Source organism: Couchioplanes azureus, from assembly GCF_014648355.1.
Taxonomy (GTDB): domain Bacteria; phylum Actinomycetota; class Actinomycetes; order Mycobacteriales; family Micromonosporaceae; genus Actinoplanes; species Actinoplanes azureus.
In genome coordinates, this window is the sequence record NZ_BMQY01000009.1 from 113,526 (window position 1) to 169,212 (window position 55,687).

Below are 55,687 nucleotides of genomic sequence, written 5' to 3' on the forward strand. Positions count from 1 at the left end.
ATCCTGACCACGGCCACCGAGACGGACAGCCGCTGCGCGCGAGCGCTCGGCGAGCTGACCACTCTCGTGTTCGGGCAGGAACCGTACGAGTACGGCAACGCCAGCGACGACGCCCGCGCCGCCGCCGAAGCGCTCGGCCTGACCGATGCCTCGATTCCAGCGGCCGGCACCGACCCGCGGCAGGTCAACAACTGGTGGAAGACCCTCACCCCGGAGCAACAGCAGCTCTACCTGACCGCCTACCCAGCCCGGTTCGGCGCCCTGGACGGCATGCCGTCGGGCGACCGGGACTTCGCCAACCGCCTCGCGCTGCGCGACTACATCGGCGACAACGTCAACAACCGGCTCGATCGCGGCAACGACCAGCACGACCGGGCGCTGATGCTGCTCGACAAGCTGGAACGCTCCGAGCAAGGCCCCGAGAGCAAGCGGCTGTACCTGCTCACCATCGACCCGGTCGGGGACGGCAAGGCCGCCGTCGCGGTCGGCAACCCGGACACCGCCGACCGGGCCGCCGTCCTCGTCCCGGGTGTCGGCACCGAACTGGACGACATCCGGGGCCTGATCGGCCGGGCCAGCGACATCCAGAGCCAGGCCGCGCTGATGGACCCGACCAGTCAGGTCGCGGTCATCGGCTGGCTCGGCTACGACACCCCCTCACTCGACGAGGACATCGTCACCGCCACCAGCGGCGGCAAGTCCCGCGCCGGCGCCGTCGCTCTGGACGGGTTCGTCAACGGTCTGCACGCCAGCCACGACGGCCCGGCGCACATCACCGCGATCGGGCACAGCTACGGCAGCACGGTACTCGGTGAGGCCGCCAGCACCGGCGACGGCCTGGCCGTCAAAGACCTGGTCGCGCTGGGCAGCCCCGGCATGCGCGTCGACAACGCCGCCGAGTTCACCACGCCTGTCGATCACGTGTGGGCCGGCGCTGCCGCCGATGACAACTTCGTCGCCCGCCCGGAGAATACGGCCAGGAAGATCCCGATCCCGTTCCTCAACGACTGGATCGGTGACGCCGCGAACGAGGGCATCCACGGTCCCGGGCCGCACTACCCCGAATTCGGCGGCAACGTGCTGCGCATCGACACCCACGGCCACTCCGGATACTGGGATGCGAACTCGATCAGCCTGCAGAGCCAGGCCGCGATCGTCCTCGGCGACTACGAACTCGCACCGCTGACCGCCGGGAAGGCACCCTCATGACACGCCGCGCAGGGATCGCCCTCGTCACCGCACTGCTGCTCGCCGCGAGCGGCTGCAGCTCCACCGACGACCAGCCCGGCGGCAAGGAGGCCCCGTTGCAAACCAAGACGAAAGCCGACGTGGAAGCGCTTGCCCGTCAGCAGTTCGAGACCATCGCCCAGCTCGCCGGCGGTGAACTGACCAACTGGGAAGCCCGCACCACCGCCTGCCAGGGACAGAACGGCGAGATCGCCGACGACGGCCGATGGAACCTGACCGCGTTCGCCGCGGTGAAGCTCCCGGCGGACAAGCACGTCGCCGCGCTGCGCGCCGTCCACGACAAATGGCAGGCTCAAGGCTGGGAGATCGCTGACTACCGCACCCTGTCCGATGGCGCGCGGGGCACGCTGTCCGGACGTGACCCGGCGTCGGGCAACAGCATCTCCCTGGCCAGCAGCAAACCACCCGTGCAGATCGCGATGAACCTTGGCAGCGCCTGCTACCAGCCCGCACCAGGCGAAGATCCCGCCAATAGCTGAGGAGCTCGCCGTCAGCCGGGCGCCCGGAGGGCGACATTCTCCTGGCCGGTGCGATGGGGAGTGGCGGCGGCCCGGTCCAAGGAGGGTGCGGATGACACCCATTGCCGCATTGCTTCCGCCTGGCCGGGCCCGCCATCACACCTACTGTGACCTGCGGAATCACCCGCGCCAAGAGGCTTGGGCGAACTACAACCGGGTAGTTTGATCAATCCGCGGCATGAGGCTTGTGGGACGGGATTCCCTCACCCGAGGCCGAGGACCAGGCCCTCGGCGGCAACCATGCCCACCGCGCTGGTCCACCACCACGCGGTCCCGTTGACGTACAGGCACGGCGCGGACGCGGTGATGTCGTCACGCAGCACCTCCACCCGTACGCCCGGCATGAGCAACCGCACCACTCGGCCGTCGGTGAACGGCAGGTCCCAGCCGAACCGACCATCGCGGTCCGGCCCCGGGTCACGCACGGGATCACCGACGAGGCCGGCGACGCGCCGCTTGAACGGCTCGGCCTCCATCTCGGCCGCGCGCCTGCGAACTTCGGCCAGGAACACGTCGAGCGCGGCAACCGCCAGCGCCTCGCTCGCGTTCTCTGCGGGCGTTGTGCCCGGGTTGATGACCCCGCCCGTGTTGATCATGCAGTGACCGTAGCCGCTCAGGGCAGGTGTTTGCGCTGCTGGTCGTGCCGTTCAGCCGACCGCGTCGACGACCGGTGGGCGGTGAGCGGCGATCCACGACTCAACGTCCTCGGCCAACCACACGTTACCCATCGACAGCTGCGCGACCGGCGCCGGGAAGTCCCGACGGCTGGTGAGCTGATACACCCGCTGACGGCTGATCGAACCGAGCATGACTCGGATCTCGTGTGCCCCAAGGAGCCGCAAGGTCTTGGCAGCCATACCGTCACTCTAGTCGTGTGACTGCTGGTCGCTCGAACCTGACTCATGTCAAGTCATAAGGTGCGGGGCCCGCCCCGCGGACCAGCGACCCCTGACAGGCGCGCCGTCCAGCGCGTCTTCCGTGTGCATCCCATCACACCCGACGCGGTCGGTGCTGCGCTTGGGGCCTTGCAAGGTGGGCGGGCTGGGGAACTACGCAGCGAGATCGACCCTTCTGTGACCTGAAGGCCCCGCGGCCTGTTGAGCAGTCGCCTGACCCGCGCACACAGCCGCCAAAGAAGTGGCAATAGCCAACAACTTCTTGTGTTCAATGGTCGATAGCGCCACACTGGGTAACCGTCCATTGTGGGCCGCCGATAGTCGTAGATCACCAATATCGGTATCAGTGTCGATGGGTGGATCCGGCAAGCTAGGCTGCGCGGTCGTCCGGCAGTGACTGTGCTGTGCGACCGCTTCTGACCTGGGGAACGAATTGATAAGGCTTGCTCGATCGCGGATGGTGGTGGGCGTCGTCCTGGCGGCCGCGGGTGCGGGATTGCTCGGTGTGACGCCGGCGTATGCCGTCGGCGGTACCGCGAATGTGCCGAACGATGCGTACGGTTTCGCCGCGCGGATCGACGTCAGTGGGGTGCGGGCCTGCTCGGGTGCCCTCGTCGCACCGCAGTGGATTGTCACGTCTGCGGTGTGTTTCGCCGAGCCGGGCCGGCCGGTGACCGCCGGTGCGCCGCCTCGCGCCGCGTCGGTGACCGTGGGCCGGGTGGTGAGCGCGGCGAAGCCGCTGGCCGTCACGAAGATCGTGCCGCATGCCGAGCGTGACATCGTGCTGGCCAAGCTGCAGTCGCGGGTCACCGGCGTCACTCCAGTGCCGATCGCGAAGAGTGTGCCGACCATCGGTGAGGTGCTGCGCGCGGCGGGGTTCGGCCGTACCAAGACGCAGTGGCTGCCTGACGAGTTGCACGTCGCCGCGTTCGCGGTGCGAGGTGTGCGGGTCAATGCCCTGGATCTGACTCGCCAGGACGCCGCCGCGGGGATCTGCAAGGGCGACGCCGGCGGGCCGTTGATGCGCGAGGCGGCAGGCCGGGTGGAGCTGGTCGCCATCCACCGCAGCGCCGGGCAGAGCGGCTGCCTCGGCTCGTCGGATGCCGGCAAGGACGCGGTGGACACCCGCCTGGACGACGTGGCCGGCTGGATCACGCAGACCACCGCGCACCCCACCGAGAACGTCCGGGCGTTCTACGGCTACGACGGGGCGCGGACCAGCCTGTTCACCTTCACCGGCTCGCCGGTCGCTCCGGCGCAGAGCTGGGACTCCGGGCCTAACTCCTGGAGCGGTGCGCGGGTCAAGGCAGTGGAGGGCGACTTCGACGGCGACGGCACACAGGACGTCGCCGCCTTCTACAACTACGACAACGCGCAGACCAAGCTGTGGCTGTTCTCGGCCGCCGACGGCAAGACCGGCTCGAAGCTGGCCTGGGACTCCGGTCGCGGTAACTGGGACTGGAGCAAGGCGGACTACGTCGCCGGTGACTTCGACGGCGACGGCCGCGACGAGATCGCCGGGTTCTACGACTACGGCAACGCGCAGACCAAGCTGTTCGTCTTCGACGACATCGCCGCGACGGTGACCAGGCGGATGACCTGGGATTCCACCGCGAGCAAGTGGGACGCCAACCGGGCCAAGCTGGTCGCGGGAGACGTCGACGGCGACGGCAAGGCCGAGATCGCCGCGTTCTACAACAACGACCACGCGCAGACCAAGACCTACCTGTTCGCCGACGTGACGGACAAGCCGACCCCCGCACAGGTGTGGGACTCCGGGCGCGGTAACTGGGACTGGAGCAAGGCGGACTACGCCGCAGCCGATTTCGACGCCGACGGCCGCACCGAGATCGCCGGGTTCCACCAGTACGCCGACGCGCAGACGAAACTGTTCGTGTTCGATGACATCGCGGGCCGGATCACCAGGCGCATGACCTGGGACTCCACCGCGAAGGCCTGGGACGGCAGCCGCGCGAAGATCGTCGCCGGGGATGTCGACGGCGACGGTAAGGCCGAGATCGCGGCGTTCTACAACAACGACAACGCGCAGACCAAGCTCTTCCTGTTCACCAACGTGACCGACCAGCCGGCCCGGCGGATGGCCTGGGACTCCGGCCAGAACAACTGGGACTGGACACGGATCCGGCTGACAACCGGCTCCTGACACCTCAACGACTAACGGCCGCCTGCCTGCCGGTCACGACTTTGACTGGCAGGCAGGCCTGCGCCCGCACTTCGCGTGGTGTAACACCTCTCACGGCGCATTTCAGATAGTGGAGTATCGAACAGTGAAGACTTTCAATAAATTGCTTACCGCGGGACTCGCGCTTGCCACCGCCGGTGCGGCCATGATTGGCCTGACGGCGACCATGGCAAACGCCGAGGACAATCCGGCCGATGCGAATGCGGGTTCCCTCGTGGAGGACTACACCTATCCCAACGGGGACGCCACTCCGGGCATCAAGCTTTTCCGGGGGAACGGGCGCATCCTTCTCGTGGAATGCGCCAAGGGCGGCGCGAACCTGGTGCGCGTGCGTAGCTCCGTGCAACTGGCCGAATTCTGCTTCGAGGTGAAGGGCCCGGAAGGATACCTCGCTCTGGAGCTGCGGCAGACCTACCAGATCCGCCGCCACGGCGCACACAAGATCGAGGCGGAGGTCACCATCAACGGTGCCCCCCAGCCCGAGCCGGTCGCGGTCCCAGAGACCACCTGGGCCACACTGCCGGTCACTCCCGGAGCCGGAAACACCCTGGTCGAGCTCCGCTCGAGCAAGTAGCGCGCCCACGGCGACTCGGCGACAGTGACCCGCTGAGGACCATAAGCGAGCCCCGTAACCGGGAAGCAAGCCTGGTGCGTCGGAGTGCCCGTGGATATGCACACTGGCCAGGCGCATCGCCTTGTCGCCTCATCGATCCTGACGGTTTGACCAACTAGGCCACGTGGATGGCAGTCACCCTGCTGCCGTTGCGCTGGCCTACGTCGAAGCTTCTTTCCGCCGTGGCTGCATCAGTCGGTGCAGCCACGGCACTCGCCTTCCTCAGCGAAACCGCCTCGACCGCGAAGCCCATCGTCTTTTCCATGCCTGTAGCGGGCGTCTCACCTCGATTGTGGAGGATTTGTGGTGTTACCTAATGGCCGTAGTCCGGCGCGCCGATGGCGGCGGTTGATTTCAGCGCTTTCAGTGCCGACGTTGCTCGCCAGCCTGGTTGCGGCTCCGGCAAGAGCAGGAGAGCCGGATTGGGAGGTGACGTCGGACGACCGCGCCGATGTCGTGTACCTGGCTCGCTCCGGTGGCCCGGTGACCGCTGGAGCGGCACGTGCGGCGTTGCTCGGGTCGGATGACGATCTGCGTCGCTTTTTGGATGAGGGGTGGGACGAGGCCAGGGTCCACGATGACCGAGTCCGGGCTGGTATGGCGGGCATCATCGGTGGGCCGGTGGTTGCCGACGCGGCGTCTGCGGCACTGGACAGTGGCGACCCCGCGGATGTGCGCAAGTTCCTGACCTCAGGTTTCGACGAGGCGTGGATTCATGACGAGCGGATCCGGGTCGGTGACGCGATCAGGACTGGTGGTCCGCATGTCATCGACGCGGGCAACCGCGCGTTGGATGCCGGTGATGACGCGGTCGCCGAGTTCCTGTCCGAGGGGCTGGAAACCGCGCGGGTGCACGACGACTTCTACGCGGCCGGGATGATCGTCAACGCGGGCGGGCCGGCGGTGCAGGCGGCCGGTACCGCGGCGTTGGACGGCACGATCGACGATGTCCGCGAGTTCCTGGCCCGGGGTCAGTACGTGGCGCAGGCGCGGGACGAGGAGATCGCGACGCTTTCGCAGCTCGCTGCACAAGCCAAGGCGGCCCGTGATCAGGCGCGACGGGCCACCGCGGCGGCGAAGGTCCTGGCGCGCAAGGCGTCCAAGAAGGCCGTCGCGGCGGGCAAGGCGGCCAAGACCGCGGTACGTGAGGCAGCGGCGGCCAAGAACTCCGCGCAGCGTGCGGCGAGCGCTGCCAGGCGGGCGGCCGACGCGGCGGCACAGGCTGCCGATGCGATGCGCGAAGCGATCGGAGCAGCGCGGGCGGCGAACCAGGCGGCGCGGGTGGCGGCGAACGCGGCTTCGGCGGCGGCCTCGGCGGCCGCGCGGGCCGGGCAGGCCGCTTCCCGGGCGCGGGATGAGGCCAATGCGGCGTGGAAGGACAAGGCCAAGGCCGGTGATGCGCGTAAGGCCGCCGATACCGCGAACGCGGCGGCGCAGAACGCGCAGGATGCCGGCGAGGCGTCGGTCCAGGCCACGGTCGCGCTGGAAGAAGCGTTGAACGCGGTCCGGGCCGTGGTGAGCGCGGCCGGCAACGCGGACCAGGCTGCGGCCGCCGCGGATGAGGCCGGTCAGCACTCGGCGCAGGCCCAGGCGCAGGCCGCCCGAGCGAAGCAGGCGGCTGCCCGGGCGAGGATGTACGCGGGGCAGGCCCGCCGGGCGATGCAGGAAGCCGAGCGCCTCGCTGCCCGGGCGAAGGCGGCGGCGCAGCAGGCGGGTGCCGCGGCGAGGGACGCCGCCGGGCACGCCCGCCGCGCGGCCGCGGCGGCGAAGAAGGCCGCCGACAATGCCGGGCAGGCCGCGGACCTGGCCAAGGACACCAACGCCGAAGCCGCCGAGGCGCAGGCCGCGGCGAAGATCGCCACTGACGCCAGCATGCAGGCCGTGGAAGTGGCCGCCACGGCGCGGGAGCTCGACGCCGAACGGTTGCGGCTGGACACCGAAGACGCCATGCAACTCGCCCATGACGCTGCCGCGGAAGAAGCAGCGACGCCGGAGCCGGAACGGACCGACATACCCGAGCTGCAGCGCGTGGATGCCGAAACCACCCGGCTGCTCGCTGAGGCATCCGCCGCCGGGGCCTCCGTTGAGGTGATGCTCGACCGAGGTCGCCGGGCTGCGTTGCGGCTGATGGACGCCGGCTCGCCGTGGACGCGTGCCGCAGCCGAGCAGGCCCTGGCCGGCGGTGAGCTGGAGATGCGCCACTTCCTGACCACCGGCCGACTGGCCGCGGCCGAGCAGGACGACCGCGCCCGCGTTGGTCTGCTCGCCGAGCAAACCACCCGGCCGGCACAACGCGCCGCCGCGGAAAAGGCGCTGACCGGCACACACGCCGACGTGGTGCGATTCCTGACCACCCAAGACTACGAAGGCAAGGTCCACGACGACCGCATCGCGGTCGGTGACCTGATCCGCGCCGGTGGCCCGACCATGCAGGACGCCGGTAACAAGGCGCTGGACGGCACCGCGCAAGACGCCGCGGAGTTCTTGCGCACCGGCCAGTACGAGGCCGCCGAACACGACGAGAAGATCGCCGTAGGCGACCTCGCCCGCACCGGCGGACCGGAGGTCAAGGCCGCTGCGAACATCGCGCTGGAAGGCACCGCCGCCATGCGCCGGGCTTTCCTCGAGGTGGGCCAGCACCGGGCCGCCGAACGGGACCAGGCCGCGGCGATGCACGCCGCGACCGCCGCACGTTACGTCGCCGACGCCGCCCACTCTGCGGCTCTGGCCCGTGAGGATGCCGCGAAGGCTGCCTTCGCAGCGGCCAACGCCAACCGAGACGCCGCCAAGGCAGCAGCGAGCAAGAAACTTGCCGATACCGCGGCACAGCAAGCTACCGTCGCTGCCGGTGATGCCGCCAAGTCACACGCGCAGGCCAAGAAGTCAGCCGACCAAGCCGCCACCTCCGCCAAGACCGCCCGCACGGCAGCGGCCCGAGCCACCAAGGCCGCGAATGCCGCCGACACGTCAGCGGCGCACGCCGCCGACTCCGCCGTCCGCGCCGCCAAAGCCGCCCAACGCGCCCGCGACGCCGCCGACAACGCCCGCAACGCCGCACTTGCCGCCGGCAAAGACGCCACCGCCGCGTTGAAGGCCGCTACAGACGCGGAAAAGGCGGCCCAGGCCAAAGAGAACGCCGCCGCGAAACAGCACCGAGACAAGCAACAGCAGCAAGGCGGCTTCACCTGCAAGGACAGAGAGGCCGCACTGGAGCCACTGTGCGGCGCGAGATTCAGCAAACAACTGGGTATCACCGATCTCGAGTGCCCCTCCGCAATGCATTTCGGCAACGGAATCTGCGGTCCCGCCGAAACGGCGGCCTGGGCACAGCTGAACAAAGATAAGGCCGAACGGACGCGTCTGCGCGCCCAACTCGCCCTGACCACGTGCGGAATGGTCGACGCGTACGGCATCGGCACCTTCTGCGACGGCACCGACGTACTCATCTCCGCCATCAACGGCGACTGGGGCGACGCCGCACTCGGCGCCTTCTCCATGATCCCGTTTGTAGGACTCCCGGGCAATGTCATGCGAGCGCAAGAGCTCGTCCGTGACCTCGACAAGCTTCGGAAGAAGGCCTGCAAAACGAAGAAGGCTGACAGCTTCGGCCCCGACACACCGGTTCTACTCGCCGACGGCAGCCACAAGCCCATCCGCGACATCCGCCCCGGCGACCACGTTCTCGCCACCGACCCGCAAACCGGCACCACCCGGCCCAAGCCAGTTACTGCACTGCACCGCAACCTCGACACCGACCTCGCTGACATCACAGTCAGGTCGACTGGTGGCCGCGACGCAGTCGTTGAAACTACGCAACGACATCCTTTCTGGAACGACACCAGCAAGCGGTGGGTGGATGCTCGGGAGTTGACGCCCGGCGCTAAGCTGCGAACTCCAAATGGGACGAGCGCGACGGTCGTCAATGCTCGGCTGCATGTTGGTGAGCGCTACATGCACAACCTCACTGTCGCCGACATCCACACTTTCTACGTGGTTGTCGGGAGGGCGTCTGTACTTGTCCACAACTTCAACCGGGTCTCGCTGAATCTTCAGCTTGCTGCACTACCGTGTAACGCGCCGCCGGGCACAACGATCCCGGTACGCAAACCCGCGACGGTGGGATGGAGCACCACAAAGAGCTACAGGAAGACGTTCTTCAAGGCCCACCCGGAACTGGAAAAAAAGGTATGGGTTCACCACGCAGTCGAGCGAGACGTCTTGAAGAGGTATCCCGGCCTCTTCAAGGAAGAAGAGCTGCACTCCTTAGAGAACCTACGGGGCGTCCCCAAGAGGGTAAACAGCGACGTTCACCTGAGCGAGATCCGCGTCCTGTGGAATAGGTTCTACGATTCGAACCCTGCGCCGACTCGGCAGCAGGTACTAGACTACGCAACATACGTAGACGATCAACTGGGTGACTACTTTTCGCCGCGAATTAGGTGAGGCAAGATGTGGGTTGAACTGGCATTGAGCGTTTATCCTGAGGTCGAACTTTTTGAGCGCGCACGCTCGGAAGACATCGATCGGATTGAGCGAATCGTAGGAGCGCCCCTTCCGGCCGACCTACGCGGCCTGCTTCTGGAAACCGACGGAATGCTTGGCGAGTACTCTCTTGATGTGGTATGGAATGCTCGGCGCATCGCCGACGACAACGCGTCATTCCGGGCCAACGCCTCGTTTGCTGACCTGTACCAGCCCTTCGATGACCTACTCTTCTTCGGTGACAATGGGGGAGGTGACCAGTTCGCGTTCATGCCGCATGATCCGCAAGCTGGCGTCATTGTTTGGCAACACGAAAACGACAATCGGCGAAAGGTCGCCGAAGATTTGTCGGATTATCTTCGCAAGATTCTGTCGTCAGAAGGGGACGAGTGGTACGACGAGTGACGCGTACTGCACGATAGGAACCCGCGACTAAACGACGAATCGGGTCCCGTCGCACAACGCCGTAGCTAAGATGCTTACGGCGTTGTGCGACGCTCCGGCAAACGAAGAAGGCCGCGGTGCTAGAAGCGGAGTGGCTACGCGAGCGGTACCCGAACGGTCTGCTCTGACCTTGACGCGCGCGGAACGTTCGCTCAGACATGATCGACAGCGGTCGACAAGGTCGCTTATCGTGCCGGGATGGTCACGGAATGGCGAGATCGGATCACGCGGCTGGTCGACATGCTACGACGCTGGTCGGAGCAGCCGCACGGGCAGCGCATCGCGGGACGGTCGATCCGGCGGCGGTGGGTGGTGTTGGTGCTCCTGCCGACCCTGCTCGTGTGCTGCGGCGGGTCCGTGGTCGCCGTGCCGGTGGCGTGGGTGTGGCGGCTGACCGCCGAGGCGAGCCAAGGGGCGGTGTCGCCGGACGTCGCGGCGAGCCAGTACCTCCAGGCGCTCAGCTACGGCGAGGACGAAGGCCTGATCACGGTGCTCGACGACGAGCGCGAGGAGGAGCTGCTCACCAGCTGGCGGGCCTACCGCAACGCGATGACGCGCAGCGAGGCGAGCCGGTTGAGTTTCGGCACGCTGACGGTCGAGCCGATCCAGGAAGGCCGGGCCGCCGTGACGGTCGACGTGACCGCGGTCTGGTGGAGCTCCAGCGGCGGTGCGTTGAGCCATCAGAGCGAGCCGCTGACGTGGCGTTTCGAGACCCGCGACACGGACGACAAGTGGCAAGTGGCCAACGTCGAAGCACCCGCATGGTGCGGTAGGTACGTCGCCCGGTGCCCAGAAGAGGCGGCTAACACGCCCAACACCAGCAGCTCGCCGTCGAGCCCATCTCCGGCGCCCTCAGAGGACCTGGTGAAGCATCCGCGCTCAATGCTCAGGTGTGGGCCGAACGATCCGTTCCGGGCGCTGCACTCCTGCCCGCCGACCTCCCAGCCAGTGCCGAGCTCGTCCTGACGAGGCGCCCACCCGGACACAGCGATGCGCCTCGACACCGGCCGTTGTGCCAGGCTAAGCAGCGGCCCGTCCTACATAAGTGAAGCGTTACGTGGTGAAATCGAGCGCGGGAAGACGATAGATGGCGACCCGCATGGCGTGGAGTTTACGTACGGCTTGACGCCTGTCGCTCGTGGCTCGGCTGCTTGGGGCTACGACCCTCATGTTCGAGCCGCTCTCTTTCCAACGGGTCGCTGAAAAAGCGCACCTGATCCACGGTGTCGTAGGTTCACGACTCGTACGGCATCGAATCCCTGCCGCGCATAATATGCGTGCAGCGGTTCGTTGGTTCGCCAGGCATCCAGTCGGAGCAATCTCTTGCCTCGGGTCGCAGCCAATTTGTCGGCCTCGTCTAGCAGCTTACCTCCGACATTGTTTCCAGACGCGGAGCGGGCGACGACCATCCGATGCACGTACAGAGCGTCGGATGGATCGTCGTCAGCAGCCCAGAACTCGGGATCGGCGAACTCATCCACCGTCATCATGCCAACCTGTCGCCCCTCGATCTCGGCTACGTAGCACTCGCCTCGCTCGATCGACGGCAGGAGCTTAGTTCGGATCCTATCCGGAGTATTGGCTGCCCACTGGTTTGAGCCCTTTTTCGCAAGCCACGAGCGGGCTTCCTCGTAGAGCGCGACTAGCGCCTCCAGATCGCTAGTCACCGCTGGACGGATAGCAAGGTGTGTCATTTCTTATTCGCGTCCATTCCGTCACGCTCGTAAACAATGACGTGGCGGTCCCCGGGCAGAATATTTACTACTACTCGAACAGGCGTGCCGTCAGGGCACAACCCCGTACATATATGGCAAGCTATGGGCGTTCCAGGAGCTAGCTCAAGGCGCCGGATCTCGTCCGGCGTTGGCATGCGCAAATAGATTTCATCTAGCGCGCGGACCTGTGGATAACCGCTTTCGGCTAGAACCTCGTTCGCCCCCCGGGCGATATCCACCGGCCGCATGATTTCAGTGTCTTGCACGAACTTGAGTGGGTAATAGCTATCGTTAGTATTGAACGGCTCACCGTCGAGGTACCGAATGCGACGACGGACGGCTGCTAGTTCACCCTCGGCTAGCTTGAGTCGTTTCTTGACGTCAGCCGGCGGGTCGACGATGGAAACCTCAATTCTCTGCTGGGGTTCCCTGCCATCCGCCGAATGGTCTGCCATGAAGCGGTCCATCTCTGGCGTCTTGGGCTGTGGCCGAAACTCCTGCTGAGGACGATAGAACAGGGGCCGTCGCTGGCGAACGAAGTAGCCGCGGGGCGCCTGCGGAACGATCAAGCCCTCGTTCACTAAGGCCGTCAGCGCCTGCCGGACGGTCGCTCGGGCGACGCCGTACTGGGTGGTCAAGTCCGCCTCGGTGGGGAGGCGAGCGTCTGGCTGGTACGTGCCGTCCGTGATCTTCGACCGCAGATCTTCTGCGATCTGCGCCCACACCGCCGCCTTACTTTGCCTGGTCACAGCCACGCCGCGCCTCCTCGCCGAACTCTGTCTAGACAGTTTAGGCAGAAGCCCTTGACATTGCATCGGTCAATCTGGCAGCTTCATCACACCAACATTGTCTAGTCAGTACAGACGGGCTAGTCGGTACAGCCAGAACAGGGGCGCGAGCGAGGCGGCTTCGGCCGCGCCGGCCGTAGCTGCTCTGCCTGGTTGCTCGCTTCACGGGTCTTTGAGAAGTCGATAGTGACGTTGACTAGCTAGAACGTTGATCTAGCGAGGCGTGGACCGGGCTGTCCTCCGGTCTGGGAGCGTCGTCATACCGGCGAGTGAGTGCACCTCGCCGTGTGGCGGCCGGCGTGGGGTGGAACCTGCGTCGCTGCCTTGAGCCGTGGTTGAACCCACGGGGAGCGGGCGCCGGAGAAGGACGGATGTCCACGTCGCATTTCTGCGGCCAGCTGCGCTGAGTGGCGTGACCTCAGCGCGCCGCCGCCCACTTTCTGATCTTCCTGCTGTCGATCGAGCTGTTGGAGGCGTGTTTGCCATGGCTTCTCTCGCTTCGCTCGTACGCGTTTCCGCACGTCAGAGCGCCTGCTGGCGCGAGTGCAAGGGCTGCGCCGACCTGGCGCCTTTGGCGCCGGACGAGACCCACTGCCAGGGCTGCCGCGCCGGGCGCCGCCGGGTGAACACCCGTCGCCGGCTGCCGCGGGCCGCCTGATCCTTCCGGGAAGGACACCCGCTAACCCATGAACGACTTCGACTTCTCCGCCGTGGAGCCGTCGGCCGCTGATCTGGCGGCGATCGAGTTCGAGGAACCGCTGATCAACGCCGAGATCGAAATGTTGAACGCCGAGATCGGCATCCTGTACGCCGCCGAGCGCGGCGGCCCGACTCCGTTGGACTGGCGTCGCCTGCGTCGCGCCAACCGGCGCGTCATCCGGGCCGCGCTCGACCTTGACGCCGTGGCCCGCGCCCCGCACGGCACCCGCCGAAACACCCTGTACGGCGCGGCGCGAGGCGTGGCCCGGATGGTCGCCGCCGGATCCCTCACCCCCGCCGACGCCTACCAAGCGCTCTACGACGCGGGCGTCCGCGCCCAGCAGACCCACCGCGACATCCATGCCGCCATCCTCGGCGGGTTCCGCGCGGAATCCGTTGTCCCGCCAGGGATTGCGGCGTGAGCACCCGCCGCCACCGCTGGCAACACCGCGATGCCTACAACGCCCATTGCGAGAACTGCGGCACGTGCGCACAGAAGCGGCCCTCGCCGTACGGCCGTCGCTGGTTCACCGAGTGGCGACTACCCGACGGCAGCTACCGCGACAACTACCACGGCGAGCGCACACCGCCGTGTGAACCCAGGATCGGAGAACCGGCATGACACAACCACACCGGATCATCGAGGGAATCGCCATCCTCGACCGGCTCCACGCCACCCGCCTCAACAAGCCGCAGGCGGTGGCCTGATGAACCTGCGCAAGCTCGCCGGTCTGGCCGTGGGCGCGTTCGCCGTGTTCTACGCGATCACGAACCCGGCCGATGCCGCCGACTTCATCCGCACCGTCGCGTCAGGAATTGGCGCGTTCGCGTCCGCCCTCGCCGACGGAGGGGGCCGATGACCGCCGCCACGATGCCCCGCACCGCCCGCCCCGCCCGGACGGCGCGTAGCGCGTACCCGGCCGCCGTGGACGACCTGATCCCGCTGGCCCGCGACTACGCCACCGAGCTGCGCACCATCCCGACCCGCAACCAGCTCATGAAGCGGTTCCGGATCGGCGCGCCAAAGGCCAAGACCCTGCTCGCCGCCCTGGCACCCACACCCGCCGAGACCGAAACAGCACCGCTGCACCCGAACCTCGTTGTGGAGGACGAAGCGGCCACGATCGTCGCCCCGCCGCCGACTGGGACGGCTCCCGACGTGCCCGGCGGCGACCACGGAGCCGAGGCACCGTTGATCGGCACGGACACCCGCGGCCCCGAGCTGGCCGAGTTCGCCGCGCTGTTCCGGCCTGGCTGCGACACCGGTGCCGGCCCGTCGGACGATGACGCACCGACCGACGAACCGGCCCGCAGCGATACCCGAACGGCGCAGCGCACCCGGGCGGCCCGCTACGGCATGGGCGTACTGCTCACGGTCGTCGGGGTGCTGCTGGCCGGGGTGATCGTCGCCCCGATCGCCTTGTCGAGTCAGGACATCATCGCCTGGGCCGACAGCCCGACCGGGCTCGGCCTGGCCGGGCCGTGGCCGTGGGTCACGTTCTTCGCGCTGGACGCCGCCGCCGCGGTGTGTGTCGGTCTGGTCGTCTACTGCGCCTGGCGCGGTGAGAGCGCGGGGGTGTTCGCCTGGCTGGTGTGGGCGTTCGCCGGCATGAGTGCGTACGCGAACTACTCACACAGCTCCGGTAGTACGGCCCGCGATGCGGTGTGGTTCTTCCCCGCCATGAGTCTGGCCGGGCCGTTCCTGCTGGAAATCCTGGTGCGGCGGGTGCGGCGCTGGGTGCAGGAAGGCACCGGCCGGCGCACCCGGCACCACGTGTCGTTCGGCCTGCCCCGCTGGATTCCCGGCGTCGGCGCACTGCGCGAGACCTACGGCGCGTGGCGGCTGGCCCGCCTCGACGGCATCAACGACGCCGACCACGCCGTACGCGAGTACCGGCGGCTATGCCCGGACGGCTCCATCCGGGTCCTGTCCGCCCTGCGCGCCAGAGACCAGCACTGAATTCGCCCGGCGACACAGCCCACAGCCTGCAAGCACGTGCTGTGCCGCCGGTCCTCTCCGCCAGTCACGAAGACCTTTGGGAGGTCACCAGTATGGCAAGCAACCTGTTCGGCCCGGGCGCCCGCCCCGAGCGCAGCGCCCACGACGTCAAGGCAGCCCAGGACGCAGCGCACGCCGCCGACGCCCATCGCATCCGTACCGGCGCGGCGGCCGGGCGTGACCGCCGCTCGATCGGCAAGAGCGGGGGCCGCTGACCATGGCGTTGACGAAGAAGACCCATGGCCACGCCTTCGACAAGAAGGGCCGTCTGGTCATCACGGACGAAACGTTCAACCCGCGCAAGGGCTCCCTGGACTTCGAGGGCACGACCAAGCGCCGCTTCGGTCTGGGTGACTCGATCCGCACTTTCATGGCCGGCCGGTGATGCGCCGCCGCCCGCGCGACCCGGCCGCAGCCCGTCTGCTGGCCACGGTCGCCTCCGAGTCTCGCCCGTACACCGACCCCGCCGCGAGCTACCCCCGCGCCCGCGCCTACCAGCGCATCCGCGCGCAGGTCTCCACGCCGGGCCGCTGACGACCTCCGCACGGGACCGGCAGCAAACGCCGGTCCCGTGCGGTGGTCGCCAGATCGGCGCCCAGGAAGGAGACCCCCTCATGGCCAGCAAGCAGACCTGCAGCACCTGCCGGGGCACCGCCAAGTGCCGTACCTGCAACGGCTCCGGCAAGTGGTGGTTCGCCGGCAAGTACGTGGCCTGTTCCGGCTGCTCCGGCACCCGGCTGTGCGCCGCCTGCGGCGGGCGAGGACGCCACTGATGGACGTGAACCCGCACACCACCGGCAGTACCGACGTGACGGAGAGACCCGCCATGGATGGCCCCGACAAGACCCACCGCGCCTACCACACCCTGCGCGCCGACCTGCTCGAGCTGCACGGCTGGGCCGAAAGCGCGCTCAACACCGACCACGACCGGCAATGCATCGCCGAGCACCTGACCCGCACTCTGTGGGCGCTGCTGACCGACGTGACCCCGCCGATCCCACCGTTCCCCACCGAGGCCCGCACCTACACCCACCCCGACGTGCTCACCATCGGCGTACGCGACGGCTGGGCCGACCCGGAAACCGACCCCCGGCGCATCGACTGGACCGCCCGGCAGGCCGCCGCCGCGATCCCGTTCGAAGTCATCAACGGACGACCGGTCAACCCGTGCGAGAGCACCGGCATCCGCCACGGCCGCAACCAGCTCGGGCATTGGGGCGAGGCCCTGGCCGCCGACGCCATGGTGACCGCCACCGACGGCACCGGCGCCCGCTGGCTACTCATGGTCGAACGCAGCGACGGCCACGGATGGGCACTGCCAGGCGGCTTCGTAGAGCCGGACGAGGACCCGGAAGACGCCGCCGTGCGGGAGCTGTCCGAGGAGACCTGCATTCTCCTGCCGGACATCGCCGACTCGCAGGTCGATGCACCCCGCTACGTGCCCGACCCGCGCGCCAGCGACGAGGCATGGATGGTCACCGTCCTGACCCGCATCGACCTCGGCACCTACCCGTCCCCGGCCGACTTCCCGCCGGTACACGGCAGCGACGACGCCGCCCGCGCCGCGTGGCTGCCCGCCCACGACTACCGCACCCTCACGCGCTGCCTGGCCGGCCTCGGTGCCGAGGTGTTCCCCGCCCACCGCCAGATGCTCGCCGACGCCCTCGCCCGCTAGCCCCGCCGCCCCACCGGAAGAGGTGCACCCGATGAACCTCAAGCCTCTGGCCTTGATCGCCGCCGCTGTCGTGCTGGTCCTGCCGGTCCTGTCCGGGTGCCGGGCGCAGCCCGGCTCGTCCGGCGCGACCGGTGTCGTGATCGACCACCACCGGTGGAAGTGCTCGGTGCGCAACGTCGACAAGTGCCGCCGGCACTCCATCACCATCCGCGAAACCAGCGGCAAGACCGACAAGGGATGGGTGTCGCGCGAGGTCTTCGACGCCTGCCAGATCGGCGACCCCTGGCCCGCCTGCAAGCCCTGAACCCCGACCCCGAAGGAGCACGAACCGTCATGGCCAAGCACCGACTCACCGACGAACGTGCCCTCGCCGAGCGCACGGTCGCCGACCTCGACCGGCTCTGCAAGGACTGCGGCATCGACAAACAGATCCGCGCGCTGATGACCCCCAAACAGCGCGCCGACCTGGACCGCACGCTGCGCGACCACGCGCGCCACACCCGCCGCTAGCTGCGCCCGGCGGCACGGCCCCAACCGCCAAGTCAAGAGCCGTGCCGCCGGTCTCCACCCCGGTAAGCCCATCGCTTCAGACCTACGGGAGAGACCCTGATGGTGCCAGACACCACCGCCCACCTCGCCACGTTCGCCGCCGTCTTCGTCGCCCTGTTCGTCGCGCACCAGGTCGCCGACCACTGGATCCAGACCGACCACCAGGCCCTACACAAAGGCAACCCCGGCCACGCTGGACGGCTGGCCTGCGCCGCTCACGTCGCCACCTACACCGTGACCGCCGTCATCGCCCTGCACACCGTGCGGTTCGTGCTCGACTTGCCACTGCATCCGGCGCAGGTCGCTGCCGGGCTGACCGTCTCGGCGGTCACGCACTACTTCGCCGACCGGCGCGCGCCCCTGGCCGCGCTGGCCCGGCTGGCGCGCCTGGACGCCTTCTACGCCCTTGGACATCCCCGCGCGAGCCGCGACGACAAGCCGTGCATCGGCACCGGCGCCTACGCCTTGGACCAGTCCTTCCACTACCTGTTCCTGTTCGTCGCCGCCCTGATCATCGCCTGAGGGCTCTCCGTCGGTATGGGCACCGGCACAACGCCGCAGCTACCACCGCCCGGCGGTGTACCGGTCCGACCAGACCCGCTGGCCTCGTCCGGCGGCACGGCCTCTGAGCCCGGTCGCCCGTGCCGTGCGACCGGGCCTCGCGTCTTGACCCACGGCATCGGAGAGGACGGCATGGTCGCGCAGCTCATACCCCTCGCAGACCCAGGCACGACTACCTGGAAGGAGACCGCTCGATGAGTACTGCACCGACTCCGGATCCCGACCCCGACGCGATTGACCCGACCGCGGCTCGAATCGTGGACTTGAACCAGCGTCGGGAGGCCCGCGCCGCCGCCGCGGAAGGTCTCGCCGCCACCGACGTTGCTGACGGTGAGACCGTGGAGGCGCCCACGGTCGAGCACGGTGCGCCGGTGGACCCGCCGGACCCGCCCGCCGATCCGCTCGGATTCCTGGACGTGCGCCGGGTGCCGGTCCTGCCGGATTGGGTGAGCGATCCGCAGACCCGGCGGGACACGATGCGCCGGGCGGTGGCCGCGGCCGGCTATCACGCCGGGGTGCACGCGGCCCGGCTGCCGCTGTACGTGGTCCTGGTGGCCTGGTACGCGCCGCAAGGCCTGTCTCGGCTGATCGGCAAAGTGCTGGGCTGGACCAGTGCGGAGGTGGGCAACTGGGGGTTGCGGCAGGACGCCGCGACCCGTAACGACGCCAAGACGTGGCTGGAACTGGACCGGCACCGGCAGCGGCAGGCGTCGTGGCGGTGGTGGGTCACCAGCGCCGGCCTGCTCGCCGCGATCCTCGCCGCACTGGTTCTGGTGTCCGGGCTGACGCCGTGGTGGGCGCGGCTGGGAATCGCGGTGGCCGGGCTGATCGGGCTGGCCCGCTACGGGCGGCCGATCGACTCGCCGATCCTGGCCCGCACGGTCATCCGGGCGAGGTACCGCAAGCTGACCGCGGAACTGACCCGTAAGGGCATCATGGCGACCGGGCTGGTTAAGCAGCCGCAGGACATTGTGTTCCCGGCCGGGATCGGCGAGATCCGCCGCGAAGGTCCCGGCTACCTGGCGATCGCTGACCTGCCGGACGGGGTGATCGCGGTCGACGTGGTCGACAAGCGGGAACAGCTCGCCGGTGGGCTGCGGCTGCCGCTGGATCAGGTGTGGCCCGAGACGATGCCCCGCGAGCACCCGGGCCGGCTCGCGTTGTGGGTGGCCGACAAGCCGGTCTCGGCGATGCGCCAGCCCGCCTGGCCGCACCTGTCCGGCGGAACCACGGACTACTTCAAGGAGTTCGTGTACGGCTTCGACCCTCGGATGCGGCGCGTGATGTACCGCATGGACGAGCGCAACAGCCTGTTCGCCGGGTTCCCCGGCTCGGGTAAGAGCCTGTCCGGGCGGGTGTGCTGCTCGGCCATGGCGCTGGACCCGATCGTGCAGTTCGCCATCTTCGACCTCGCCGGCCGCGGCGACTACGACATGTTCGAACCGCTGTGCGCCCCGGGCCTGTTCGGCTCCGGTGCGGACGAGGGCACCAAGCAGGCCGCCTACCGGATGCTGATGTGGCTGGTCAAGCAGTGCGACGAACGTGGCCCGATCATCAAGAAGTGGGCGCAGCAGGGCCTCAACACCGAGAACAAGCTGAACCGGGCCATCGCCCTGCGCGGGTGCGGCCGATCGTCGCGCTGATCGACGAGATCCAGGAGTTGATGAACGATCCTGACCTGGGCAAAGCCGCCCGGGCCGCGGCGACCAGCGTCATCAAGCGGGGCCGGGCGCTGGGTATCCACCTGATCCTGGAAACCCAGCGCATCGACAAGGAGTCGCTGCCCAAGGGCGTCACCTCCAACATCGCCCTGCGCACCTGCTTGGCGGTGCCGTCGCATGTGGAGGTGGACCTCGCGCTCGGCACGGGCGCGTTCCGCCAAGGTGCGCGGCCGAACCAGTTCGAGATCGGCGTGGACGCCGGGTGGGGTGTGCGGGTCGGGATGGGGCCGATGACCACGGTCCGGGCCGCGTACCTCGACCGCAAGACCGTGGAGAAGATCTGCGACCGCGGCCTGAGCTTGCGCGGCGGCAAGCGTGATGAGGTCGACCTGCCACCGGCGCGGGACATCCTCGCCGACCTGATCGACGTGTGGAACGCCGGGGAACGCGGCCAGCACTGGGACACCCTCGCCGCCCGCCTGGCCGAGCGGTTCCCCGACGCCTACGCCACCCTCACCGCCGAAGCCCTCTCCGCCCTCGTGCGCGCACTCGACATCGAGTCACGCAACGTCAAAGCGGGCGGGGTTACCCGGCGTGGCATCTACCACGCCCAGCTCGTCCAGGCGCTCGACGACCGCGACCGTAGCGGCAGCGACGAGCACGACACCGAAAACCCGCAAGCGGGGTAGCAGCAGCGGTAGCGGGGCGGCGAAAGGTAGCGGCAACGCTACCGCCCCGCTACCGCGCCCACCTGGAGCAACATCCATCAGTAGCGGTAGCGGCCCGGGTCGCTTACCGCCCGTCACCCTGCCCGGAGCACCCCTGATGACCCTCGCCGTTGCCGCTACCAGCACCAACACCAGCCCAAATGGCTATGCCGGAGTTGCGATGATCCTCCTTATTGCAGTGTCCGGCTACGGAATGTGGTGCTGGATCAAACCATTCGCGGACTGTGACCGCTGCGACGGCCGCGGCACCAGCCCACGCCGCCTGTCCGACTGGTGGCGCTACCACAGCAGACCACCCGCACCCCGCGCCGCCCGCGGCGCCCGGCAATGCCCGCGCTGCCGCGGCACCGGCCTACGCCTGCGCCTCGGCCGTCGGGCGGCAAACCACCTGATCCGCCGCTACCGGCACAGCCACCCCCGCACCACCCGACCCGTGAAGGAGAACCGGCACCCGTGAACGCCTCCCACGACCCCGGCGGCCCCGTCGACCCCGACCAGCACTGGTGGCCCCGGCTGGCCGACCGGATCAACCGGTGGTGGATGGACCGCGAATCCACCCGCCCCGCCCTGCGCGAGATGGCCGCCATCCCACCCAAACCCGCACTCGCCGCGATCCTGGCCGGCACGGCCGTGCTGGTGTTGCTGATCGTGGCGCTCGTGTGGTGGCTCATTGCGGCTATCACCGGCGTCATCTCGGCCATCGCGGACGCGATCCGCGAGACCAGCGGCCACGCCACCGACACCGCCGTCAACGATCTCACCACCTGGTCGATCACCCGCACCATCACCGACCCCGTCCACACCTACCTGAGCACCCACGCCGCCGGCCTGCCGATCGCCGGCGAAACGCTGTGGTGGACGTGGCTGGCCACCACCGGCGGGATGCTCCTGCTCGCCACCCTCGGCTCCCGCGGTGCCCGCCTCGGCTGGCCCCTGACCGGCGCCCTCACCACCGCCATGGTCTACACCGCCACCCCGACAACCGGGCAGACCGTGGCCGCCGGACTCGCGATCACCGTATGGGCCGTGCTGTCGATCGCCGCCTACAACCGGCTCACCGCGCTGGAGCGGGCGCCGCTCATCCTGCGCCTTCCCATCCCGCACCGCCCCCAGCCCGACAAGGACTGACCACCCAGCCCGGCGCGGCCCGCAACCACGGGCCGGGCCGGGCCCTGCCCGAAACCGAGGTCAGCACCCCCCCATGCACGCCCTGCGTCGCCTCACCGAATATCTCGCCGACCGCATCCACGCCCGCGGCGACGCCGCCGCGGTCGCCGCCGGGCTGACCGTCACCCGCCTGCCCGGCGGACGCCGCCGCATCAGCCACCCCGACCTGCCGGCATGGCTGGACGCCCGCCGCGCCGCCGCCGTCCGCCACGGCCTCGACCCCGCCGACCGGGCCCTGCTCGACCCCGCCACCCGCGCCGCCCTCAACACCACCCGCGGCCAGATCACCGCCGACCATTACACCCGGAAGGCCGCCTGATGACCTCCACCACCGCGACCCCCGCCACCGGCACGCAGACCAGCGACCTACCCGACCGCGACAGCTCCGCGCCGCCGTGTTGCGTTCCCTGCTGGCCGTGACCGACGCACACGACCTGTCCCTGCCCGCCGACATCGGCATGAACGACCACACCGACCGCGGCGGCTACCGCTACCTGGTGTTGCGCATGGACCGCAACGCCACCCACGACTTCCACCGCTGGGCGGCCGTGCTCGGCCTCACCGCGCAGGAACCGTCCGACTTCGACCTCGACACCACCCGCCCCTGGCGAGCGCTCACGGCCCGCCAGCACGACCCCGACGGCCTGTTCACCGGATGGGGGCTGATCGAGGTCTCCTGCTACCTCGACCTGCCAGCGCGCGCCCAGATTCCGGACGGTGCCGTGTGACTGCCACGATCCCGGCCGGGGTGATCCCCGCCGTCGAGCGCGGCATCGGGTTCGTCGCCGTTGCCGTGCAATTCCCCGCCGAACCGGTCGCCCACCGTGTCACCCGGTTGTTCCACCGCCCGGACGGCACCCAGGGCGGCATCCCGGTCCGCTTCGACGGTACGGAGCCTATCCGTATCGAGATCCGTCCCGCCTGCCGCCCAGACAGCGATCCCGCCGAACGGCTCTACGAACTGTCCGTCCCGACCGCACTGGCCCGCGGCGCCACCGCGTGCGGGCACGGCGACTGCTTCGGAGGCGCCGCATGAACATCCGCCTGATGGGCGACGGCGACCAGGTCGCCGCCGCCGTCGCCGTCCTGGAAACCCTGCCCGGCCTACGGATCGCCTCCGTGTCCCGGCCGTACCCCAACCGGCGCGACCCCGAGCAGATGCGCATCTACCTCGACGCCGAGATCACCCATGTACCCGTCGGCGGGGACCAGCGCGCCGTCGAGGCCATCGAGCCGGTCGAATGACCGATGCCGGCCCGGCCGCGCTGGTCTGCGCGGCCGGGTGCGGCATCGCACTGCACCCGGCCGCCGCCGCGGGCGGGCACACCACCCACCCCGGATGCGACCTCACCGCGCAACCCGGTGGCGGACCGCCGGTGTTCCGCTGGCTGTGCCTGGCCTGCGGTGCCAACGGCCCGGCCGACTCCGCCCCGCACGCCGCTCACCTCGTGTGGGTGCACGATGTTTTCGCATGCCCGGCCGCACCGGCGATCAGCGCCGAGGAACGCACCCTGCGCGTCGCCCGCCGCCGCGATCTCTCCCGCCGCTATCCCGACCAGGCGCCGCCCGGTCACCCGCCGATCGAGAAGGAGGGTTTTCCTCGACCCCGGCCCGCTGCGGGCCGCCGCCCTCGGCCACCCCACCCGCGGCTGGCACGTCTTCCTACTGCGTCCCGACAACCGGCCACACGATGGCGAGCACCCGAAGAAGCCCGCGTTCCCCCCGCTGCCGCGAGGGACACCCTGGGTGGAAACCTCGCGCCATCTGCGACCCGGACCGCATCGGCGCGGCGTGGCAGCGCATCCCGTACCCCATCGGTATCGCCTGCGGCCCTTCCGGGCTTGTGGTGATCGACCTCGACGTGCGCCACCCGTCACCCCGCCCGCCAACTGCGAGGTTGCGGACACCGGCCTCAACGCAAACATGTGCTCGGCCCGAGATGTTCGGGCCGAGCACACTCTGCTATCCGGCCGATCGCGGCGTAGGCGTTGGGGCAGGACCAGCAGCCATCTGTCTGCGGAGACGCTCGACCGTGCCGTCCAGGTGCTCGATCATCTGGGTGATGGCGTCAAGGTCGTGGTGATGTCGCTCATGAACCTCGCGATCGGCGATCCAGACGCCACAGTGGTGGCAGCTCTCACGGCCTGGGGCGACCAGGCCGTCACTGAGCTCGACCGCGATGGGATGGGCGTCGTTCTCGGCGTGAATCCACAGTTCGCGCCAGCCGCTGTCGCTGTCCGGGTCGACTCCCAGGGCGCGCAGGACGCGCTCCAGGTTGTCCCAGGCGGGTGGCTTTCTGGCGTTGAAGATGCGACAGATCGTCGAGGCGGAGAGCCCGCAATCCTTGCCGATCACGCGGTAGGTGGGCCGGCCGGCCTCGCGATGCGCCAGCTCGAGGCGCCGCAATAGCCGGGCGAGACCTTCGCCGCCTTCAGGGGTCGGTTCTCCGTCGGAGGGACCAGTAACGAGGGTGAAGAGCGCCATATCGTTGCCACGGCCCCGTCCGCGGCTCCGCCCGGGACTCGCGGCGGCGCTACGGACGGGGGCATCACCGTGGCTGCACCCCCCGTCGTGGGGTGCAGGTGCGCAAGACCCAGGCGGTCACCTCGCCGGCGACAAGTCCGGCGCCGCCGGAAACGGCGGCCGCGTCGCTGATCGCTTCGCCTCGCACGAGCAGGATCATCGCGAAGGCGCTGACAGCGGTGGCAATGGCCAGCGTTGGCAGCAGGCCGCCGTCGGTGAGCACCCGCCGGGCGATGGCCACACTGAGCATCGTCACACCGCCCGCGAGCAATAGGGCATCGGTGACCTCGTGGCCGGTCAGCAACATCGCACAGGCGCTACCCAGGACCAGGAACACCACGATGACCGCGGGCCATGCCGGGAGGCTGTCATCTGAGCGGTCCCGTGGTTCCGGCGTCAGCGGTCCCGGCGGGATTTGGGGGATGGGGGGTGGGTGAACCGACATAGCAAATGGGCCTCCTAACTATGCGTACTCGAATAACTCCTCAGCGGGGTTCTACCCAGAGGGCACAGGGAGCGGAGGAGCGAGGTTCCCCTCCGCTCCCTGTCGTTGCTGGTCCGGGTCTCTCGGTTCGAAAGAACTCCGTCGCCCCTCAGGCCTTTGTGGAGCCCGAGACGCTGTGCGCGGCTTTCTGGTTGGCAGGCCAGACGATCAAGCCACGCGGAGACATCTTCCCCTATGAGCCCCGGTTCCGGCACGCGTGCATCACATTGGAACAAGCCCTCCGGCGCGTCCCCCGGCGGCCGGGTGCCCGACCTGACTGGCGGTCGGGAAAATTGAGCGGCAAATTGTTCGCCAAACCCTTCACTCGTTCGAGTGATAAAGGAAAGGGGGATATAAAGAAACCCCCCGCTGCCAAACGAGGGGTTTCTCTGAACCGATTCCGAAATTACGCCCGGACCAGCAGACAGCAATTCGGATGCTTGCCGGAGGCTTGGGCAAGCGACGAGCGGTCATGATGCGACTTGCTGACCGATGGCCTACAGGCTGCCCTATATGGACAGCCTCTGCAAGCTCTTGGATCACTCCAACGGGGGCAAGCTGTTGCACGGGATTGCACGTCTCAGTGGGGGTTGACGTGCAACAAGGGTCCGAAGACAGACGTACTTAAAGGCCCCCAATGTCCAACCTGGTGGCTTTTCGGACTACATCTCCGGTCGTACATCATCACTTGGAGTAGTTGTTCTATTTCATAACGTGAATGTTGATGCGTGACTTGAGTGAGATTCGCTCCGTCCTTTAGTCGGTCGGTGCGGTGAATCCGACGGCTCCGGGTGGAGCGCGCGCCGACAGAGTTGTTCTTGGCGCTTCACTCGACAGGTGACCGCTGCGTCCGCATGTCTGCCGGCTGGCCGAATAGTGGATCTTCGTCCGGATAATCCTGGCTATGCCACACAGGCCAGGCGAATTCATAAACGCAAATAACACGCGTTCGAGGGATGCGAATGAATGCAGATTCTTCTGTCCCTCAGAACGATCGAAGATGGCAGGGTCGACGGACCGTTTGTGCGAGTGTTGCGAGCCACAGACTACTCGCCGGTAGCTTTTCCGTCGGCGTGTCGCGTTTCGATCTTCCTGCGGCACGCGTGCGCGTTTCTGCGCAGAACGAGGGCCAACGGAACTGCTGCGGGCTTTCTGTTGCGCAACAGCGGTGAAATCTGCAATTGCAGATTGCGTGGCGCCTGGTCCTACGAGGACCGGTCACGGCTTAGGCGCTGTAGGGATGGCCTGCCGCTACGGCCCTCCCCGCAGCCATCCCTTTTAGCAACGCCCGCAGGTCATCACACGCCCTCATTCGCGGAGGTTCCTCATGCTGGACCCCGGCCCGCTGCGGGTCGCCGCCCTCGACCACGCCACCCGCGGCTGGCACGTCTTCCCGCTGCGTCCCGACAATCGACCGCACGATCCCGACCAGGCCAAGCGGCCCGCGTTCCCGGACCACGCCGAGGACCGATGCCCCGGCATAGACCCGCGCTGCCGGACCGGGCACACCGGGTGGGAACCCCGCGCCACCACCGACCCACACCGCATCGGCCCGGCGTGGCAGCGCGTCCCGTACAACATCGGTCTCGCCTGCGGACCCTCCGGGCTTGTGGTGATCGACCTCGACGTACGCAAACCCGGCCAGCAGCCACCACCGGAATTGGCCGACATGGACCCTCGCGACGGCGCGGACGTGTTCGGGCTGCTCTGCGCCCGCCACACCGACGACGGAGCGCCCGAAGCGTGGAACACCTACACCGTGCGCACCGGCAGCGGCGGCACCCACCTGTACTACCGACACCCGCCCGGCCCGCCGCTGCGCAACACCCAGGGGACGCGCGGCGGCCTCGGCTGGCTCATCGACACCCGGGCGCACGGCGGCTACGTCGTCGCCCCCGGCTCGACCGTAGGGGGCCGGGCCTACCACGTCCTGCTGGATCGGCCGCCGGCCGTGCTGCCCGCATGGATCGCCACCCTGCTCCGCCCGGCCGAACTGGTCGGGCCGCGCACGCTGCTACGCGATTTCTCCGCATTCAGGCGGAGTGCGTACGTGCGGGCCGCCGTTGAGCGGACTCTCGACCGGCTCGGCGCGGCCCGCGCGCCGGGGCGCAACAACGCGCTCTACATCGCCGCACTGTCCCTCGGCCAACTCGCCGCCGGCGGAGCGCTGACCGAAGCCGAGGTGTACGAGGCGCTGACTCCGACCGCCCTCGCGATCGGCCTCAGTGAGCGGGAAACCGCCCGCACCATCCGCTCCGGCCTGCTCGCCGGAGCCCGCAACCCGAGGAAGGTGGCTTAATGATCGCTTCCGTACAGGTCGGCCTAGTGATCTACCGATGCCCCGGCGTCGGATCCTACGGTCATGGCCTGACCGAGGTCAGCATTCACCTCGGCACGTGCTGCCAGCGGTTCGCCGGCCTGCCGCTCGACGACCAGAAGGCTGCCGGGTGGCGGTTCCCCGCTCCGGAGGGCTTTCAGGACGCCGATGGACTGGGGAGCGGGGTGTGACGGGGAACAACAACGGTCGGCGGCGGGTGAAGGTGGGCACCGGACCCGAGACGATCCGCACCCTCAAGCGGGAGCTGACCGAGGGCCTGCTGCCTGACACCTACGTGTCCGACGGCGCGCTCACGCACATGGAGACAGTCTCGGGTGGCCTGGCCGGCGCCGCCGACGAGGACTCGCCGCTGCCGGTCGCCGCGAGCCCGGTCACCCCGGCCGGCCTCGCGGGACTGCTCGCCGAGTATGCGCACGTCTACCGCACCAAACACCGCAAGAACGAAGGAGGCGAGATGGAGCCCTACGACGAGGAATGCACCCCGCCGCGTGAGGTGCTCTCCGCGGTGCTGGCCGGCAAGACCTGGCCCGGCGTGCCCGCGCTCCGCGCGATCATCGGCGCTCCGGTGCTGCGTCGCGACGGCACCCTGTTGCAGACGCCCGGCTACGACCCGGCCACCGGCCTCTACCTCGCCTCCAAAGTTGACCTGCCGCCCGTCCCTGACACGCCGACACGTGAGCAGGTGGTTAAGGCGCGGGCGTTCCTGCTCGGCCGGTTCCTGGGGGACTTCCCCTGGTCGACGCCAGCGGACCGGGCCAACTACGTCGCGCTATTGGCTACGCCGATCCTGCGGCACTTCACCCGTAGCCTGACCCCGTTCGGGATGATCGACGCGACCATGCCCGCCTCGGGTAAGAGCATCCTGACCGGCGGGCCGGGCATGCTCTACGGCCAAAAGATCCTCACCTGGCCCGACGAGGACGGCGAACTCCGCAAGTCCATCACCGCGGTGTTCGCCGAACAGGTCGGCGTGGTCATCTGGGACAACCTCGCGGAAGGCACCGTCATCGACTCCGCCGTCCTGGCCCAGCTGATCACTCAACGGGAATGGTCCGACCGGCAGCTCGGCGCGTCGCGCAACGTCGCATCGGTCAACGACCGACTGTGGATGGCCACCGGCAACAACCTTCAGGTCGGCGGGGACATGGCCTCGCGGACCGTGCGGGTGCACCTGGATCCGAACATGCCGCACCCCGAGGCCCGCGATCAGTCCGGGTTCGGTATCCCGCACCTCGACCAGTGGATCACCACCCCGGCGAATCAGATGACCGTGCTGTGGCACCTGCTCGTCCTGGTCCTCGACTGGACCCGCGCCGGCGCACCCCGCGCCGGGGGAATCTCGATGCGGCAGTTCACCCCCTGGGCGCAAGCCCTCGGCGGGTTCCTCGCCCATCACGGCATCGACGGATTCCTGACCAACATCGCCGACGTGCGCCAGGTCGACGAGGACGCCACCCGCTGGCGCGGCTTCCTGACGGCCTGGCACCAGCGGCACGGCACCTCGCCGGTCACCGCCGCCGAACTCCGCCGCAGCGCCGAACCCCTGCAGCTCGGCAGCGATGTGCACGACCCATGGGATGGGCTGTTCATCACCACCAAGAACGGCCGGCTGCCCAACGCCATCGTTCTGGGTCGCATGCTCACCGGCCAGAACGGCAGGTGGCGCGGCGACTACGTCCTCCGTGCCGAACCTTCGGAACGCGGCGACCGCTCCGTGTTCCGCGTCGAGCACCACGACGGGTGAGCGCAAAGCACTGAAACATCTCCGCATCTCCGCAACCCATCACAGAAATGTCCCTCTACCAGGGACAACAGACTGCGGAGATGAGAGCTCACGCATCTCCGCACATCTCCGCATCTCCGCAACCAGGACCCGCCCCAAGATCATGCGGAGATGCGGAGATGTGCGGAGATAGATTCCAGGCATCTCCGCAATGCATAACCGCAGGTCACACCTCCTGCTGCGGAGATGCGGAGATGTTTCAGCCACTCCACGCCGATTCGAGACCGCGCGGAACCATGGCGCTGAGCCCGGCGCGCTCAACTTCCGTCGCAACCGGCTCGCCGGCCTTGCGGCGCACCGTCCAGCGACATGTCCGCCACCACGTTTCCCGGCCATGCCGATCACACGAAGGGCCGTCACGGTGCGATCCACTCAACACCTCACCGCAGCGTCATACCCGGACCTTGGAGCATCCGTTGAAGAGACTCATCTGCGGCTACCACGGGCGAGCGTGCGTCCGGCCGAAGCAGCAGAGCTGCTGGGCGTCTGCCGCGACACGATCTATGTCCTGATGAGAGCCGGTCGCCTCCGTTCTGTGAGAGCCGGCCGCGCTCGCCTGATACCCCTCGCCTCGATCGAGGAGATGTTGTCGACAGAGGAGGAGTTCGCTTTATGACGAGCAAGCGCCGGAGGGCCCATGGGGAGGGGTCGGTCTACGAGCAGCGGCCCGGGCTGTGGGCCGCCTCCATCGATGTCGGCTGGGTCGACGGTAAGCGCAAGCGCAAGACCGTTTATGCCGCTTCCGAGAAGGAGGCGGTTCGTAAGCGGGGTGAGTTGCTGAGCCGCCAGCAACGGGGGGAGAACCTGGCCGCTCCGCCCCGGACGCTGTCGCAGTGGCTGGACGAGTGGATGGCCATGAAGCAGCACGAGAGCACCCGCCAGTCCACGCTGCGCGGGTATCGATGGCTCGTCGAATCACACGTTCGGCCCACGCTCGGCAGGGTGCCTCTCGACAAGCTCACGCCGACGATGATCCGTCGGGTTCTCACCGCCAAGACGGGGGAGGGACTCTCTGCCACAACGGTTCGTCACATTCACGGGCTGGTGCGCAACGTGCTCAGCGATGCCCAACGGGAGGAGTTGTTGCACCGCAATCCTGCGCTGGCCGTCCGTGCTCCTTCGGCTCGAACCGTCGAGCGACGGGCGTTGACCGTTGACGAGGCGAGGCGCCTCCTCGACTCCATCGCCGGTGAGCGCCTCGAAGCGCTGTGGGTGTGCGCCCTGACGGTGGGTCTACGGCGGGGAGAACTGCTGGGGCTTCGCTGGTCGGATCTCGACTTCGCCGGCGGCGCGCTGACGGTGAGGCAGACGGTTCTGCGGGTGGACGGCCGGCTCGTGTTCACGCCGCCGAAGACCGACCGGTCGCGCCGTACCGTGCCGGTTCCCGCGCAGACGTTGGCTCTGCTGCGCCGCCATCGTCGTCAGCAGGACGAGGAGCGGGCGAAGGCGGATGAACGGTGGCGGGAACATGGTCTGGTGTTCGCGTCAAGGCTCGGTACCCCGATGGAACCGCGCAACCTGGACCGCGAATGGCACGCCACCCGAGAACGGGCAGGCTTGCCGTGGCTTCGGCTGCATGACCTACGTCACGCGTGTGCCACCTTCCTGCTCGCCTCGGGGGCCTCGCCACGCACGGTGATGCAGACGCTGGGTCATAGCCAGATCAGCCTGACTATGAACACCTATGCCCACGTTCTGATGGAGGTGGAGCGCGCCGCGATGGACGCCGCCGCGGACCGGCTGTTCGGCTCTGCGGGCGCCGGTTAGCGTGCTGGCTGTACGGATGGCTGTACCGCCGAAAAGCAGCAAGGCCCAGGATCCGCGAGCAACTCGCTGACCTGGGCCTTTCATGGTGCGCCGCGTAGGACTTGAACCTACAACCCGCGGATTAAGAGTCCGCTGCTCTGCCAATTGAGCTAGCGGCGCTCGCTGGCAACGGAGAAACATTAACACGGGTTCCGGCGGCCCCCGAAATCGGCCCCTCCTCCATGATCGCCGGGGCGAGCCGCCCACAGGGGCCACCGCCGGCCGGGTTTCTAGGGCAGGATGTGCCCGCGGAACGCGAGAACGGGGCTGAGGATGATCGGGATGCGGCGCTCGCTGCCGGCGATCGTGTCGTTGCTGGTCGTGGCGCCCTTGGTGCTCGCCGGCTGCCGGGATGACGTGGGCGGGCCCGCGCAGGCGGCCTGGGTCGCTTCTGGACCACCTTCGGCGGTTCCGTCCGGTTCGCCCGAGTCTGCCGCCGCGCCCGCGGCTCCCGCGCCGGGCGGCCCGCTGAATGTGACTCCTGTCACCGGAAAGAAGGGCGTCCCGGTCAGCGCCGAGATCGGGTTCACCGCCTCCGGCGGCAAGGTCACCGTCGTCCTCGAGGACGACAAGGGCAAGACCGTGCGCGGCGAGCTGCGCGAGGACGGTTCCGCCTGGGTGCCGGCCAAGCCCCTCGACCACAGCCGGAAGTACGTGGCCACGGTCACGGCCGTGGACGGCGCCGGGCAGTCGCGGAGCGAGACCACGTCCTTCACCACCAGGGCGGAGGGCGGCCGGCTGACCGGGACGGGTCTCTACCTCTTCGACGGCGCGACGTACGGCGTCGCGATGCCCGTCGTGGTCGAGTTCGACCCGGGGATCAAGAAGAAGGACCGGGCCGCCGTACAGAAGCGGATGTTCGTCAAGAGCTCGCCCGCGCAGCCCGGCACCTGGTCGTGGACCGCGAGTGGCACGCAGGCCTACTACCGCCCGCCGAACTTCTGGCGCAGCGGCACCAAGCTCAGCGTGCGCATCGCCGTCGGCGGGCTGCCGACCGGCGGCGGCCGCCATGGCGACATGGACCGCTCCGCCGACGCCGAGATCGGCCGCAGCTTCGTCATGCAGGTCGACAACAAGTCGAAGCACATGACCGTCATCCAGGACGGCAAGAAGGTCCGGACGCTGCCCGTCAGCCTCGGCCGGCCGAAGTATCCGTCGGCCAGCGGCACCATGGTGGTGATGGAGAAGAAGCGCCAGACCGTCTTCGACACGCGCGGCGAGTTCCCCGCCGAGGACGCCTACCGTGCCGAGGTCGAGTACGCCCAGCGCCTCACGTGGTCCGGCCAGTACATCCACTCGGCGCCGTGGTCCGCCGCCGACCAGGGCCGGCGCAACGTCTCGCACGGGTGTGTGAACGTGTCGCAGGCGAACGCCCGGTGGTTGTTCGATCGCACGCTCATCGGTGATCCGATCACCATTCGGGGTACGGAGAACGAGCTGGCCTACGGCAACGGCTGGACTCCGTGGGACGTGAGCTGGAAAGAGTTCGTGAAGGGCAGCGCTCTGCCGGTGCCGGCCGACCTGGCCGCCCAGCCGGGCCAGGCCTGAGAAACGGCCCGTACGGGAAGGGCCTGCACAAGGGGCGCGCACAGGAAAGGGCCTGCACAAGAAGCGGGGACGACAGCGCGGAGAGGATCATGAGACTTCGTGGGGTGACCCGATCGGCCGGGCGAGGCTGGCGTGCCGCCGCGGCGGCGGTAGTGGCCGCGAGTGTCCTGCTCGGCGCCGGCTGCAGCGGTGACGAGGAGTCCCCGGCCTGGCGGGACGGGGGCTCGAGCTCCTCCCCGGCGTCGCAGCCCGCCGCGAGCACGGTGGCGGTCACCTCGCCGGCCGCGGACGCGACCGGCGTCATGGCCAGCACCGACATCAAGTACTCGTCGGAGGACCCCGCGAACACCTCGGTCGAGGTCGCGGACGCCGACGGCAACAAGGTCGAGGGCACCCTCGACAAGGATCAGAAGGTCTTCCGCCCGGCGCAGGCGCTGGAGTGGGGCAAGAAGTACACGGTGACGGTCACCGGCACCCCCTCGGGCGGCAAGGCCGGCACCGCCACCAGCTCGTTCATCGTGATGGACAAGCCGTCGAAGCTGGTCCGGGTGATGAGCTTCCTCGGCGACGACCAGACCGTCGGGGTGGGCATGCCGCTGATCGTCCGGTTCGGCCGCTCGGTCCCGGAGAAGTACCGCGCGGACGTGCAGAGCCGGATGCACGTCACGGCCACGCCGGCGCAGGAGGGCATCTGGCACTGGACCAGCCCCACCGAGGTGCACTACCGCCCACAGACCTACTGGCAGCCGCACACCAAGATCTCCTATCGGGTGCGGCTGGCGGGCGTGCCCATGGACGAGGGCTGGTACGGCCGTTCCGACCTGACCGTGAACGTCAACATCGGCCGGTCCTTCGTCATGACGGTGGAGAACAGGACCAAGCAGATGACCGTCACGCAGGACGGCAAGGTCGTCAAGACCATCCCGGTCAGCCTCGGCCGGAAGAAGTACCCGTCGTCCAGCGGCACCATGGTGGTCATCGAGAAGAAGCGCAAGACCGTCTTCGACACGCTGGACGAGTTCCCCGAGGGCGAGGGCTACCGGGTGAACATCGACTACGCCCAGCGGCTCACCTGGAGCGGCCAGTTCATCCACGCCGCCCCGTGGTCGGACGGGGAGCAGGGCCGCCGCAACGTCTCGCACGGCTGCGTCAACGTCTCCATGGCCATGGGCAAGTGGCTCTTCGAGCGCACCCTCATGGGCGACCCGGTCACGGTCAGCGGCACCGAGGACCGGCTCGAGAACGGCAACGGCTGGACCGACTGGAACATGAGCTGGGACGAGTACAAGAAGGGCAGCGCGATCTGACGCCCGGCGGGGCTGTCAGCCGCCGCTGGAGAGGCCCGAGTCGGCGCACACCGAGACCATCTCGGCCGCGGCGGCGCTGACCGCGGCCACCAGGTCCGGCTCCTCCTCGGCGCCCTGGGCCTTCACGGCCTGCTCGTAGGCCTGCTGGAGGCGGGCCGCGGCGTCCGCGACCGGGGCGTCGGCGGTGCTGGTCGAGGCGCTCACGCCGGTGATCACGCCCGGCTGCATGAGGTTGCCCGCCCGGACCGCCTCGCCGATCTTGCCGCAGGCCAGGGAGCCCGGCGGGTCGTCCGCTTCGGGCGGCGTGCTGGGCGGCGCCGCCGTCGCGGGTGCCGGGGCCGGAACGCCGGCCGGTTCGGTGCATCCGGCAGCGCCTGCCAGCAGCAGCAGGGCGCACATCGTTGCTGATCGCGACACATCTCCGACGGTAGGCGCTGGGCGTGCCGCCGATCTGCCCGTCCGGAAATCCCCCGGTCACACCACGCTCGCGTGCGCCGCGATGATGCGCCAGCCGAGCGCGTCGTCGCGGATCCAGGTACGGGTGTAGCGCATCCTCGCCGCGAAGGGCACGCCGTCGACGCTGCCGCGCAGGCTGCCGAGGAACCAGGTCACGCCGGTGTCGCCGGCGACCACGAGATCGAGCCGCTCCTCGTGCAGCGCCTCGATGACCTGCGTGCCGGTGCGGTGCACGCGCAGGTCGTCGTCCTTGCCGTAGAGGTTGCCGTCCGGGCCGGTGAAGACCAGCCGGTCGTCGAGCAGCCGGTCGAGGGCCGCGACGTCGGAGGCGAGCTGGGCGGCCTGCAACCGTCGCTCGGCGGCACGGAGTTCGTCATCCATGCCGTTCTTTGTAACCGACGCGGCCGCTACTTCGGTTGGACGAGCCAGTTCCACGCGCGGCGCAGGCCGTCGGAGAGGGAGTCGGTGCGCCTGGCCGCTTCCTCGCTGGGCTCCGCGAGCCGGTCGGCGCTCACGGCGACGATCACCCCGTGCTCGTAGATGCCGTCGACCTGGTCGGCGGCCGCGTACCGGTGGCCGCCGGGGGTCTCGAGCACCAGGCCGTGGAAGATGTCCTCGCGCTCGTCGGCCAGCACGTGCGCGACCTTGCCGACCCGGTCGCCGGCCCGGTCGAAGACCGGCGTGCCGTCGGCGAGGACGAGGAAAGACTGCGGTGCCCCGAGGTCCTCGGGGGCGGATTCGGTGTCCGGCATGGCAGAGGACGTACCCCGGCCCGCGCCGCGGTAATCAGTCCGTCGGGGGCAGGACGGCGACCTCGCGGTAGAAGCGGTCGATCGTGCGTACGGTCGACTCGAAGTCCTCCAGGTCGAACGGCTTCGTCACGTACGCGTTGGCCCGGTGCTGGTAGCTGGACACGATGTCCGGGGCGGCGCCCGAGGTGGTCAGGATGACCACCGGGATGGTCTTGAGCCGGTCGTCGGTCTTGATGGCCGCCAGCGTCTCCCGGCCGTCCATGCGCGGCATGTTGAGGTCGAGCAGGATGAGGTCGGGGCGGTGGGCATCCGCGTACGGTTCGACGTTGCGCAGGTAGTCGAGCGCCTCCCGGCCGTCGGACACCCGGTTGACGGTCGTCCGCGTCTCCGAGCTCCCCAGCGCCTCCGAGATCATGAAGGCGTCGGCGTCGTCGTCGTCGACGACGAGAATGTCCAGACTGCGCACTTCGCTCCCTTGGTTGCGGTCCGGCAAGCATAGGGTGCGTCCGGTCCGGATACCACACGCCGTAGGTATGAAATGCCGCGATGAGCGACGCTGGGCACAAAGGGCGCCTTCAGGGCGCGGCGAACCAGTCGCCGGCCTGCTCCGGTGCCACGTCCCGGCCGGTGGCGCGGGCGCCGGCCCAGTTCACCCCGACCAGCAGGCCGTCGCGGCGCAGCCCCGGCAGCCAGCTGCCGAGCCAGTCGGCCAGGGGGATCTCGACGACCTCGAAGCCCCGGTACGCCGCCACGGCCGCGACGACCCGCTCGGCCCGGGACCGCTTGGACCAGAACGGCATGGCGCCACCGGACGCGGGGAAGCCACCAGAGTCCCGGATCGAGAACACCCGCCCCTCCCGGGGCACCTCCCGGCGGAACGCCGCCGCATGCGCCGCACTGAGCGACATCGCCGTCCCCTTTGCGCTCCTCGTGAGTCGTTGCTGTCCCTATGGTGGCCCGTCGGCGGGTCCGAGATGATTTGAACGACCAAATAGGGTCGGCGTATGGAGATCAGAGTGGCGACCGACCGGGACTGGCCGGCGATTTTTCCGTTCTTCTCGGCCATCGTCGAGGCGGGGGAGACCTACGCGTATCCGCTCGGCCTCGGCACCGACGAGGCCCGCGCCCTCTGGATGGAACCGCCGCCCGGCCGCACCGTGGTCGCCGTCGCGGGCGGCGCCGTGCTGGGCTCGGCCAAGATGGGACCGAACCGGCCGGGCCGCGGCGCGCACATCGCCACCGGCAGCTTCATGGTCGACCCGGCGGCGCAGGGCCGTGGCGTCGGCCGGGCGCTCGGCCGCCACCTCATCGAGTGGGCCCGGGACGAGGGCTATCACGGCATCCAGTTCAACGCGGTCGTGGAGACGAACCGCGGCGCCGTCCATCTCTGGCAGGACCTCGGTTTCGAGATCATGACCACGATCCCGGAGGCGTTCGACTCCGCGGCGCACGGTCGCGTCGGCCTGCACGTCATGTACCAGAAGCTGGGGGAACGACGGGACTGAGCGGGGATACGCGCGGCCGGCGGGGGCGGCCGGCCGCGCGTACGTTCTCTACCGCGTGGCCATGATCAGTGCGGCCGGGTCGGTGCAGACCAGCTGCAGCGCCCGGGCCACCACGGCCGGGTCGTACGTCGAGGCGTGGAACGTGGCCTCCAGGTGCAGCACGCCACCCATCTCGGAGGTGGTCAGCGTGATGCCCTCGGGGCCGTTGAGGGTGGGGACGCTCTGGTTCACCCGGCCGGCCGGCTCCACCGTCCAGGGCAGGTCGGCGAGCACGTCGTGGCGGCCCTGGTTGCTGAAGGTCAGCCGCGGCCGCGGCGCCGCCGGCGCCTCGGCCGGGTACGGGTCCGGCATGCCGGGCGCCCCGGTCACGAGGATCTTGCCCTCGCGCAGCAGCATCATCGTGAGGATCCGGCCGGTGGCCAGCTCCGCCTTCAGCGTCGTGTGGATCGCCTGCGGGTCGGTCAGGCTGGGCGGCGCCAGGTACGGCCCCTGGCAGAAGTTGCTGTCGATGCTGACGCCCTTGTCGACGTAGCGCCGCGCGTCGGCCAGGAACGTGCCGCCCGCCAGGTCGGGGTTCAGCCCCACCTCCTGCAGCGCCGCGGTGAACGCCGCGAAGGTGATCGCCGACGTGGTCACGCCGGGGGCGTGCTCGTCGCGCCAGACCCGCATCTTGCCCAGCACGTCGGCCGAGCGGGCCGTCTCGACCGTCAGGTTCGCCGTCCACGGCCGCATCGCGGTCTGCTCCGGGTGCGGCGGGCGGGCGAAGCTCAGGCCCTGCTTCCACCGGCCCGGCTTGGTGCCGAACTGCTTCCACCAGGCCTTGGGCAGCGCCCAGCGGTGCCGCAGGGAGGGCCCGATGACCGCGGCGCGCTGCTCGGCGGCCGCGCGCACCAGCTCCCGGAGCAGGGTGTTCACCGGGCCCGCGTCGCCGTACGCGTGCGCCACCTTCATCGCCACGTACCCGCCGCCGACCAGGATGCGCACGGGGTGGTGGGCGCGCGGCTCGGCCTGCAACCGCCGGGTCATCGCGTCGAAGTCGGCCGGCCCGTCACCGAGGTCGGTCACGGCGTCCCGGACGTACGCGGCGAAGGCGGCGGCGTCCATGTGCAGCCAGCGGGCGCCGCTGCGGTCCAGGCGCGACACCGCGCGGTGCGTCGGGTCGGCGGCGTGCAGCCCGATCAGCGCCTCGCGCAGCCGCTCGGCCGTCACGCCGGTCAGCGGGCCGACCGTACGGATGTACTCCAGCGGCAGCCAGGCGCGCTCGCGCAGGGTCAGGCTGGTGCTCGACATGATGTTCTCTCCTTCGGGGACTGCCGTGGCGAAGACGACGCGGAGCACGGTCGGTGCGACCAGCACGGTCTCCACCGCCATCACGAGCGCCACCCAGGTGACCAGGTCGGTGAGGCTGCCGCGGCTGCCGCCGTACCAGGCGGCGGCGATCTCGGCGACGCCGGCGAACACCGCGAAGATGCCGGCACCGCGGACCGTGCCCTGCACCCGGGAGATCGCCAGGAAGAAATGGTGGAAGACGAACGGCACGTAGGTCAGCGCCAGGATGGCCAGCGCGGTGCCGGCGGCCTCCGCGTAGCTCGCGCCGAAGATGGACATGATCGGCCCGGCGGCGAACACGACCACCAGGGAGACGGGCAGGCCGCCGCCCAGGCAGATGAGCAGGCCCATCCGGACCTTGGAGCGCAGGGCGGCCTTGTCGCCGCTGGCCACCGCGAAGAGGGTGAGCGCCACGTTGCCGGGGACCATGGCCAGGAACGACAGCACCATGAAGGCCGTGTAGAACGCCGCGTTGGCCTCGGCCGACAGCACGGCGGTGACGACCAGCGGCAGCGCCGCCCGCGGCAGGTACGTCGCCAGGTTCAGCAGGTTGTGGTCGAACGTCGACCGGCCCCGGCCGCGCAGCAGCGAGGCGCGCGGGCGTACCGAATCGATCATGCCCTTGCGGCGCAGCGCCCGGCCGAGGATCGCGACCGAGAGCACCATGCCGGCCACCCAGGTCAGCAGCAGCTCGCCGCCGGTCAGGGTGATCGGCAGCAGCGCGACGGCGCCCAGCAGCGCCAGCTTGAGCAGCGAGAACCAGGCGTTGCGCATGAGCTGCAGCGGCCCCTGCAGGAGGCCGACCAGGGCCTCGTCCAGGACCAGCGTCATCGCGTTGAGCGCGATGCCGAAGACCAGCAGCACGGTGGCGGCCGATCCGCCGAGGGCGTCCCGCAGCCCGGGCATGGCGAGGTGCGCGAGCGCGACGTAGATCAGCCCGCCGAGCGTCGCGGCGCCGCCGGCGACGAGCAGGCAGGTGGAGATCAGCTCCCACTTGCGGCCCTTCAGGCCGGGCAGGTCCGAGATGAGCATGGTGCCCATGCCGAACATCCCGATGGTGCCGATCAGGGTCATCGCGGACACCGCCGCGGACGCCTGGCCGACCGCCTCGGCCGGCGCGGTCCGCGCGGCGAGCCACCAGTACGCGAACCCGAACAGCGACGTGAGCGCGGTGGTCGCCATGAGCGAGCCGGCGTTCACGAACAGGTCGAGGTGCCCGCGCAGAACGGCCACGAGTCCCGTACGGCCCGGCCCCTCGGGACCGGGATCAAGGCTCTCCGGTACGGCCTCTTTTACCGTGCTTTCCACTACTACCGCCCCCAGTTGCAGTGATCGAACCGCAACGGTAGTTACGGGGCGTGTTGATCGACCATGGCAATGCGGGGCACATCACGGATGCCGTCCGGAGTGGAGAACCTGCGGTACGGGGGAGGGGGGCGGGACCGAACGGCGGAGGTTTGTGACGGGTGTGACTCGGGGCTATTTATCCCACACCGGAACCGGCGGCAGACCTCGCCCGGCCCGGGCGGCATCGGTCAACTCCCGGATCAGTGCGGTCTTACCGCGCGTATACGCCTCTCCCGGGCCGAACCGCTCCAGCAACTGCCGGCGGGCGGCGGCGTACCGGGCGCGGGCTTGCGGGTCGGCGAGCAGATGGTCGCGCAGGAGCCGTTCGTTGCGGGTGTCCCAGGTGTCGGTCGTCACAATGTGCAGGTGGTACGCCGTGCTGTCGTAGTCCTCGCGCCGGTAGAGCAGCCGGCCCGGCGGCCCCGTGGGGTGGATCCGGTAACCGAACGTCTCCAGCGCGTCGTCGTTCACCTCGTCGAGGTCGTCGGCGGCGGCGATCAGGTCGATCACCGGAGTGGCGGGCAGCCCGGGCACCGCGGTGCCGCCGATGTGCTCGATCGCGGTGAACAGGGGTGCCAGCGCCACGCACGCCTGCCTGCCGAGTTCGGCCCAGCGCGGATCCGGATCCGCGATCGTCACAACCAGCCCACCTTCTTGAACCTCCGGTACAGCACCAGCGACGCGACGAGCATGACCGCGATGACGGCGTAGTAGCCGTACTCCCAGTCCAGCCCGGGCATGACCGCGAAGTTCATGCCGTAGACGCCGGCGACGGCCGTCTGCACGGCGGCGATGGCGGCCCACGACGCGATCTTGCGCATGTCGTTGTTCTGGTCCACGGAGACCTGCGCCAGCCGGGCCTGAAGGATCGAGTTCAGGAGGTCGTCGAAGCCGGCGACCCGTTCCACGGCCCGCGCGAGGCGACCCCGTACGTCCACAAGGTACGGATACACCGCCTCCGGCACCACCCCGCGGTCCAGAAGCCGGTGCAGCGGTTCCTGCAGGGGCAGCACCGCCCGCTTGAATTCCACCATCTCGCGCTTCAACTGGTAGATGTGGCCGATATCGGGCGATCTGTCCGCCGTGAACGCGACGGCCTCCAGAGCCTCCAGGTCGTGCTCGACATGCCCGGCGACCTCCAGATACAGGTCGACCATCCGGGCGCAGACGGCGTGCGCGACCGCCCAGGGACCCTCGGCCAGCAGCGTGGGCCGCGCCTCCAGGTCCTGGCGTACGGCCGTGAGCGCACCGGCCGCCCCGTGCCGCACGGTGATCACGAAGTGCGGCCCGAGCAGCACCGTGACGTCCCCGGTGTCGACGACCTCGGAGGACTCGGTCAGCTCCTGGTGCTCCACGTAGCGCGCGGTCCGCAGCACCAGCCGGGTCACGTCGCCGATCGTCTCGGCGGCGGGCCGGTGCCCGGGGTCGGCGGCCTGCGCGGCGGTCAGCTCGTGCAGGCCGAACACCTCGGCGATGGCCGCCATGGTGGCCTCGTCGGGCTCGTGCAACCCCAGCCAGACGAACGCGCCCCGGTGCCGCCGGGCGATCCGGGCGGCGTCGGCGTAGTGCGAGCTCCCCGGCCGGCGGCGACCGCCCTGGTAGACGGCGCAGTCCACGACCGCGCCGGGATTGTGGCGCCGCTGCCGCGGCGCGGCCGGCTCCGGCCGGCTCAGGCCCTCGATGATCCGCCCGAGCGTCCGGGGAATCAGGTACGGCTCCCGCCGCCAGCCGAACATTCGCAGCGCCTCCCGAGCGTCGACGACGATGATCCGCCCCGACGGTATCCGGCAGGAGCCCGCCGGGACCGCACCGCACGCCCGCCACAATCGGACCCATGGCGAACACCAGCGCGCGGATGCTCCGGCTGCTGTCCCTGCTGCAGACCCATCGCTACTGGCCGGGCGCGGAGCTGGCCGAGCGGCTCGAGGTCAGCCCGCGCACGCTGCGGCGCGACGTCGAACGCCTGCGCGACCTCGGCTATCCGGTGGACGCCGCCCGCGGCGTGGCCGGGGGATACCAGCTGCAGGCCGGGGCGGCGGTGCCGCCGCTGCTGCTCGACGACGAGGAGGCGGTCGCCATCGCGGTCGGCCTGCGGACGGCCGCCGCCGGCGCCGTCGCGGGCTTCGAGGAGACGTCGGTACGCGCCCTCGCGAAGGTCGTCCAGCTGTTGCCGCCCCGCCTGCGCCGCCGCATCGACGCCCTGCAGGCGGCGACCGCCCCGGTCGTCCCCGGCGGCGGGCCCGCCCTCGACGCGAGCACCCTGACCACCATCGCCCTGGCCTGCCGGGGCGAGGAGCGCCTGCGCTTCGAGTACCGGGCGCGCGACGGCGAGAGCGGCACCCGGCACGTCGAGCCGCACCGGCTGGTCTCGCTCGGCCGCCGGTGGTACCTGATCGCCTGGGATCTGGACCGGGGCGACTGGCGCAGCTTCCGGGTCGACCGCCTCACGGAGCCCGCGGCGACCGGTGCGCGCTTCCGTCCCCGCGATCTCCCCGGCGGTGATCCGGTCGCCTGGATGCGCAGCCGCCTGGCCGGGTCGGCCCACCGCTACGACGTGTCGGTGCTGATCGGCACGGAGGCGGAGGTGGTGCGCCGGCAGGTCGGTCAGTGGGCCACCGTGGAACCCGTCTCCGGGCGGAGCTGCCGGATGCGCATGAACGTCGACGACCTGGGCTGGCCGGTGATGGTCCTGGGCGTGCTCGGCGCGGACTTCACGATCGAGTCGCCGCCGGAACTTCACGCCCGCGTCCGGGAAACCGTGCAGACCCTGCTCCGCGGCGCCCCCACGGCGGGCGTGCGGGCAGGTTGAGGCAGGCGCGGATCGGCGCCCCCGTGGCGCCGATCCGCACGAGGAAACCCTAGCGGGCCCCTCTGACATTTTCGCGCAGATTAGTCCACAGTGGTGCCCTGAGCAGCGGAAACCATTGTGAGCCACGGCATACTCGGGCGCCGTCGCGGCTACCAGCGGCGTGGTTGCCCGGCCCGGTCGCGGACCGTGGCCCAGACGAGCTTGCCGCCCGCGGTGGGCAGGGCGCCCCACGCCGTGGAGTCGGCGTGCACCACCCGCAGTCCGCGGCCGCGTTCGTCGAGCGGGAGGCCGCCGCGCACGGGTGCCAGGTCGAGCACCCGGGGCAGTTCCGGGTTCCAGTCCCGGACGGCGATGTGCAGGGTCGTCCCCCGGCGCGAGACCGCGATGTCGATCCGTGTCCCCGCGTGCTCGACCGCGTTCGTGACCAGTTCCGACATGACCGCCCGCGCGGGCATCAGCAGTGTGGACATGTCCCAGTCCTGGCAGGCGCGGCCGACGAGGTCGCGGGCGATCCCCGGGGAGCCGGGTGCGGGCGGCAGGCTCAGCCGGACGACCTCACCCGAGGACAGCTGCCCGGCCAGGGCCGCGTGGGCCTCCTCGACCGACGTGTGGATCGGCAGGTCGCCAGCGTCCTCGCGGCCGGGCCGGGGACGCGGCGAGCCGGGTGGCAGGCAGACCGCGATGCGGGTCGCGGGCTCGGTGCCGGCGGTGGCCCGTACGGCGCCGAGCAGCCTCGGCACCCCCGCCGGGCCGGGATCGTCGATCCGGCTGAGGTCGAACACGATCCCCGCCGGGTTGCCCGCGAGGCACTTGCGCAGCGTGCGGGAGACGACGGGTTGCAGCGAGGCCGCCAGGTCCCCGCGCACGGCGACGTCGATGACCGCACCGTCCGGGTCGGCGGTGACGCTGAGATGCTCATCGCCGGGATCGAACAGGTACGGGGATTGCTCCTGCATTGCACGGTCCTCCCGCCGCGGGTACTCGGAGTCTTCGGGTCGCGACCGCGGCGGGTCAACGGGGAGGTCACCCGAACGGGCTCGCCCGTTCAGCGCCGATTGACGCTCAGGGTCGTCGATGGCTGCGGCGCCGGTCCCGGCCGTCGCCGGGCTTGGCGTCCGCCTTGTCCGACATGCCCCATCCGGGGGTGGCGGAGGTCGGTCGCCAGGAATCTGGAAAGAGGGTTTAGTGTTTTGGGCGGGCCGGGGCGCGGCCGCGACGAGAGGGGTGCAGCGGTGAGCAGAGGACTGGGCGATGTGATTCCCGCGCCGCTCGAGGTGCGGCCCGACGCGGCCGCACAGTTCACCCTCGATGCGGGTACGGCGATCAGCGCCGCCCCCGGGGCGCGGGAGGTGGCGGCGTACCTGGCCGGCATCCTGCGCCCGGCGACCGGCTTCGAGCTGCCGGTGGGCGACGGGCCGGGAGCGCTCGGGCTGCGGCTCGACCGGTCCCTGGGCGAGGAGGAATACCGGCTGGAGATCGCCGGCGGCGGCGTCGCGCTCACGGCGGGCGCGCCGGCCGGGCTGTTCCACGGCGTGCAGACTCTGCGCCAGTTGCTGCCCGCGGAGATCTTCGCCTCCACCCCGCAGGACGTCGCCTGGACCCTGCCCGGCGGCACGATCGCCGACCGGCCGCGCTTCGCCTACCGCGGCGCGATGCTGGACGTGGCGCGCCACTTCTTCACCGTCGCCGAGGTCAAGTCGTACCTGGATGCCCTGGCCCAATTCAAGATCAATCACCTGCACCTGCACCTCACCGACGACCAGGGCTGGCGGATCGAGATCGAGAGCTGGCCCAAGCTGACCGCGATCAGCGGCGGCGACGGCACGGGCGTGGACGGCGCCGGCCCCGGCTTCTACACCCAGGACGACTACGCGGAGATCGTCGCGTACGCGGCGAGCCGGTTCGTCGTCATCGTCCCCGAGATCGACATGCCGGGACACGTGAACGCCGCCCAGGTGGCGTACCCGGAACTGACCGCCGACGGGGTCGCCCCGCCGCAGCGGACGGACGTCGCGGTCGGCTACAGCTCGCTGGTCGCCGGCAAGGAGGAGACCTACGCCTTCGTCGACGACGTGCTGCGCGAGGTCGCGGCGCTCACCCCGGGACCCTGGCTGCACATCGGCGGCGACGAGGCGCAGGCCACCACGGCCGAGGACTACCGGACCTTCATCCAGCGGGTGCTCCCGCTGGTGGCCAAGTACGGCAAGAGCCCGGTCGGCTGGCACGAGATGGCCGCCGTGGAGCTGCCGCCCTCGGCCGTCACCCAGTTCTGGCGCATCGAGGCCACGGACGACGGCACGGCCCGGGCCGCGGCCGGCGGCGGCAAGGTGATCATGTCGCCGGCCGACCGCACGTACCTCGACATGAAGTACGCGCACGACAGCCCGCTGGGCCTGGACTGGGCGGGACTGCTCGACGTCGAGAAGGCGTACGGCTGGGACCCGGCCGAGCGCCTGCCCGGCGTCGGGGAGCAGGCCCTGCTCGGCGTCGAGGCACCACTGTGGTCGGAGACGCTGCGCAGCCTGACCGACGCGCAGACGATGACCTTTCCGCGGCTGCCCGCCATCGCGGAGATCGGCTGGTCGCCGCGGCACCGTCGGGACTGGGAGTCGTTCCGCCGCCGGCTGGCCGCCTACGGGCCCCGCTGGCGGTTCCAGGGCGTCGCCTTCCACCGCTCGCCCGAGGTGCCCTGGGCCGGCTGAGCCGTCACGCGACCACGAGCCGGACTCCGCTCGCGACCCGGGCCGGCATCCGGCTCAGGTCGATGGAGAGGTCCTGCGGCGGCAGGTAGTGGTCGAGCCGCGCCAGCCGCTGGACCAGCGTGCCCAGCACCGCCATCGTGATCTTCTCGCCGGGGCAGCGGTGGCCCGTGCGCGGATCGCCGCCGCCCTGCGGGATCAGGTCGAACTCGCCGATCGTGCGGCCCGCGAAGCGCTCCGGCCGGAAGTCGTACGGATCCGGCCACACCGCCGGGTCGTGGTGCTGGCCGTAGACGTCGAGCAGCACGAGGGTGCCCCGGGGCACGCGCTCGCCGCGGAACACCAGATCCCGGGTGGCCCGGCCGCCGAGGAACGGGGTGAAGGGGTAGAACCGCCGCACCTCGTGCGCGAACGCCGTGGTGAACTCGTCGTCACCGCTGCGCAGCGCCGCGCGGTACCCCGGCCGGCGGTCGAGGGCGTGCTCCGCGTACGCCACCAGCCACGCCACCGCGGTCGCCGGCCGGATGATGTTGAGCATCTCGACCGCGGCGGTACGCGGATCCAGCAGGCCCTCCTCGTCGCGGAAGTGCGCCACGTGCGCCAGGGCGGTGTCCGCGGCGGCGCCGGCCGGCTCCCGGCGTACCCGTGTGATCAGGTCGGCCAGCCACCGCTCCCGCCGGCGCCGGGCCGCCAGAGCCCGCCAATGCCGCGGCCCGAGCGTGCCGAAGCCGTCCACCAGCGCGACCATGTCGGCCGCCAGGCCGTCCACCTCGTCGTCGCGCACCGGTACGCCGGTCCAACGGGTGACCCCGCGGGCGATCGACCGGGCCGCCTCGTCGAAGAGCACCACCGCCGGACCGCCCCGCCACGACTCCGCGGCCTGGTCGAACGCCTCCCCGGCCAGCTTGGCGACGGCGTCGATCCCGTCGCCGAGCAGCAGCGACACGAACAACGCCTTGCGCGCCCGGTGCGCCTGAGCGTCGAGGGTGTGCACGGCGCCCTCGCCGAACAACGACGCGACGACCGGGTGCGGCAGCGCGGTGTGCCGCTCGAGGTTTCCGTCGCCGTAGAAGAACTCGGCGGCGTCGACGCCGCCGATGCCGAGGGCGGGCTGGCCCATGACGCGCATGCGTACGGGCGCCCCACCGCAGCGGCGGCGCAGGTCGGGCAGCCAGGCGTACCCCTTGATACCGAGAGCGAGAGTGCGATCGATCTTCACCATGCGCTTGTGCATCCCCCGCCGGCCGGTGCCGAAAACCGGGTACCGGGTCGCGCGGGCCGACGCGGGACACCGCCTACGCTTGCCGGGTGCAGAAGCGGGTGTGGGCCTCGGTCGCCGGGCTGGCCGGGTTCCTGGTGGTCGCGGCGTCACAGGTGGCGATCGCCGTGGTACCGGTGATTCTGGTGCTCTCGACGCTGCCCGGGGCGGCGGCACTGCGGATCGGCCTGCCGGTGTGCATCGCCACGGTCGGCGTGATGGGGTACGCGACCTGGCGCGCCCTGCACCTGCGCCGGCCGGATCCGATCGGCATTCCGGTGACCCGTACGGACGCCCCCGAACTGTGGTCCCTGCTCGACGGCGCCGCCGCCGTGGCCGGAACCCGGGCGCCCGACCGCGTGATGGTCGTGGCCGACGCCGCGGTCAAGGTGATCGAACGCACCCGCCTGCTCGGCCTCGCCGGCGGGCACCGCGACCTCTATCTCGGGCTGCCGCTGCTGCAGGCCTGGGAGACCGACCGGCTGAAGGCCGCCGTCGGGCACGAGATCGGCCACTTCTCGCCGCGCGGCGGCCGGCTCGCCCCGGTCGCGTACCGCGGGCGGATCGCGGTGGGCCGGGTCGTGCCGCGCATCGCCCGGCGCAATCCGGCGGGTCCGCTGCTGCGGGCGTACGCGCGCTTCTACCGCCGGATCGACGCACCGTTCAGCGCGGCACAGGAGCTGCAGGCCGACCGGATCGCGGCCGAGTTCGCGGGCGCGGGCGCCGCGGCCGCCGTGCTGCGCGACCTGCCCGCCCTGGACGGCATGCTGCGGGTCTTCCACGCCGAGTACCTGGGGCCGGGCTGGCAGGCGGGTCACGTGCCGGACGACATCTTCGGCGGGTTCCTGCGCATGCTGGCGGCGCGGGCGGAGGAGGTGGCCGTGCTGCGGGCCCGGGAGGTGCTCCGCGCCGGGGAGCCGGCGGCGACGTCCACCTGGGACACCCACCCGGCCCGTGCGGACCGCCTGGCCGCGCTCGCGGCGCTGCCGGACGCCCCGGCACCGGCCGGTGAGCCGTCGCCGGGCGAGGCACCCGCCGCCCCGGAACTCATTCCCGATCTCCCCGGACTCGGGCGGGCGTTGCAGAACGTCGCCTTCCCCGCGCAGGGACGCACGGCGGTCGGCTGGGACGAGTTCTTCGGCGCCGCGCGCGTCGTCGAGATGGAACGCGAGGCCGAGGTCGCCCTGACCGCCCTCTCGCGGGTGGCCGGCGCCCCGATCGCCACCGCCGCCGACGTTCTGGACCTCGCGGGCGAGGGGCGGCTGCGCGAGCTCGCCGAGTCGGTGTTCCCCGGTCTGCCCGCGGACGAGACCGCGGCGCGGGTCGCCGACCTGGTCACGCTCCTGCTGGCCCTGGCGGCGCTGCGCAGCGGTGCGGCGCGGTGGCGGCACAGCTGGACCGGCACCGCCGAGCTCGTGGCGCCCGACGGCGCGCACCTCAACCTCGGCGAACTGGCCGCGCTCGCCGCCGACCCGGACACCGTCGCGACCGTGCGCGAGCGGCTCGCCGATCTCGGCATCGACGCCTCCGCCGGGCAAGCCACCGGCGTCGCGCACCCGCGGGCCGAGGTGGTCGGTGGCGTGGTCAATCTGCTGGTGGACGGCGTGCGGACGGACGTGCTGGTGCTCGACACGGGACTCTTCCTCGTGCCGGGACTCCCGCGGTCGCAGAACGGCTCCGCGAAACGGCGCCTGGCCGAGTTCGCCGCCGCCGACATCCCGCGGCGCGACGCCATCGCGCCGGAGAGCAGGTTCGTCGCGTACGCGGACGTGGCCGGCGCCACCCAGGTCAGGCGGCGGAGCTGGGACCTGCGGCTGCGGGACGGGGCGACGCTCAGCGTGCGCACCGCGTTCGACTCCGACGAGCTGCCCGGCGGCTGGACGGCGTGGGACGACGCCGTGGCGTTTCTGTCGCGGACGAGATAGTCACGTCCGCGGATGAACCGCGGGTGCCCGCGGCCCGTGTTCATTCCTGGACGGTCGCATGTCCGACGAATCAGTGGTGGCGTCGTCACAGGCCGTCACACTGGAAAGAGTGGTGTTCTTCGCTTACCGTTCGCGAAATCGGGTAGAGCAGCGTCACGCGGATCGGCGATGATCGCCACGACAAGGGGGGAGGGGCGCTGATGGAACGGGGACCCATGGCGCTCTTCGGGGCCATCGTGGCGGTGGGCCTGGGGCCGGCGATGTGGCTGGGAGCGCAGTTCGGCGAGGCGACGCTGACGCCGCAGCGGCCACCCACGGTGATCGTGCAGCAGAACGAGCAGACCACGCCCGAGGGCGGCACCGGGGCCGGTGACACGCCGCAGGACGGTGCGAAGGTGGTCCGCAGCGAGCCCAAGGCGAACACCGGGCCGCTGCGCGGCCGGCACAAGCCCCGGCCGGCCGTCACCTCGGCCTCGCCGACGCCGTCCACCTCGACGCCGACGAGCGAGCCGCCGACCGAGTCCACGACGCCGCCGGCCGACGAGCCGGACCAGCCCAGCACGCCGCCGTCGGACTCCACGACCGAGCCGGCCACCCCGCCCGCGGACGGGGGCACGGACAAGCCGGAGCCGCCGGAGCCGCCGTCGGCCGAGGAAGTCGCCCAGGCCTGATGCCGCTGGGCGGATGCGCGCATCCGCCCAGCCCGGCTTTCTCTACAGTCCGAGGATTCGGTGGAGGATGTCGCGGTAGCCGCGCAGCTGCACGCGAAGCGCCTCGGTGTCGTCGCTGTCGCCGCCCAGGTTCTCCTTGCGGGACCGCAGGCTCGCGGTCAGCCTCTCGACCGCCTCGTCGACCAGGGCGGCGGCCTCGGCGGTCGCCTCCTTGGGGCTGTCGACGAAGCGGAGCTGGACGTCGCGCCACCGCTCCTGGAAGGCCGCGGCGTCCCCGGCGGCGAAGAAGGTGTCCGGCTGATCCGGCGTCACCGCCACCGTCTCGTGTTGCCCCCCCGCCGGGGTCCCGGTCGGTTCCTCCCGCACCTGCGGGTCGGCGAAGGTGCCGTGGTCGTCGAGTGCGACGTCGACCCCGTCGTTCGCCACGTCGCGATCATCGGCGTCCGCGTCGCGGTCCGTCGCCCCCGGCCGGTCGGAGAGCGGGCCGGTGCTGGCCGAGGCAGCCACCGCGCCGCCCACGGTCGACGCGCCGAACGCGGTGGGCGCAGGGCCCGGCTCGCGGATCTCGGTGCGGTCGGGATCGTTCCCGGCGTCCGCCGCCCGGTCCGGCACCTCGTCGTCGTCCGCGGTGGCGTGCCGGGGATCGTCGGCGGAGCCGTGGCGCGCTTCGTCGGCCGGGACGAGACGCCGGTCGCCGGTGGCGTCCTGCCGCGGGTCGACGGCCGGGGCGTCGCGCATGGCGCCGGCCGGGACGTCGCGCGTGACCTCGGCCGGAGCGTCGCGCGTGACGTCGGACGGGGTGTCGGACCAGGGCGAGGGCGGCCGCTGGCCGGGCACCGCGACCGGCTCAGACTGGACCCGCTCGGGCCGGTCGTCGCTCGCCTGCTCGTCGGCGGACTCCCGGGCGTCGTTGGAGAAGAAACGCATCGTCGCACTCCTCAGCGGCTGGTGGCGTCGGGACGGCGGCCCGCGACGTCGCTGTCGTGGTCATTGATCTTCTGGGACGGCACCTTCGGCTCGGACGCCGGGGAGGCGGCGGCCTCGGTGCGTACCGGATTCTCGCCGAGCAGGTCGGCGAAGAGCGCGCGGTAGTGCACCAGGGCCTGGCGCAGATCCTCGGTCTCGGCCTCGCCGACCTTGCTCCGCTCGCTGATCGCGTGGGCGTCGCGGTAGTGCTCGAGCGTGCGCGCATGGTCGACCGACAGGGTGGCGAGCTGCTCGTCGTGGTCGCCGGTCGGGTAGCCGCGCTCGGCGATCAGCCGGGTCACCAGCTCGTCGGCGGTGGCGACCGCTCGCTCCGGCGCGTCCACGAACTGGATCTGGACCTCTTCCCAGGCGACGGAGTACTTCGCCTTCGACTCCGCCGACAGCGGCTTGAGCTCGAGCTGGGCGTGCCGCTTCTGGCGCTCCTCCAGCTCCCGCTCGCCGGCGGCACGGCTGTCCGCGTCGGCGACGACCCGGTCGTACTCGGGCCCGAACGTATTCTGCAGCTTCTTGCGGCGGCCGGCCCGGACGCCGTACGCGACGGCGGCGACGACCAGCAGCGCCAGGACGATGAGAATGATCACGAGCGTGGGGGACATGGTCTCCTCCTTCTTCACCCGCTGGTATTCCCACCCAACCAGGGTCATCAATCCGATTCGACGCCGCGAGGTCAAATCCCTCCGACCGTGTCGTATCCTGCCGGAGGTGCGCAGCTCATCGACGGTCGTTGACGCCTCAACCACTGTCCACGCGGCGCGCGTCGTCCTGTTCATCCCTCGGGCGGAGTCTGATGCGAAGCCGCAACTGGTCGATCCGCGTGAAGATCCTCGCGTTGGTCGCGGTGCCGCTCGCGGCGCTGCTGGCGCTCTGGGCCTTCGCCACGACGATCACCGCCGGTCCGGCGCTCAACCTGTGGTCGGCGCAGACACTGCTCGACACGGTGGGCAACCCCGGCGAGGTCCTGATGGGCGAGGTCCAGCGGGAACGGCGGGTCTCCGTGCAGTTCCTCGCCGACCCCCGGGCCGCTCCGGCCGCGCTCGACGCCCAGCGGGCCGCCACCGACCGCGCCGCCGCGGAGTTCCGGCGTACGGCCGGCGGCGACCAGGCGCGGCGGGCGGCCGGCGCCACCCTGGAGTCCCGCATCCGGCAGGTGGTGTCCGACCTCGACAGCCTGACCACCGCCCGGGACTACATCGACCGGCGTGAGGTGGACCTGGTCGGGGCGCAGAACCTCTACAACGGCATCATGGACAGTGGCTTCCAGATGTTCTCGGCCACCGCCACCTTCGGCGACGAGCGCGTCGACCGGGAGATCCGCGCGCTGACCACGGTCGGTCGCGGCCAGGAACACCTGAGCCGGATCGACTCCCTGCTCGCCGGCGCCCACGTGGCCGGCAAGCTCACCGAGCAGAGCCGCGCCGAGCTCGTACAGGCGATCGGCACGGCCCGCTTCCTCTTCGCCCAGGGCGTCGGCGACCTGCCGGAACGCGACCGCGAGGCATACCAGCGGCTGAGCCGGGGAGCCGCCTTCAACCGGCTGCAGGAGCTGCAGAACGTGCTCGTGGCGTCGAGCCGGGCCGATGCGCCGTCGCCCGTCGGCGCCGAGGCGTGGCAGCCCGCGTACGACACCACCGCCCAGCAACTGCGCGCGTTCGAGATCAACGCCACCGACTCGCTCGCCGAGGACGCGCGCCCGGTCGCGGTGAACGTCCTGGTCCGGCTCGGCATCGCCGGGCTGCTCGGCCTCGCCGCCTTCGTCGCGACCGTCGCGGTCTCCGTCCGGGTCGGCCGGTCGATCGTCGGCCGGCTGATCCGCCTGCGCCGCGAGGCCCTCGAGGTGGCGAGCGAGCGGCTGCCCGCGGTGGTCCGGCGCCTGCAGCGCGGCGAGACCGTCGACGTCGACGCCGAGACCCCGCCCCTGGAGTACGGCCGGGACGAGATCGGCCAGCTGGGCCGCGCCTTCAACGAGGTGCGGCGCACGGCCGTGCAGTCGGCGGTCGAGGAGGCGGCGGTCCGCCGCGGCATCAACGAGGTCTTCCTCAACATCGCCCGGCGCAGCCAGACGCTGCTGCACCGCCAGCTCGCCCTGCTCGACCAGATGGAACGCCGCGAGACCGAGCCGCGGGAGCTCGAAGACCTCTACCGCGTCGACCACCTCGCCACCCGCATGCGCCGCCACGCCGAGGACCTGGTCATCCTGGCCGGCGCCGCCCCCGGCCGCGGCTGGCGCAACCCGGTGTCCATGATCGACGTCGTTCGCGGCGCGATCAGCGAGGTCGAGGACTACAAGCGGGTCCACATCACCGCGATCGAACCGTCCGCGGTGCTGGGCCGCGCCGTCGGCGATGTCATCCACCTGCTCGCCGAGCTGCTGGAGAACGCCACCGCGTTCTCGCCGCCGCAGACCAGGGTCGAAGTGGTCGGCCAGATTCTGCCCAACGGGTACGCCGTGGAGATCGAGGACCGGGGCCTGGGCATGTCCGCCGAGGCCATCGCCGAGGCCAACCGCAAGCTGCTCGAGCCGCCCGAGTTCGACCCCTCGAACAGCGCCCGGCTCGGCCTCTTCGTGGTGGCACAGCTCGCGGCCCGGCAGGGGCTGCGGGTCTCGCTGCGGCCCAGCTCGTACGGTGGCGTGACCGCGATCGTGCTCATCCCCGGCGAGCTGGTCACCGCCGCCCCGCCCGGCCCCGTCGCCCTGCCGGGTCCGTCAGCCGCGCCCGGCCTTGCCGCTTCCTCCGGGCCTGCGGCTTCTTCCGGACCGGGTGCTTCCGGCTCGGTCGCTTTTTCCGGGCCGATCGCTCTGCCCGGTCGCGGGGCCGAGCCGGGTCAGGGTGCCGGGCTCGGGTCCGCGGACCCGCCGGCGGCCGGGGCCGAGCCGGCCGTGGCGGCCGAGGCCTGGGACCGGCCGCGGACCGAAGAGGACGTTCCGCCGGCGCTCCACGGCAGCCCGGTGCCGCCCCGGGACGAGCCCGCCGCACGCCCGAGAACGGGCCCGACCCCCAGCGCCGTGGTCGAGGGCCTGAGCGCCGACGGCCTGGTCCGGCGGCGTCGCACCGTGCCCCGGCGCAAGACCGGCGAACCGGCCGAGCCCCCCACCCACCTGCCCCCGAACCAGACCTCCCCGGCCGACCTGACCGGCGGCGCGGCGCCGGGCGACGGCACCGCGCCCACCGAGCGGATGCCCTTCGTGGCGGGGGACGGGCTGGACGTGGACTGGCCTCCGGGCGGCCCGGACGTGGATTGGCCCTCCGGCGGCGGGCACCGCAACGGCCGCCGTCGGGACGCGGGTCTGCGGCACGGAGAGGGACCGGCACTGCTGCCCGGGCCAGGCACGCCGGGCGCACCCCGCATTCCCGCGCAGCGCGGTGCGTCCGGGCCGGTCTCGCCGGCACCTCCTACCGTCTCGCCGGCACCTCCTACCGTCTCGCCGGCACCTCCGGCCGTCGCGCCGGCGCCTCCTACCGTCTCGCCGGCGCCTCCGGCGGTGTCGCCGGGGTCTGCGGTGGACGAGCCGCGGCTGCCGCGGCGGGTGCGGCAGGCCAGCCTGGCGCCGCAGCTGCGGGAACCGGCCGCCGAGCGCGCGGAGGCCGCGACCGCCCGCTCGCCGGAGCAGGTGCGGAGCCTGATGAGCGCCCTGCAACAGGGCACCACGCGCGGACGCCGGGAGGCAGCCGCCCTCATCGCCGGTCAAGCCGGGAGAGAGGCACCGGAAGCGGCGTTGAGTGAGGGCGTCGCAGCAGGTAGTGAGCGATATACCGGCGAGGGTGACCGAATCCTCGACGGAACTGACAAACAGCGGACGGCGGGGCAGCCGCAGTGGTCCGAGGCGGCTACCGTCACTCTCCCGGCCGTGCCGGGCGATGTGGACCAGGGCGACGCCACCACGGGCAGCGCTCCCGACGACGAGAACCACCAGAACCACCGGCCGGAGAAGGACGCATAAGTGGCACAGACGACGAACCAGAGCGCCAACCTCACCTGGCTCCTCGACGAGCTCGTCGAGCGGGTGCCGTCGGCGCGGCAGGCGGTGGTCCTCTCCGCCGACGGGCTCCTGCTGGGCGCGTCGGCCGGCATGGGCCGGGAGGACGCCGAGCACCTGTCCGCGATGGCCGCCGGGTTCCAGAGCCTCGCCAAGGGCGCCAGCCGGCACTTCCGCGCCGGTCCCGTACGCCAGACCGTGGTCGAGATGGAGGACGCCTTCCTCTTCGTCACGGCCGCCGGGCAGGGCGCCTGTCTCGCCGTCGTGGCGGGCAGCGACGCGGACCTCGGGCTGATCGCGTACGAGATGGCGATGCTGGTGATCCGGGTGGGCCAGACGATGGACGCGCCGCAGCGGCTGCCCGGGTCCGATGCCCGCTGACCCGAGGCGCGCGCCGCACGACTGGCTCGACCACGACGCGGGGCCGGTCGTGCGGCCGTACGCGATGACCCAGGGTCGGGTGGCACCCGCCGGTGACGAGTTCGACCTCGTCGCGTTCGTGGTGGCGACCATGCCCGGCGCGCCTCCACCATCGACGCTGCCGCCGGAGCATCATGCAATCGTCGGCGCGGCGTGGGAGCCCACGTCCGTCGTGGAACTAGCCTCCAAACTGGACCTCTCCCTGGGAGTCGTCCGGGTCCTGCTGGGTGATCTACGCTCGGCGGGACTCATCTCGCTCTACGAGCCTCCCGCGGCCTCCCAGCCGCATGACGTCGACGTACTCAAGGCGGTTGTCAATGGACTCCGTGCGCTCTGACCGTGACGGCGCGCGCTCGCGCATCCCGGTCGCGCTCAAGATCCTCATCGCCGGCGGCTTCGGTGCGGGCAAGACCACCATGGTCGGCTCGGTCAGCGAGATCCGGCCGCTGCAGACCGAGGAGGTGCTCACCGGCGCGGAGGGCGCCGACGACACCTCCGGCGTGGAGGCCAAGCGCACCACGACGGTGACCATGGACTTCGGTCGCATCACCATCACCGACGACCTGCAGCTGTACCTGTTCGGCACGCCGGGCCAGGACCGCTTCTGGTTCCTCTGGGACGAGCTGTCCCAGGGCGCGCTGGGCGCGGTGGTGCTGGCCGACACCCGCCGGCTCGCGGACTGCTTCCCGTCCATCGACTACTTCGAGCAGCGCGGCACGCCGTTCGTGGTGGCGGTGAACTGCTTCGACGAGCGCCGCTTCGGCACGGACGCGGTGAGCCGCGCCCTCGACCTCGACCCGGACGTCCCGGTGGTGGAGTTCGACGCCCGCGAGCCACTCGCCGCCCGCAACGTCCTCATCGAGCTGGTCGAGTACGTGGCCCGCCGCCAGCTGGCCTCAGCCGGCTCCCGCTGACAGCCCGGCACGCGGCGGGTGGCGCCGGGTGGCGCCGGCCGCCCCGCTAGCTGGGCCGGCTGGCGGCGTGGGTGGCGTCCGTCGCTCCGTGCCCCCGCCCTGCCGCGCCGCGCCCTGCCCTGCCGCGCCCTGCCCTGCCCTGCCGCGCCCTGCCGCGCCGCGTCCCCCCGCCGCGCCGCGTTGCGCCCTGCCGTGCCGCGTCGCGTCGCCCCTGCTTCCCGGCCGTCGTAGTGCGGTCGGGTCCAGCGCGCCGCCCAGCCTGCTGTCTTGTGCCGCCTGTTGTCCACAGCTCCCGGGCGGCCGGGGCTCGATTGTGGTGGGATCGGGGTATGGGTGCGAACGACGAATTCGTGTTCCTCGGCTGCTACACGGGCGAGACCGGAGGTGAGGGCGAGGGGATCGTCCTGCTGCGCCGCGACGGCGCGAGCGGCTCCCTCACCCGGCTGGGCGTCGCCGCCCGGACCCCGTCGCCGTCCTTCCTGGCGCAGCATCCCACGCTGCCGGTGCTGTATGCGGTCAACGAGCTGGACTCCGGCACGGTCAGCGCCTTCGCCGTCGCCGCGGACGGCTCTCTCACCCCGCTGGCCGTGCAGTCGACGGGCGGCTCGGCCCCCTGCCACCTCGCGGTGTCCGCGGACGGCCGCCATCTGCTGGTCGCCAACTACGCCAGCGGCGACGTGGCGGTGCACCCGCTGGATGCCGAGGGCGTGCCGGGCGAGCGCTCCGACCTGCTCGGCTTCGACGGCAAAGGCCCGGTCGCCGACCGGCAGGAGGGCCCGCACGCGCACATGGTCGCCCCCGATCCGAACGGTCCGGACGTCCTCGTCTGCGATCTCGGCTCGGACCGGGTGTGGCACACCCGGCTGGATCCCGTCTCGGGCCGGCTCACGCTGATCGGACCGGC

60 protein-coding genes, 1 tRNA gene and 1 pseudogene (2 of these 62 only partly in view) are annotated in these 55,687 nt (G+C 70.6%); 43 read left to right on the forward strand and 19 right to left on the reverse strand.

Features of this window, described 5'->3' with window-relative positions; translation table 11 throughout:
- On the forward strand, positions 1–1,209 hold the 3' portion of the coding sequence (locus IEY99_RS26965) for an alpha/beta hydrolase (protein WP_189206893.1). 453 nt of this gene lie to the left of the window's left edge; the window shows 1,209 of its 1,662 coding nt (coding positions 454–1,662); its start codon lies off the left edge, out of view; the stop codon is at positions 1,207–1,209.
- Positions 1,206–1,727, forward strand: coding sequence for a hypothetical protein (locus IEY99_RS26970; RefSeq protein WP_189206894.1), 522 nt, complete (start codon positions 1,206–1,208; stop codon positions 1,725–1,727). The genes IEY99_RS26965 and IEY99_RS26970 overlap by 4 nt, the downstream gene beginning before the upstream one ends.
- A 242-nt stretch (positions 1,728–1,969) precedes the next feature.
- Here the strand turns inward: IEY99_RS26970 and IEY99_RS26975 are convergent, their stop codons facing one another.
- Entirely contained in the window at positions 1,970–2,362 is a 393-nt protein-coding gene (locus tag IEY99_RS26975; RefSeq protein ID WP_189206895.1) for a hypothetical protein, read from the reverse strand.
- A 51-nt stretch (positions 2,363–2,413) separates the two neighbouring features.
- Positions 2,414–2,623, reverse strand: a complete 210-nt coding sequence (locus IEY99_RS26980) for a helix-turn-helix transcriptional regulator (RefSeq protein ID WP_189206896.1) — start codon at positions 2,621–2,623, stop codon at positions 2,414–2,416.
- A gap of 496 nt (positions 2,624–3,119) precedes the next feature.
- Here IEY99_RS26980 and IEY99_RS26985 point away from each other — a divergent pair, with 496 nt between their 5' ends.
- The 5 genes from IEY99_RS26985 to IEY99_RS27005 all read left to right on the forward strand — a co-directional run bounded on the left by IEY99_RS26985 (position 3,120) and on the right by IEY99_RS27005 (position 11,370).
- On the forward strand, positions 3,120–4,826 hold the full coding sequence (locus IEY99_RS26985; RefSeq protein WP_268245151.1) for a trypsin-like serine protease: 1,707 nt from the start codon (positions 3,120–3,122) through the stop codon (positions 4,824–4,826).
- Positions 4,827–4,950: 124 nt separating this feature from the next.
- Complete coding sequence (locus tag IEY99_RS26990; protein WP_189206898.1) at positions 4,951–5,439, forward strand: hypothetical protein; 489 nt, start codon at positions 4,951–4,953, stop codon at positions 5,437–5,439.
- Between the two features lie 468 nt (positions 5,440–5,907).
- Positions 5,908–9,921 (forward strand): polymorphic toxin-type HINT domain-containing protein, encoded by a 4,014-nt coding sequence (locus tag IEY99_RS26995; RefSeq protein WP_189206899.1) that lies wholly within the window; start codon positions 5,908–5,910, stop codon positions 9,919–9,921.
- Between the two features lie 6 nt (positions 9,922–9,927).
- Complete coding sequence (locus IEY99_RS27000; RefSeq protein ID WP_189206900.1) at positions 9,928–10,365, forward strand: SMI1/KNR4 family protein; 438 nt, start codon at positions 9,928–9,930, stop codon at positions 10,363–10,365.
- A gap of 237 nt (positions 10,366–10,602) precedes the next feature.
- Positions 10,603–11,370, forward strand: coding sequence for a hypothetical protein (locus IEY99_RS27005; RefSeq protein WP_189206901.1), 768 nt, complete (start codon positions 10,603–10,605; stop codon positions 11,368–11,370).
- A 200-nt stretch (positions 11,371–11,570) separates the two neighbouring features.
- Here the strand turns inward: IEY99_RS27005 and IEY99_RS27010 are convergent, their stop codons facing one another.
- Positions 11,571–12,071 carry a GNAT family N-acetyltransferase gene (locus IEY99_RS27010; RefSeq protein WP_229799286.1) on the reverse strand — a complete coding sequence of 167 codons (501 nt, stop codon included), beginning with the start codon at positions 12,069–12,071 and terminating at the stop codon, positions 11,571–11,573.
- Between the two features lie 23 nt (positions 12,072–12,094).
- Positions 12,095–12,874 carry a GntR family transcriptional regulator gene (locus IEY99_RS27015; protein ID WP_229799287.1) on the reverse strand — a complete coding sequence of 260 codons (780 nt, stop codon included), beginning with the start codon at positions 12,872–12,874 and terminating at the stop codon, positions 12,095–12,097.
- Positions 12,875–13,593: 719 nt separating this feature from the next.
- Between IEY99_RS27015 and IEY99_RS35010 the strand changes: the two genes are divergently transcribed.
- The 19 genes and pseudogenes from IEY99_RS35010 to IEY99_RS35315 form a co-directional block, all read left to right on the forward strand.
- Entirely contained in the window at positions 13,594–14,028 is a 435-nt protein-coding gene (locus tag IEY99_RS35010) for a DUF6284 family protein (RefSeq protein WP_268245152.1), read from the forward strand.
- A gap of 285 nt (positions 14,029–14,313) precedes the next feature.
- Complete coding sequence (locus tag IEY99_RS27030; RefSeq protein ID WP_189207055.1) at positions 14,314–14,466, forward strand: hypothetical protein; 153 nt, start codon at positions 14,314–14,316, stop codon at positions 14,464–14,466.
- Positions 14,463–15,566, forward strand: a complete 1,104-nt coding sequence (locus tag IEY99_RS27035; protein WP_189206904.1) for a DUF2637 domain-containing protein — start codon at positions 14,463–14,465, stop codon at positions 15,564–15,566. The genes IEY99_RS27030 and IEY99_RS27035 overlap by 4 nt, the downstream gene beginning before the upstream one ends.
- A gap of 92 nt (positions 15,567–15,658) precedes the next feature.
- The gene (locus tag IEY99_RS27040; RefSeq protein ID WP_189206905.1) at positions 15,659–15,820 is read left to right on the forward strand and encodes a hypothetical protein; all 162 of its coding nucleotides are present in this window, start codon (positions 15,659–15,661) and stop codon (positions 15,818–15,820) included.
- A 2-nt stretch (positions 15,821–15,822) separates the two neighbouring features.
- Complete coding sequence (locus IEY99_RS27045; RefSeq protein ID WP_189206906.1) at positions 15,823–15,990, forward strand: hypothetical protein; 168 nt, start codon at positions 15,823–15,825, stop codon at positions 15,988–15,990.
- Positions 15,987–16,139, forward strand: coding sequence for a hypothetical protein (locus tag IEY99_RS27050; protein ID WP_189206907.1), 153 nt, complete (start codon positions 15,987–15,989; stop codon positions 16,137–16,139). Before IEY99_RS27045 ends, IEY99_RS27050 begins: the two co-directional genes overlap by 4 nt.
- Before the next feature lie 80 nt (positions 16,140–16,219).
- On the forward strand, positions 16,220–16,378 hold the full coding sequence (locus IEY99_RS27055; RefSeq protein WP_189206908.1) for a hypothetical protein: 159 nt from the start codon (positions 16,220–16,222) through the stop codon (positions 16,376–16,378).
- Positions 16,378–17,280: an NUDIX domain-containing protein gene (locus IEY99_RS27060; RefSeq protein WP_308427090.1), complete on the forward strand. Its 903-nt coding sequence runs from the start codon at positions 16,378–16,380 to the stop codon at positions 17,278–17,280. Before IEY99_RS27055 ends, IEY99_RS27060 begins: the two co-directional genes overlap by 1 nt.
- 31 nt (positions 17,281–17,311) lie before the next feature.
- The gene (locus IEY99_RS27065) at positions 17,312–17,584 is read left to right on the forward strand and encodes a hypothetical protein (RefSeq protein ID WP_189206909.1); all 273 of its coding nucleotides are present in this window, start codon (positions 17,312–17,314) and stop codon (positions 17,582–17,584) included.
- Between the two features lie 29 nt (positions 17,585–17,613).
- Positions 17,614–17,790, forward strand: coding sequence for a hypothetical protein (locus tag IEY99_RS27070; protein WP_189206910.1), 177 nt, complete (start codon positions 17,614–17,616; stop codon positions 17,788–17,790).
- 96 nt (positions 17,791–17,886) lie between these two features.
- Positions 17,887–18,351, forward strand: a complete 465-nt coding sequence (locus IEY99_RS27075) for a DUF3307 domain-containing protein (protein ID WP_373293449.1) — start codon at positions 17,887–17,889, stop codon at positions 18,349–18,351.
- 233 nt (positions 18,352–18,584) lie between these two features.
- On the forward strand, positions 18,585–20,033 hold the full coding sequence (locus IEY99_RS27080) for a hypothetical protein (RefSeq protein WP_229799288.1): 1,449 nt from the start codon (positions 18,585–18,587) through the stop codon (positions 20,031–20,033).
- Positions 20,012–20,740, forward strand: a complete 729-nt coding sequence (locus IEY99_RS34560) for a hypothetical protein (RefSeq protein ID WP_229799289.1) — start codon at positions 20,012–20,014, stop codon at positions 20,738–20,740. The genes IEY99_RS27080 and IEY99_RS34560 overlap by 22 nt, the downstream gene beginning before the upstream one ends.
- A 492-nt stretch (positions 20,741–21,232) precedes the next feature.
- Positions 21,233–21,907, forward strand: coding sequence for a hypothetical protein (locus tag IEY99_RS27085; protein ID WP_189206912.1), 675 nt, complete (start codon positions 21,233–21,235; stop codon positions 21,905–21,907).
- A 73-nt stretch (positions 21,908–21,980) separates the two neighbouring features.
- Positions 21,981–22,265, forward strand: coding sequence for a hypothetical protein (locus IEY99_RS27090; protein WP_189206913.1), 285 nt, complete (start codon positions 21,981–21,983; stop codon positions 22,263–22,265).
- A gap of 97 nt (positions 22,266–22,362) precedes the next feature.
- Positions 22,363–22,674, forward strand: coding sequence for a hypothetical protein (locus IEY99_RS27095; protein ID WP_189206914.1), 312 nt, complete (start codon positions 22,363–22,365; stop codon positions 22,672–22,674).
- Positions 22,671–22,982 (forward strand): hypothetical protein, encoded by a 312-nt coding sequence (locus tag IEY99_RS27100; protein ID WP_189206915.1) that lies wholly within the window; start codon positions 22,671–22,673, stop codon positions 22,980–22,982. Before IEY99_RS27095 ends, IEY99_RS27100 begins: the two co-directional genes overlap by 4 nt.
- On the forward strand, positions 22,979–23,191 hold the full coding sequence (locus IEY99_RS27105) for a hypothetical protein (RefSeq protein WP_189206916.1): 213 nt from the start codon (positions 22,979–22,981) through the stop codon (positions 23,189–23,191). Before IEY99_RS27100 ends, IEY99_RS27105 begins: the two co-directional genes overlap by 4 nt.
- 445 nt (positions 23,192–23,636) lie before the next feature.
- A pseudogene (locus IEY99_RS35315) lies at positions 23,637–23,762 on the forward strand (hypothetical protein); the annotation flags it as partial.
- 146 nt (positions 23,763–23,908) lie between these two features.
- Here IEY99_RS35315 and IEY99_RS34570 read toward each other — a convergent pair.
- Positions 23,909–24,430 (reverse strand): helix-turn-helix domain-containing protein, encoded by a 522-nt coding sequence (locus tag IEY99_RS34570; protein WP_229799290.1) that lies wholly within the window; start codon positions 24,428–24,430, stop codon positions 23,909–23,911.
- 64 nt (positions 24,431–24,494) lie between these two features.
- Positions 24,495–24,806 carry a hypothetical protein gene (locus IEY99_RS27115; protein WP_189206917.1) on the reverse strand — a complete coding sequence of 104 codons (312 nt, stop codon included), beginning with the start codon at positions 24,804–24,806 and terminating at the stop codon, positions 24,495–24,497.
- Positions 24,807–26,280: 1,474 nt separating this feature from the next.
- On the opposite strand from IEY99_RS27115, the gene IEY99_RS27120 reads away from it, so the two are divergent.
- The 5 genes from IEY99_RS27120 (at position 26,281) to IEY99_RS27140 (ending at position 30,841) form a co-directional block, all read left to right on the forward strand.
- A complete protein-coding gene (locus IEY99_RS27120) occupies positions 26,281–27,252 on the forward strand; it encodes a bifunctional DNA primase/polymerase (protein ID WP_189206918.1) in 972 nt (323 codons plus the stop codon).
- Positions 27,252–27,461, forward strand: a complete 210-nt coding sequence (locus IEY99_RS27125; RefSeq protein WP_189206919.1) for a hypothetical protein — start codon at positions 27,252–27,254, stop codon at positions 27,459–27,461. Before IEY99_RS27120 ends, IEY99_RS27125 begins: the two co-directional genes overlap by 1 nt.
- A complete protein-coding gene (locus IEY99_RS27130; protein WP_189206920.1) occupies positions 27,458–29,035 on the forward strand; it encodes a hypothetical protein in 1,578 nt (525 codons plus the stop codon). Before IEY99_RS27125 ends, IEY99_RS27130 begins: the two co-directional genes overlap by 4 nt.
- 373 nt (positions 29,036–29,408) lie before the next feature.
- Positions 29,409–29,690 (forward strand): helix-turn-helix domain-containing protein, encoded by a 282-nt coding sequence (locus IEY99_RS35015; RefSeq protein ID WP_189206921.1) that lies wholly within the window; start codon positions 29,409–29,411, stop codon positions 29,688–29,690.
- Entirely contained in the window at positions 29,687–30,841 is a 1,155-nt protein-coding gene (locus IEY99_RS27140; RefSeq protein ID WP_189206922.1) for a tyrosine-type recombinase/integrase, read from the forward strand. The genes IEY99_RS35015 and IEY99_RS27140 overlap by 4 nt, the downstream gene beginning before the upstream one ends.
- A gap of 83 nt (positions 30,842–30,924) precedes the next feature.
- Here the strand turns inward: IEY99_RS27140 and IEY99_RS27145 are convergent.
- Positions 30,925–31,000, reverse strand: a tRNA-Lys gene (locus IEY99_RS27145).
- Between the two features lie 153 nt (positions 31,001–31,153).
- Here IEY99_RS27145 and IEY99_RS27150 point away from each other — a divergent pair.
- Together IEY99_RS27150 and IEY99_RS27155 are read left to right on the forward strand one after the other, a co-directional pair.
- A complete protein-coding gene (locus IEY99_RS27150) occupies positions 31,154–32,428 on the forward strand; it encodes a L,D-transpeptidase (RefSeq protein WP_189206923.1) in 1,275 nt (424 codons plus the stop codon).
- A gap of 89 nt (positions 32,429–32,517) precedes the next feature.
- Positions 32,518–33,735 (forward strand): L,D-transpeptidase, encoded by a 1,218-nt coding sequence (locus IEY99_RS27155; protein WP_189206924.1) that lies wholly within the window; start codon positions 32,518–32,520, stop codon positions 33,733–33,735.
- A gap of 15 nt (positions 33,736–33,750) precedes the next feature.
- Here the strand turns inward: IEY99_RS27155 and IEY99_RS27160 are convergent, their stop codons facing one another.
- The 5 genes from IEY99_RS27160 to IEY99_RS27180 all read right to left on the reverse strand — a co-directional run bounded on the left by IEY99_RS27160 (position 33,751) and on the right by IEY99_RS27180 (position 35,851).
- Entirely contained in the window at positions 33,751–34,152 is a 402-nt protein-coding gene (locus IEY99_RS27160) for a hypothetical protein (RefSeq protein ID WP_229799291.1), read from the reverse strand.
- A 57-nt stretch (positions 34,153–34,209) separates the two neighbouring features.
- Positions 34,210–34,572, reverse strand: a complete 363-nt coding sequence (locus IEY99_RS27165) for a nuclear transport factor 2 family protein (protein ID WP_189206925.1) — start codon at positions 34,570–34,572, stop codon at positions 34,210–34,212.
- 26 nt (positions 34,573–34,598) lie between these two features.
- Positions 34,599–34,943: a PRC-barrel domain-containing protein gene (locus tag IEY99_RS27170; protein WP_189206926.1), complete on the reverse strand. Its 345-nt coding sequence runs from the start codon at positions 34,941–34,943 to the stop codon at positions 34,599–34,601.
- 34 nt (positions 34,944–34,977) lie between these two features.
- On the reverse strand, positions 34,978–35,409 hold the full coding sequence (locus tag IEY99_RS27175) for a response regulator (protein ID WP_189206927.1): 432 nt from the start codon (positions 35,407–35,409) through the stop codon (positions 34,978–34,980).
- A 109-nt stretch (positions 35,410–35,518) separates the two neighbouring features.
- A complete protein-coding gene (locus IEY99_RS27180; RefSeq protein ID WP_189206928.1) occupies positions 35,519–35,851 on the reverse strand; it encodes a DUF2750 domain-containing protein in 333 nt (110 codons plus the stop codon).
- A gap of 96 nt (positions 35,852–35,947) precedes the next feature.
- Here IEY99_RS27180 and IEY99_RS27185 point away from each other — a divergent pair, with 96 nt between their 5' ends.
- On the forward strand, positions 35,948–36,448 hold the full coding sequence (locus IEY99_RS27185) for a GNAT family N-acetyltransferase (RefSeq protein WP_189206929.1): 501 nt from the start codon (positions 35,948–35,950) through the stop codon (positions 36,446–36,448).
- Positions 36,449–36,496: 48 nt separating this feature from the next.
- Here the strand turns inward: IEY99_RS27185 and IEY99_RS27190 are convergent, their stop codons facing one another.
- The 3 genes from IEY99_RS27190 to IEY99_RS27200 form a co-directional block, all read right to left on the reverse strand.
- Complete coding sequence (locus tag IEY99_RS27190) at positions 36,497–39,010, reverse strand: lipopolysaccharide biosynthesis protein (RefSeq protein ID WP_229799292.1); 2,514 nt, start codon at positions 39,008–39,010, stop codon at positions 36,497–36,499.
- Positions 39,011–39,256: 246 nt separating this feature from the next.
- Positions 39,257–39,763 (reverse strand): GrpB family protein, encoded by a 507-nt coding sequence (locus IEY99_RS27195; protein WP_189206931.1) that lies wholly within the window; start codon positions 39,761–39,763, stop codon positions 39,257–39,259.
- Positions 39,760–40,860 (reverse strand): magnesium and cobalt transport protein CorA, encoded by a 1,101-nt coding sequence (locus tag IEY99_RS27200; RefSeq protein ID WP_189206932.1) that lies wholly within the window; start codon positions 40,858–40,860, stop codon positions 39,760–39,762. The genes IEY99_RS27195 and IEY99_RS27200 overlap by 4 nt, the downstream gene beginning before the upstream one ends.
- 98 nt (positions 40,861–40,958) lie before the next feature.
- Here IEY99_RS27200 and IEY99_RS27205 point away from each other — a divergent pair, with 98 nt between their 5' ends.
- Complete coding sequence (locus tag IEY99_RS27205; protein WP_189206933.1) at positions 40,959–41,933, forward strand: helix-turn-helix transcriptional regulator; 975 nt, start codon at positions 40,959–40,961, stop codon at positions 41,931–41,933.
- A 149-nt stretch (positions 41,934–42,082) separates the two neighbouring features.
- Here the strand turns inward: IEY99_RS27205 and IEY99_RS27210 are convergent, their stop codons facing one another.
- A complete protein-coding gene (locus IEY99_RS27210; RefSeq protein ID WP_189206934.1) occupies positions 42,083–42,889 on the reverse strand; it encodes an ATP-binding protein in 807 nt (268 codons plus the stop codon).
- Between the two features lie 276 nt (positions 42,890–43,165).
- Between IEY99_RS27210 and IEY99_RS27215 the strand changes: the two genes are divergently transcribed.
- Positions 43,166–44,635, forward strand: a complete 1,470-nt coding sequence (locus tag IEY99_RS27215) for a beta-N-acetylhexosaminidase (RefSeq protein WP_229799293.1) — start codon at positions 43,166–43,168, stop codon at positions 44,633–44,635.
- 4 nt (positions 44,636–44,639) lie between these two features.
- On the opposite strand, the gene IEY99_RS27220 is transcribed toward IEY99_RS27215, so the two are convergent.
- Positions 44,640–45,854 (reverse strand): cytochrome P450, encoded by a 1,215-nt coding sequence (locus tag IEY99_RS27220; RefSeq protein WP_189206936.1) that lies wholly within the window; start codon positions 45,852–45,854, stop codon positions 44,640–44,642.
- Between the two features lie 86 nt (positions 45,855–45,940).
- Between IEY99_RS27220 and IEY99_RS27225 the strand changes: the two genes are divergently transcribed.
- Together IEY99_RS27225 and IEY99_RS27230 are read left to right on the forward strand one after the other, a co-directional pair.
- On the forward strand, positions 45,941–47,815 hold the full coding sequence (locus tag IEY99_RS27225; protein ID WP_189206937.1) for a M48 family metallopeptidase: 1,875 nt from the start codon (positions 45,941–45,943) through the stop codon (positions 47,813–47,815).
- A 200-nt stretch (positions 47,816–48,015) separates the two neighbouring features.
- Positions 48,016–48,486: a hypothetical protein gene (locus IEY99_RS27230; protein WP_189206938.1), complete on the forward strand. Its 471-nt coding sequence runs from the start codon at positions 48,016–48,018 to the stop codon at positions 48,484–48,486.
- A gap of 42 nt (positions 48,487–48,528) precedes the next feature.
- On the opposite strand, the gene IEY99_RS27235 is transcribed toward IEY99_RS27230, so the two are convergent.
- Entirely contained in the window at positions 48,529–49,413 is an 885-nt protein-coding gene (locus IEY99_RS27235; RefSeq protein WP_189206939.1) for a hypothetical protein, read from the reverse strand.
- A gap of 11 nt (positions 49,414–49,424) precedes the next feature.
- Positions 49,425–50,069: a hypothetical protein gene (locus IEY99_RS27240; RefSeq protein ID WP_189207046.1), complete on the reverse strand. Its 645-nt coding sequence runs from the start codon at positions 50,067–50,069 to the stop codon at positions 49,425–49,427.
- Positions 50,070–50,260: 191 nt separating this feature from the next.
- Here IEY99_RS27240 and IEY99_RS27245 point away from each other — a divergent pair, with 191 nt between their 5' ends.
- The 5 genes from IEY99_RS27245 to IEY99_RS27265 all read left to right on the forward strand — a co-directional run.
- On the forward strand, positions 50,261–53,413 hold the full coding sequence (locus tag IEY99_RS27245) for a sensor histidine kinase (protein WP_229799294.1): 3,153 nt from the start codon (positions 50,261–50,263) through the stop codon (positions 53,411–53,413).
- On the forward strand, positions 53,414–53,830 hold the full coding sequence (locus IEY99_RS27250) for a roadblock/LC7 domain-containing protein (RefSeq protein WP_189206940.1): 417 nt from the start codon (positions 53,414–53,416) through the stop codon (positions 53,828–53,830).
- Complete coding sequence (locus IEY99_RS27255; RefSeq protein WP_189206941.1) at positions 53,820–54,206, forward strand: DUF742 domain-containing protein; 387 nt, start codon at positions 53,820–53,822, stop codon at positions 54,204–54,206. The genes IEY99_RS27250 and IEY99_RS27255 overlap by 11 nt, the downstream gene beginning before the upstream one ends.
- A complete protein-coding gene (locus IEY99_RS27260) occupies positions 54,187–54,783 on the forward strand; it encodes a GTP-binding protein (protein ID WP_071807381.1) in 597 nt (198 codons plus the stop codon). The genes IEY99_RS27255 and IEY99_RS27260 overlap by 20 nt, the downstream gene beginning before the upstream one ends.
- A gap of 329 nt (positions 54,784–55,112) precedes the next feature.
- On the forward strand, positions 55,113–55,687 hold the start of the coding sequence (locus IEY99_RS27265) for a lactonase family protein (RefSeq protein WP_189206942.1). Its footprint extends 577 nt past the window's final position; only the first 575 of its 1,152 coding nucleotides appear in the window; its start codon is at positions 55,113–55,115; its stop codon lies beyond the right edge, outside the window.

Coding starts and splice junctions, on each gene's coding strand:
- IEY99_RS26970 (WP_189206894.1), top strand. CDS start 1,206: ATGACACGCCGCGCAGGGATCGCCCTCGTCACCGCACTGCTGCTCGCC.
- IEY99_RS26975 (WP_189206895.1), bottom strand. CDS start 2,362: ATGATCAACACGGGCGGGGTCATCAACCCGGGCACAACGCCCGCAGAG.
- IEY99_RS26980 (WP_189206896.1), bottom strand. CDS start 2,623: ATGGCTGCCAAGACCTTGCGGCTCCTTGGGGCACACGAGATCCGAGTC.
- IEY99_RS26985 (WP_268245151.1), top strand. CDS start 3,120: ATGGTGGTGGGCGTCGTCCTGGCGGCCGCGGGTGCGGGATTGCTCGGT.
- IEY99_RS27000 (WP_189206900.1), top strand. CDS start 9,928: ATGTGGGTTGAACTGGCATTGAGCGTTTATCCTGAGGTCGAACTTTTT.
- IEY99_RS27005 (WP_189206901.1), top strand. CDS start 10,603: ATGGTCACGGAATGGCGAGATCGGATCACGCGGCTGGTCGACATGCTA.
- IEY99_RS35010 (WP_268245152.1), top strand. CDS start 13,594: ATGAACGACTTCGACTTCTCCGCCGTGGAGCCGTCGGCCGCTGATCTG.
- IEY99_RS27030 (WP_189207055.1), top strand. CDS start 14,314: ATGAACCTGCGCAAGCTCGCCGGTCTGGCCGTGGGCGCGTTCGCCGTG.
- IEY99_RS27035 (WP_189206904.1), top strand. CDS start 14,463: ATGACCGCCGCCACGATGCCCCGCACCGCCCGCCCCGCCCGGACGGCG.
- IEY99_RS27040 (WP_189206905.1), top strand. CDS start 15,659: ATGGCAAGCAACCTGTTCGGCCCGGGCGCCCGCCCCGAGCGCAGCGCC.
- IEY99_RS27045 (WP_189206906.1), top strand. CDS start 15,823: ATGGCGTTGACGAAGAAGACCCATGGCCACGCCTTCGACAAGAAGGGC.
- IEY99_RS27055 (WP_189206908.1), top strand. CDS start 16,220: ATGGCCAGCAAGCAGACCTGCAGCACCTGCCGGGGCACCGCCAAGTGC.
- IEY99_RS27060 (WP_308427090.1), top strand. CDS start 16,378: ATGGACGTGAACCCGCACACCACCGGCAGTACCGACGTGACGGAGAGA.
- IEY99_RS27065 (WP_189206909.1), top strand. CDS start 17,312: ATGAACCTCAAGCCTCTGGCCTTGATCGCCGCCGCTGTCGTGCTGGTC.
- IEY99_RS27070 (WP_189206910.1), top strand. CDS start 17,614: ATGGCCAAGCACCGACTCACCGACGAACGTGCCCTCGCCGAGCGCACG.
- IEY99_RS27080 (WP_229799288.1), top strand. CDS start 18,585: ATGAGTACTGCACCGACTCCGGATCCCGACCCCGACGCGATTGACCCG.
- IEY99_RS27090 (WP_189206913.1), top strand. CDS start 21,981: ATGCACGCCCTGCGTCGCCTCACCGAATATCTCGCCGACCGCATCCAC.
- IEY99_RS27105 (WP_189206916.1), top strand. CDS start 22,979: ATGAACATCCGCCTGATGGGCGACGGCGACCAGGTCGCCGCCGCCGTC.
- IEY99_RS34570 (WP_229799290.1), bottom strand. CDS start 24,430: ATGGCGCTCTTCACCCTCGTTACTGGTCCCTCCGACGGAGAACCGACC.
- IEY99_RS27120 (WP_189206918.1), top strand. CDS start 26,281: ATGCTGGACCCCGGCCCGCTGCGGGTCGCCGCCCTCGACCACGCCACC.
- IEY99_RS27125 (WP_189206919.1), top strand. CDS start 27,252: ATGATCGCTTCCGTACAGGTCGGCCTAGTGATCTACCGATGCCCCGGC.
- IEY99_RS35015 (WP_189206921.1), top strand. CDS start 29,409: ATGCCGATCACACGAAGGGCCGTCACGGTGCGATCCACTCAACACCTC.
- IEY99_RS27140 (WP_189206922.1), top strand. CDS start 29,687: ATGACGAGCAAGCGCCGGAGGGCCCATGGGGAGGGGTCGGTCTACGAG.
- IEY99_RS27150 (WP_189206923.1), top strand. CDS start 31,154: ATGATCGGGATGCGGCGCTCGCTGCCGGCGATCGTGTCGTTGCTGGTC.
- IEY99_RS27155 (WP_189206924.1), top strand. CDS start 32,518: ATGAGACTTCGTGGGGTGACCCGATCGGCCGGGCGAGGCTGGCGTGCC.
- IEY99_RS27165 (WP_189206925.1), bottom strand. CDS start 34,572: ATGGATGACGAACTCCGTGCCGCCGAGCGACGGTTGCAGGCCGCCCAG.
- IEY99_RS27170 (WP_189206926.1), bottom strand. CDS start 34,943: ATGCCGGACACCGAATCCGCCCCCGAGGACCTCGGGGCACCGCAGTCT.
- IEY99_RS27180 (WP_189206928.1), bottom strand. CDS start 35,851: ATGTCGCTCAGTGCGGCGCATGCGGCGGCGTTCCGCCGGGAGGTGCCC.
- IEY99_RS27185 (WP_189206929.1), top strand. CDS start 35,948: ATGGAGATCAGAGTGGCGACCGACCGGGACTGGCCGGCGATTTTTCCG.
- IEY99_RS27200 (WP_189206932.1), bottom strand. CDS start 40,860: ATGTTCGGCTGGCGGCGGGAGCCGTACCTGATTCCCCGGACGCTCGGG.
- IEY99_RS27205 (WP_189206933.1), top strand. CDS start 40,959: ATGGCGAACACCAGCGCGCGGATGCTCCGGCTGCTGTCCCTGCTGCAG.
- IEY99_RS27210 (WP_189206934.1), bottom strand. CDS start 42,889: ATGCAGGAGCAATCCCCGTACCTGTTCGATCCCGGCGATGAGCATCTC.
- IEY99_RS27220 (WP_189206936.1), bottom strand. CDS start 45,854: ATGGTGAAGATCGATCGCACTCTCGCTCTCGGTATCAAGGGGTACGCC.
- IEY99_RS27230 (WP_189206938.1), top strand. CDS start 48,016: ATGGAACGGGGACCCATGGCGCTCTTCGGGGCCATCGTGGCGGTGGGC.
- IEY99_RS27235 (WP_189206939.1), bottom strand. CDS start 49,413: ATGCGTTTCTTCTCCAACGACGCCCGGGAGTCCGCCGACGAGCAGGCG.
- IEY99_RS27240 (WP_189207046.1), bottom strand. CDS start 50,069: ATGTCCCCCACGCTCGTGATCATTCTCATCGTCCTGGCGCTGCTGGTC.
- IEY99_RS27245 (WP_229799294.1), top strand. CDS start 50,261: ATGCGAAGCCGCAACTGGTCGATCCGCGTGAAGATCCTCGCGTTGGTC.
- IEY99_RS27255 (WP_189206941.1), top strand. CDS start 53,820: ATGCCCGCTGACCCGAGGCGCGCGCCGCACGACTGGCTCGACCACGAC.
- IEY99_RS27260 (WP_071807381.1), top strand. CDS start 54,187: ATGGACTCCGTGCGCTCTGACCGTGACGGCGCGCGCTCGCGCATCCCG.